The 44,686-nt window shown below is 60.6% G+C and carries 48 protein-coding genes; 34 read left to right on the forward strand and 14 right to left on the reverse strand.

What is annotated here, in order from left to right:
* On the forward strand, positions 1–191 hold a 191-nt coding region (locus OXC99_01100; protein MCY4623596.1), incomplete at its 5' end, for a hypothetical protein.
* Between the two features lie 269 nt (positions 192–460).
* Here the strand turns inward: OXC99_01100 and OXC99_01105 are convergent.
* From OXC99_01105 to OXC99_01120, 4 genes are all read right to left on the reverse strand, one after another.
* The gene (locus OXC99_01105) at positions 461–2,971 is read right to left on the reverse strand and encodes a DEAD/DEAH box helicase family protein (GenBank protein MCY4623597.1); all 2,511 of its coding nucleotides are present in this window, start codon (positions 2,969–2,971) and stop codon (positions 461–463) included.
* 1,156 nt (positions 2,972–4,127) lie between these two features.
* Positions 4,128–4,604: a hypothetical protein gene (locus OXC99_01110; protein MCY4623598.1), complete on the reverse strand. Its 477-nt coding sequence runs from the start codon at positions 4,602–4,604 to the stop codon at positions 4,128–4,130.
* A gap of 13 nt (positions 4,605–4,617) precedes the next feature.
* Entirely contained in the window at positions 4,618–5,622 is a 1,005-nt protein-coding gene (locus tag OXC99_01115) for a hypothetical protein (protein ID MCY4623599.1), read from the reverse strand.
* A 32-nt stretch (positions 5,623–5,654) separates the two neighbouring features.
* Entirely contained in the window at positions 5,655–6,497 is an 843-nt protein-coding gene (locus OXC99_01120) for a hypothetical protein (GenBank protein ID MCY4623600.1), read from the reverse strand.
* A 707-nt stretch (positions 6,498–7,204) separates the two neighbouring features.
* Between OXC99_01120 and OXC99_01125 the strand changes: the two genes are divergently transcribed.
* From OXC99_01125 to OXC99_01150, 6 genes are all read left to right on the forward strand, one after another.
* Positions 7,205–7,579: a hypothetical protein gene (locus tag OXC99_01125; protein MCY4623601.1), complete on the forward strand. Its 375-nt coding sequence runs from the start codon at positions 7,205–7,207 to the stop codon at positions 7,577–7,579.
* A gap of 70 nt (positions 7,580–7,649) precedes the next feature.
* Positions 7,650–8,624, forward strand: a complete 975-nt coding sequence (locus OXC99_01130; protein ID MCY4623602.1) for an IS1595 family transposase — start codon at positions 7,650–7,652, stop codon at positions 8,622–8,624.
* Positions 8,625–8,639: 15 nt separating this feature from the next.
* Positions 8,640–9,650: a site-specific DNA-methyltransferase gene (locus tag OXC99_01135; GenBank protein MCY4623603.1), complete on the forward strand. Its 1,011-nt coding sequence runs from the start codon at positions 8,640–8,642 to the stop codon at positions 9,648–9,650.
* Positions 9,647–10,351, forward strand: a complete 705-nt coding sequence (locus OXC99_01140; protein ID MCY4623604.1) for a restriction endonuclease — start codon at positions 9,647–9,649, stop codon at positions 10,349–10,351. Before OXC99_01135 ends, OXC99_01140 begins: the two co-directional genes overlap by 4 nt.
* Before the next feature lie 13 nt (positions 10,352–10,364).
* Entirely contained in the window at positions 10,365–10,664 is a 300-nt protein-coding gene (locus tag OXC99_01145; GenBank protein ID MCY4623605.1) for a hypothetical protein, read from the forward strand.
* A 7-nt stretch (positions 10,665–10,671) separates the two neighbouring features.
* Entirely contained in the window at positions 10,672–11,043 is a 372-nt protein-coding gene (locus tag OXC99_01150) for a hypothetical protein (protein ID MCY4623606.1), read from the forward strand.
* Between the two features lie 153 nt (positions 11,044–11,196).
* On the opposite strand, the gene OXC99_01155 is transcribed toward OXC99_01150, so the two are convergent.
* Together OXC99_01155 and OXC99_01160 are read right to left on the reverse strand one after the other, a co-directional pair.
* Entirely contained in the window at positions 11,197–12,828 is a 1,632-nt protein-coding gene (locus OXC99_01155; protein ID MCY4623607.1) for an SEC-C metal-binding domain-containing protein, read from the reverse strand.
* A complete protein-coding gene (locus OXC99_01160; protein MCY4623608.1) occupies positions 12,825–13,742 on the reverse strand; it encodes a CBASS cGAMP-activated phospholipase in 918 nt (305 codons plus the stop codon). Before OXC99_01160 ends, OXC99_01155 begins: the two co-directional genes overlap by 4 nt.
* A 227-nt stretch (positions 13,743–13,969) precedes the next feature.
* Here OXC99_01160 and OXC99_01165 point away from each other — a divergent pair, with 227 nt between their 5' ends.
* From OXC99_01165 to OXC99_01180, 4 genes are read left to right on the forward strand one after another with little or no spacing between them, the layout of a single operon-like run.
* On the forward strand, positions 13,970–14,236 hold the full coding sequence (locus tag OXC99_01165) for a DUF2604 domain-containing protein (GenBank protein MCY4623609.1): 267 nt from the start codon (positions 13,970–13,972) through the stop codon (positions 14,234–14,236).
* Positions 14,229–14,840: a hypothetical protein gene (locus OXC99_01170; protein ID MCY4623610.1), complete on the forward strand. Its 612-nt coding sequence runs from the start codon at positions 14,229–14,231 to the stop codon at positions 14,838–14,840. Before OXC99_01165 ends, OXC99_01170 begins: the two co-directional genes overlap by 8 nt.
* A gap of 53 nt (positions 14,841–14,893) precedes the next feature.
* On the forward strand, positions 14,894–15,328 hold the full coding sequence (locus tag OXC99_01175; GenBank protein ID MCY4623611.1) for a hypothetical protein: 435 nt from the start codon (positions 14,894–14,896) through the stop codon (positions 15,326–15,328).
* A complete protein-coding gene (locus tag OXC99_01180) occupies positions 15,315–16,853 on the forward strand; it encodes an E2 ligase fold family C protein (protein MCY4623612.1) in 1,539 nt (512 codons plus the stop codon). The genes OXC99_01175 and OXC99_01180 overlap by 14 nt, the downstream gene beginning before the upstream one ends.
* 903 nt (positions 16,854–17,756) lie before the next feature.
* Here OXC99_01180 and OXC99_01185 read toward each other — a convergent pair.
* A complete protein-coding gene (locus OXC99_01185) occupies positions 17,757–18,821 on the reverse strand; it encodes a nucleotidyl transferase AbiEii/AbiGii toxin family protein (GenBank protein MCY4623613.1) in 1,065 nt (354 codons plus the stop codon).
* Complete coding sequence (locus OXC99_01190) at positions 18,818–19,408, reverse strand: DUF6088 family protein (GenBank protein ID MCY4623614.1); 591 nt, start codon at positions 19,406–19,408, stop codon at positions 18,818–18,820. The genes OXC99_01185 and OXC99_01190 overlap by 4 nt, the downstream gene beginning before the upstream one ends.
* 388 nt (positions 19,409–19,796) lie before the next feature.
* Here OXC99_01190 and OXC99_01195 point away from each other — a divergent pair, with 388 nt between their 5' ends.
* The 10 genes from OXC99_01195 (at position 19,797) to OXC99_01240 (ending at position 27,491) form a co-directional block, all read left to right on the forward strand.
* Positions 19,797–20,153 (forward strand): helix-turn-helix transcriptional regulator, encoded by a 357-nt coding sequence (locus OXC99_01195; GenBank protein ID MCY4623615.1) that lies wholly within the window; start codon positions 19,797–19,799, stop codon positions 20,151–20,153.
* Between the two features lie 4 nt (positions 20,154–20,157).
* On the forward strand, positions 20,158–20,793 hold the full coding sequence (locus OXC99_01200; GenBank protein MCY4623616.1) for an ImmA/IrrE family metallo-endopeptidase: 636 nt from the start codon (positions 20,158–20,160) through the stop codon (positions 20,791–20,793).
* A 419-nt stretch (positions 20,794–21,212) separates the two neighbouring features.
* Positions 21,213–21,497: a multiubiquitin domain-containing protein gene (locus OXC99_01205; GenBank protein ID MCY4623617.1), complete on the forward strand. Its 285-nt coding sequence runs from the start codon at positions 21,213–21,215 to the stop codon at positions 21,495–21,497.
* Positions 21,472–21,603 (forward strand): hypothetical protein, encoded by a 132-nt coding sequence (locus OXC99_01210; protein ID MCY4623618.1) that lies wholly within the window; start codon positions 21,472–21,474, stop codon positions 21,601–21,603. The genes OXC99_01205 and OXC99_01210 overlap by 26 nt, the downstream gene beginning before the upstream one ends.
* A 39-nt stretch (positions 21,604–21,642) precedes the next feature.
* Entirely contained in the window at positions 21,643–22,665 is a 1,023-nt protein-coding gene (locus OXC99_01215) for a ThiF family adenylyltransferase (protein MCY4623619.1), read from the forward strand.
* Positions 22,646–23,035 carry a DUF6527 family protein gene (locus tag OXC99_01220; GenBank protein MCY4623620.1) on the forward strand — a complete coding sequence of 130 codons (390 nt, stop codon included), beginning with the start codon at positions 22,646–22,648 and terminating at the stop codon, positions 23,033–23,035. Before OXC99_01215 ends, OXC99_01220 begins: the two co-directional genes overlap by 20 nt.
* 56 nt (positions 23,036–23,091) lie before the next feature.
* The gene (locus OXC99_01225; protein MCY4623621.1) at positions 23,092–23,676 is read left to right on the forward strand and encodes a hypothetical protein; all 585 of its coding nucleotides are present in this window, start codon (positions 23,092–23,094) and stop codon (positions 23,674–23,676) included.
* A gap of 177 nt (positions 23,677–23,853) precedes the next feature.
* A complete protein-coding gene (locus tag OXC99_01230; protein MCY4623622.1) occupies positions 23,854–24,747 on the forward strand; it encodes a hypothetical protein in 894 nt (297 codons plus the stop codon).
* 25 nt (positions 24,748–24,772) lie between these two features.
* Complete coding sequence (locus OXC99_01235) at positions 24,773–25,618, forward strand: hypothetical protein (protein MCY4623623.1); 846 nt, start codon at positions 24,773–24,775, stop codon at positions 25,616–25,618.
* A gap of 1,048 nt (positions 25,619–26,666) precedes the next feature.
* Positions 26,667–27,491, forward strand: coding sequence for a hypothetical protein (locus tag OXC99_01240; protein ID MCY4623624.1), 825 nt, complete (start codon positions 26,667–26,669; stop codon positions 27,489–27,491).
* Positions 27,492–27,610: 119 nt separating this feature from the next.
* On the opposite strand, the gene OXC99_01245 is transcribed toward OXC99_01240, so the two are convergent.
* On the reverse strand, positions 27,611–27,943 hold the full coding sequence (locus OXC99_01245; GenBank protein MCY4623625.1) for a hypothetical protein: 333 nt from the start codon (positions 27,941–27,943) through the stop codon (positions 27,611–27,613).
* A 417-nt stretch (positions 27,944–28,360) separates the two neighbouring features.
* Between OXC99_01245 and OXC99_01250 the strand changes: the two genes are divergently transcribed.
* The 4 genes from OXC99_01250 to OXC99_01265 all read left to right on the forward strand — a co-directional run bounded on the left by OXC99_01250 (position 28,361) and on the right by OXC99_01265 (position 34,054).
* Positions 28,361–30,076, forward strand: coding sequence for a hypothetical protein (locus OXC99_01250; protein MCY4623626.1), 1,716 nt, complete (start codon positions 28,361–28,363; stop codon positions 30,074–30,076).
* A 54-nt stretch (positions 30,077–30,130) separates the two neighbouring features.
* Entirely contained in the window at positions 30,131–31,609 is a 1,479-nt protein-coding gene (ppcA, locus tag OXC99_01255) for a phosphoenolpyruvate carboxylase (GenBank protein ID MCY4623627.1), read from the forward strand.
* A gap of 114 nt (positions 31,610–31,723) precedes the next feature.
* Positions 31,724–32,989 (forward strand): Rieske 2Fe-2S domain-containing protein, encoded by a 1,266-nt coding sequence (locus tag OXC99_01260; GenBank protein MCY4623628.1) that lies wholly within the window; start codon positions 31,724–31,726, stop codon positions 32,987–32,989.
* A 234-nt stretch (positions 32,990–33,223) separates the two neighbouring features.
* Positions 33,224–34,054, forward strand: a complete 831-nt coding sequence (locus OXC99_01265; protein MCY4623629.1) for a siderophore-interacting protein — start codon at positions 33,224–33,226, stop codon at positions 34,052–34,054.
* An 83-nt stretch (positions 34,055–34,137) separates the two neighbouring features.
* Here OXC99_01265 and OXC99_01270 read toward each other — a convergent pair whose 3' ends face one another.
* On the reverse strand, positions 34,138–34,560 hold the full coding sequence (locus tag OXC99_01270; protein ID MCY4623630.1) for a VOC family protein: 423 nt from the start codon (positions 34,558–34,560) through the stop codon (positions 34,138–34,140).
* Positions 34,561–34,672: 112 nt separating this feature from the next.
* Here OXC99_01270 and OXC99_01275 point away from each other — a divergent pair, with 112 nt between their 5' ends.
* The gene (locus OXC99_01275) at positions 34,673–35,236 is read left to right on the forward strand and encodes a hypothetical protein (GenBank protein ID MCY4623631.1); all 564 of its coding nucleotides are present in this window, start codon (positions 34,673–34,675) and stop codon (positions 35,234–35,236) included.
* A 103-nt stretch (positions 35,237–35,339) separates the two neighbouring features.
* Here OXC99_01275 and OXC99_01280 read toward each other — a convergent pair whose 3' ends face one another.
* Complete coding sequence (locus OXC99_01280; GenBank protein MCY4623632.1) at positions 35,340–35,483, reverse strand: hypothetical protein; 144 nt, start codon at positions 35,481–35,483, stop codon at positions 35,340–35,342.
* A gap of 302 nt (positions 35,484–35,785) precedes the next feature.
* Between OXC99_01280 and OXC99_01285 the strand changes: the two genes are divergently transcribed.
* Together OXC99_01285 and OXC99_01290 are read left to right on the forward strand one after the other, a co-directional pair.
* Entirely contained in the window at positions 35,786–36,721 is a 936-nt protein-coding gene (locus OXC99_01285; GenBank protein MCY4623633.1) for an ABC transporter ATP-binding protein, read from the forward strand.
* A 2-nt stretch (positions 36,722–36,723) separates the two neighbouring features.
* Positions 36,724–37,500: an ABC transporter permease gene (locus OXC99_01290; protein ID MCY4623634.1), complete on the forward strand. Its 777-nt coding sequence runs from the start codon at positions 36,724–36,726 to the stop codon at positions 37,498–37,500.
* Between the two features lie 12 nt (positions 37,501–37,512).
* Here OXC99_01290 and OXC99_01295 read toward each other — a convergent pair whose 3' ends face one another.
* Positions 37,513–38,004 (reverse strand): cache domain-containing protein, encoded by a 492-nt coding sequence (locus OXC99_01295; protein MCY4623635.1) that lies wholly within the window; start codon positions 38,002–38,004, stop codon positions 37,513–37,515.
* Positions 38,005–38,269: 265 nt separating this feature from the next.
* Between OXC99_01295 and cobT the strand changes: the two genes are divergently transcribed.
* The 4 genes from cobT to cobU are packed head-to-tail and all read left to right on the forward strand — an operon-like array spanning position 38,270 to position 41,324.
* Positions 38,270–39,346 (forward strand): nicotinate-nucleotide--dimethylbenzimidazole phosphoribosyltransferase, encoded by a 1,077-nt coding sequence (cobT, locus tag OXC99_01300; GenBank protein ID MCY4623636.1) that lies wholly within the window; start codon positions 38,270–38,272, stop codon positions 39,344–39,346.
* Positions 39,343–40,107, forward strand: a complete 765-nt coding sequence (locus tag OXC99_01305) for an adenosylcobinamide-GDP ribazoletransferase (protein MCY4623637.1) — start codon at positions 39,343–39,345, stop codon at positions 40,105–40,107. Before cobT ends, OXC99_01305 begins: the two co-directional genes overlap by 4 nt.
* Positions 40,108–40,140: 33 nt before the next feature.
* Positions 40,141–40,773, forward strand: coding sequence for a histidine phosphatase family protein (locus OXC99_01310; GenBank protein ID MCY4623638.1), 633 nt, complete (start codon positions 40,141–40,143; stop codon positions 40,771–40,773).
* Positions 40,770–41,324: a bifunctional adenosylcobinamide kinase/adenosylcobinamide-phosphate guanylyltransferase gene (gene cobU, locus OXC99_01315; GenBank protein MCY4623639.1), complete on the forward strand. Its 555-nt coding sequence runs from the start codon at positions 40,770–40,772 to the stop codon at positions 41,322–41,324. The genes OXC99_01310 and cobU overlap by 4 nt, the downstream gene beginning before the upstream one ends.
* 73 nt (positions 41,325–41,397) lie before the next feature.
* Here the strand turns inward: cobU and OXC99_01320 are convergent, their stop codons facing one another.
* Together OXC99_01320 and OXC99_01325 are read right to left on the reverse strand one after the other, a co-directional pair.
* Positions 41,398–41,727, reverse strand: coding sequence for a TfoX/Sxy family protein (locus OXC99_01320; GenBank protein MCY4623640.1), 330 nt, complete (start codon positions 41,725–41,727; stop codon positions 41,398–41,400).
* A gap of 29 nt (positions 41,728–41,756) precedes the next feature.
* Positions 41,757–42,443 carry an SOS response-associated peptidase gene (locus OXC99_01325; protein ID MCY4623641.1) on the reverse strand — a complete coding sequence of 229 codons (687 nt, stop codon included), beginning with the start codon at positions 42,441–42,443 and terminating at the stop codon, positions 41,757–41,759.
* 627 nt (positions 42,444–43,070) lie between these two features.
* On the opposite strand from OXC99_01325, the gene OXC99_01330 reads away from it, so the two are divergent.
* Positions 43,071–44,324, forward strand: a complete 1,254-nt coding sequence (locus tag OXC99_01330; GenBank protein MCY4623642.1) for an amidohydrolase family protein — start codon at positions 43,071–43,073, stop codon at positions 44,322–44,324.
* A 100-nt stretch (positions 44,325–44,424) separates the two neighbouring features.
* Positions 44,425–44,686: hypothetical protein (locus OXC99_01335; protein ID MCY4623643.1), on the forward strand; the 262-nt coding region annotated here is incomplete at its 3' end.

Consider the following 44,686-nt stretch of genomic DNA (forward strand, 5'->3'; position numbering starts at 1 on the left):
AGGCCCTCATCCGCAACTTCGTGGAGGGCATCGAGGTCAATGGAGACGAGGCCGTACTGACGTACACCGTGCCCATGCCCAGCGACGGCGTGAGGCGAGAAAAGGCGTCGGTTCTTGATTTCGTCCAGTCCAGCCCACCAACGTGTACGGTAGACAGAACCGTCTTCGAACTTTGGCTCGGGGGCCTATGATTCCCTAGTACCTCGATCCACTTCCGGAAACGCTCCGAGAAGCCGCTGAAGACCAGTCACTTCTCAATAGACCTCTATGCTCCTGCGAGAACTAAACCGCCTTGCTGGCGGGGCGCAGGTAGCAGGTCGGAGGCAACTCTGATTGTTGGTACCCGACGAAGCGCACCAGGCGGAGCCCCCGCTATGCCCTTGGCCGTTCCGCTTGGCGGAACGTGCTATTGGTATCTAAACCGTTTCACAGAGAATCCTCAGGAAACCGACTAACTAAATCAACTCGATCCGGGGATATCCTCCAGGGAGCTCCCATACAAGCTGGCGAATACCTTGGGGTACAACAAGTTCCGGCTCTTCATCGCTTCACTTAGTTCGTGTTCGAGACTCAACGGTAATGCGCGTTGAGCTACGTCTTGCAATGCAGCTATCAGCCGCTGGCTGAGCTCGTGGAACTGCTGCAACTCTATGACCTTCATGTCTGGCGACGGGCTTGCCTCCTTGGAGGGCGGCACTAAGGGCCCTACGAACGTCGGAACGGTCTGCGAGACCTCATGGTTGTCCTTGACCCACTGAATGTGATTGTGCAACTGCCCAACGTCCTCTTTGCGGTAGTATGAAGAGCTTTGCTTGTCGGTCTTTACCTCGATACAGGCAGCATACCCCTCTTCCGACATCCAAAGGACGTCGGGCCCAGTCCCATATTCCTTGTCCGGCCTTGTGGACCTCAGGCCGAGGTACTGGCCGAGACACCGTATGGCCTCCTCGACCTGGGCTGATGATCCATTCCCATTGAGCGGCGTGAGGTCTTGGACAAGTGTCCTGGGCGGTTGAACGAGAAGGGAATCTGAGTGTCCGATACGCATCTGCTCCGAGATGCGGGTCACCTGCGCAGGAACCGAGGTGCCTGTGCTGGGCGTGACCGAGTGGGACCGGGGCATGTTTGATTGGTTCGCGCAGGCTTTCCGATAGAAGTAAGATGCGTTCTGATGGTCGCCGCTCATTTCCAAGCTGTAGCCCAGCCAGAAGCTCAGCCACGCTCCACTGAATTGGCTGAATTCGAAGGCTTCTTCAAGGACAGCGTTCAGAGCAGCAGCTGCGCCCTCATAGTCCCTATCCCAAAGAGCCTTTCCGAAGCGAGCCTCGGCCAGTGCGATATCGAGAGCTTTGTCCTGGCCAGTCGATGCGCCGTCGGAAGGCAAGTCTCTCATGTTGTTGGTGTAAGCCTGAATCCACTCGGGACCCCTTGCCAAACAGGCAGAGGCGATGGACTTTAGGTTGCCGGTACCTGACGCTCCTTTGGATAGCTGCTCCCCAATCTCCATCTGCTTTTGTAGAAAGCGCGGCAACAAGGCCCGGTTGCGGGGAACGAGAAGCCATTCCACCAGTCCCCTGCCCGTGATCAGCACGACTCCATGGTCACTCATGCCTCTTGAGATGCGCCCGAAACTTTGCACAATGCGCGACGCCAGCAGGCTGCGAAAGCTGTTCTGCATATTGAGCCGTTCCCATTGGAACCGTTCCAAAGGACCCGCACCTTGCGGGAGCTCGTCCAGCACCATCATTCGGCAAGTGTCGCCCGGCAGGTCGAGCCCATCATACCTGGCAGCGAGTGTCAACTTCGCAGGTGGTTTGGCCTCCCTAAAGGAGCCTATGGCCTCGGAGACACTTTCCCTGGGTGGAGGCGCAGCAATATCAGCCCACTTCTCACTTCTGTAATAGCTGGGGACCAATATCAATGCCTTGTGGTCCGCGATGACCTCTTTGGCAGAAGCCAGGTCATCATCCACTCCCTCAACGGCACGCGGAATCAGTATCATCCGCTCGCATTCGCCCGCAGTGGTGGAGGGAGATATTATCTCGTCGGGCTGCCGGCCAAAGGCTCTGACAAAGCTGTCAGGAGCACTCAATGTTGCTGAAAGATAGATGCGCCTAACACCGTTCCTGAAATACGGCAGCGAGAAGACGGGCGCGACCGGGGGCGTAAGCGTTACCTCTCTATTGGAGATCAAGAGACAGCACAGGTCTTCGTGGTCTCGAATGTGCTCCCATTCGAACATCGTGCTTCTGCGTTCGCCAAGACCGGCCTCAACAAGCAGCCTGCGTAATTCTGACAGATTGCGTTGTATCTCGAATGGGGGGACGAGAAACTCGCGGGAAGCCTCACCATTGATAACCTCTGCGAAGCTGGACGCGAGGCCCACCGAGTTGTGATACGGCTGAAACAACGCCAGAATCTGGTCGAAAGTCTCAGTCATCTCGCCGCGAGTTATCGAAAGCGAAAACTGGTCTCTCAGAATCTGGTCGGCAGTGTGGGCATCGTCGAAGATGACCGCGGCTATGTCGTCGGACCTGAACCGACTCCATCCGTTGAACAACGCCTGGTAGGTGGTCACGCAAGGCGCCTCGGCGCGGTGGTACAAGTCGCCTTGGGAGAACCCCTGCCGGAAGTACGTGGCGGCCGGCAACCCGTAGCCCTGAGCTTTGGCGGCGGTCTGTTCGACGAGTTGAATGGAACTGCACGCGTAGACTACCTGCCGCTTGGTCTCATTGACCAGTGACTGAGCAATGAGCAGTCCCACCAGGGTCTTTCCAGCTCCCGTATTCAGGACCACTGCCACATCATCTTTGTCCCTGTTGGTGTGCCACCCGCGCAAAGCATCCCCTTGGCCGAGCCAGAGGTCGTTGATGCTGCCGTCGGTAATGGCAGCCCCTTGGAATATCTCGATCGGATCCGTTGGCTTGGCCTGTTGGCCGGTTACCTTGATCTTTGAGAAGTCGAAGGTCATGTTCCTATTCACCGCTTTCTTGTAGTCGTGAGCCGCCTCCCAGCGCTCCCATCCTTGTGGTTGCCTCTGCTGACTGACTAAAGGCTCCTGATGTCCAGCGTGGTCATCCTCTCTAGCACCCCTTTGTTGCCTTGTCCTCTAGCGCAGGGCAAGGCCATGCTGCACCCAGCACCCCTACCAAGTCCGTCTGCACAGGGCAGATGTGGTGTTAGCGGTGATGAAACTCTGGTGGTCCTGCAGGGGAGGAACGTACTGGATTGCATTGGGCCTAAGGATCATGCGCATTGAACCTGCGCAGCATGAGCGACTGACGCGACCTCTTGCAGCAAATAAGGCTAGATGAGTTGGGGAGGTGGAAGGCACGCCTACAGAGCAATGTGCCGACAGCTGCGTACAAGCAATGGTGGCTTCTGGTAGTGCGCTCCGTATCCCCGCTACGATTTCGGGCCTTGGAGTTTGGTACTTGCCCCGGCCTATCGAAAAAACGACTACCTTGGGCTCCACAGCCCGCCCCAGAGTGCTTGCAAACTCGGCTGGGTCAGCGCGAGATGGGCGCCCACCGTGATGAGGGAAGACCAATACATCTGACCGAAGGGAGGGTAGTCCCTCAAGCAGGTTCTCCAGTCCCACAGCGTCCAGGTCTCCCGTGAGAAGCATTCTTGGTATCGACTGGTAGCTTACGCGGGCGACGATGGACATGGAATTGGATGTCAATTTTCGCCCCTTGAGGTCTGAGCCACCAGGCCCTGCCATGGCCAAGGCAGGGCCCGGGTAGAGTATCTCGATTTCGATGTCCCCCCTTGTAAACTCCTGAACACTAGTGGTGGTGGTCACTCCGACAGTCACATTCGTTGCCGCTCTCGCGGTAGCGTCCTCTACTGCGTACCGAAGATCCTCCCATATGTCGGAATCCTTCGTGGCGTCAGAGTTCAAGAGCACATGGCGGACCTGCACTGTTGCTGCCGATAGGAGGGACAGGAGCCCCGATAGGTGGTCAGCATCCGCATGAGAAATCACCACCGCATCAATCTCAGTTATCGCGCTGTCGTGCAGGAACTCCAACAATGTGGACCCGGAACCCGCATCGAAGATGATGGTTCCTGTGGCATCTTGAAGGACCACGCACTGCCCATGGCCCACATCTAGGACTGTGAGATTAGGAGAGACTGTTGCCATTCTGTGGCTCGATGGCGGGCTCAAAGCCCTCTAGGAATAAGTCGCCGGCATCCTCGGCGCCGATGTTGACGCTCGCATAGAAGCGAAGTCCAAGCTGGTCACTTCGCCCCTCAGGTAGCGCATTCCTGTGATGGCCAAGAAGTACGGCCGGAAATCGCACTGCTTCAGCTGGACGCCAGCCTGGAATGATGGCATCGACTACGTCTTCGCCATGCTCAACATCCTTGGCGACCACGCGGACGAGGGTCCGCCAGCCTCTTCGATTTGGCAAACGCCGGCCGTCGATCTCGTCTGAGCAAATCCTGATAGCATCGGCAAGTTGGTCTGGCCCAACTTCGTCCCGAGCAAGCAGCATCGGGATCCTGCTCCTGTACTTTCGAATCGACGCGTTCTGGTCGACCTTGAAGTATTGGCTGATCAACACAGCCGGAAATGCCGTCGAATACAGCTGGGCCACAAGTTCTGCCCCGCTAAAGATTGCCCAGATCTGTTTCGTTCAAATCAAATAACGGTTGGTCTCCGGGCGAAACCGTCACGACGCCCGTCTGCAAATCGGTGCTCTGGCTCCAGCCGGGCTTCAACTGGCTTGTCAAACTGGATCCAGACCTCGCCCAAGTTGAACTGTTGCGAGTAGGGAATACTTCCCGCAGGTCGCCGTAATCGTTCCATTGAAATGCGACTTCTACGAAGTCGTCCGACTCCAGTGCCAGCGCCTCACAAACGGCATCGACATCTACAATTGATTGAGTCGATGCCTGTACTGGATTGCGAACTCCATCCGGCCCCGGTCGAAACAAGGCCGGAGTCGCTATCGTATCGACGCAAATGATTGTCCTACCAAGATAGTCCTCTGGAGCACTGGATGCGGGAAGCGGCAAGTCATCAGGTAGGTCGTCAGACGACCAAGGCAGTGGTGCGATTCTAATACCCGCCACGGGTTCGAGAGGCGCCTTGACGTTTATCCCGTTCAATACAGCGCAGGTGCGATATTGCACAGGCCGACCTTCTACCCAATCGGCGAGCAAAGAGCCTACTGTTGGTGAACCTACTAGCGCCGACCCCTTCACGAGGGCTCCTGCAAGAGCCTCCAACCCGGTAATGCAAGACATGGCGCTCAGACCGTCGGCCTGAAGTGTCGTTGTCTCCTTGGCGTAATCAAGGCTAACCTTGGGAAACGCGTGGCCTATAGTTTCGTTCTCCGTGTCAACGTAATCGTTCAAAAGAACTCGAAGGTGCTCTACTAAGAGTGAAATGGTTGCTTCTGGACAGATCAACCGGGCTTCTTTGACTCCGTCAGGGTCTAAAGCGCCTGAGTCATTGCGTCCTAACAACTGACGCAGTTCGTCGGTTGAAATCACTTCCCCAGGTCTTGAAGCCCATGACCTTGACGAATGTCCTCGTGCCGTCTCTGCGTGGCCAAGGTCGAATCGGGATTGGTCCAAGATGTATTCGATGATTTGCTCAACGCTTTCCATAGACGGACTCCATTTAGCGAATTTGAATGTGCCTACTCGATCAGGTGGGCCAGTGCCCTCAGTTCTTCGGTGATGATCAAATCCAGACCTCTCTCTTTCGGATCGCCCGACCCACCGATGGATATGACGAACCTGTATTCCTTCTGCCCGGAGAAATGGGTGCGCTTCACAAACGGAGTTACAAGCCCCCATGACGATTTAGGGAATCTCTCGATTACCTCAGAGGGTGAATCTGTGTATACCACCGGGCCATGGTCCACGAAAACCTGTCGTAGCAACGCCCACCATGTCGGACCTGGATGCTCTAAATCATCCGGGCGTAAGGCACTTCCGAAATCGATCCCCAATTGCTTGGCGAATCGCGATGGGTCTGCGATCAATGTCGCGGCATCGTAATCCCGGCAAACACTCGCCCGCATATTGTCTAAACCTGTCCGCGACGTTGGGTTAGTCGAGGTGCAGAGAATCCAGCACTCACTCCTGTAGGTCAAGGTAGTCTGAACGTGGTGTGCGCCGGAGATTGGAGTTTGGCTGGATTCCTGCTGGAGGGTGGCGAGGTCAGTGTTCCGCCGAAGGGTCGCTTCCTCCGGATCACCTATTCCGCACTCGTCGGTCTCCTCCCAATGGCGGTAATAAGCAGCGGTGCGAAGCTTGATGTTCACGGAATTGGGTATGGCGTACTGGCTTTCGGAGAACCTGACTACCTTTGACGTGCTGGCGAGAAAAGCTGGACTCGATACGTTCACTCGACGAACCACGACATGGAAAGCAGATGGGCTATCGACCCGTACCGCCTGCTCAGTCCTGCAGTAAGGACCATCGTTCGCACGCCTGAACTCCTGCGTGATGGGGAGGTCTTCAAACTTATGCTTCAACGCATCCTCCGCATATTAAGGTAAGCTCGCTCCGCCCTCAGAGAGTCGCGGGCTGTTCCCCCCTGCGTCTCCCCCTTCGGCATGAGGAAGCCGACGCGGGGCTCGGTGAAGATGTAGGTGGGGTTGCCGGCGTCGTCACACAGCTTTCGGCGGAGTTTGCTGACCATGGTGTGCATGGGCCGCGTGCTGCCGTCGCCCCTCTCTTTCCAGACCCGTTCCAACAGACGCTCGTGGGTCAGCACCCGTCCGGCGTGGGCCCGATAGCTCGGACAGCATCTGGTGATTCACTTCGGCTAGCTAAGGAAGTTGCTTATTAGCTGCAAGAGAAACCCGATCACGAGACACCCCAACCCAATACGAGACATTCGCTTGTAGTGCCGATATTCCCCTTTTGCCTCTTCGTCGCTCTTACCTCCTCCCCACACGATTGTGGTACCTCCCGTCTCTTTGACGTCCGCCGGCAACCCATACTTGAATAACAAGGCGACGCCGGCGATGTCTAGGATCAGACCCATTGAGCTAACAATGTCGGGGCAGTTCATCACTCATCACTCCTTAATCTATTGAGGTAGCCAACATTCGCAATTCATAGTAGGAACGAATACTTAGATACTCGTGGGCCGACGACCCCATTCCTGTGGGGTACTATCGTCCTTCACCGAACCCCGCGTCGGCTTCCGTATGCCCAAGAGGGAGGGGGGCGAAAAGTGAAGCTCAAATTCGTTCGCGGTGCTTACGAGGAATTTCGTCCTCGCCTACCGGGTGTCTTGCTGGTCACTCTGATTCACTGCGTGCCAATCTACGCCTTTACTTGGTATTTCAGCCTGATTGACGACCTGTCCGCACGAATCTCGCTAAGCCTGCTTGTCACCATGTTGCCGGTGTTAGAGCTCCTGTCTGAACCAAGACCCTTGAAGTCGAGAGGGGAGCAATTCTGGCTCGCACTATTCTTTGCACTCGCATTGCTGCTTGTAGCTAGCACCGAGTTCAATTGGCAAGGTTTGGCAGGCAACGCGGCTATTTTGGTGCTCGTACTCCCTTACGTGTGGATAGTTTGGAAAGGGAATTATATCGAATTTTAGCCAAACCACTTGACAACCGGCCCAAGGTCGGCTAAGATAAGTACAGAATTCAGATAGGGGAACGGCGCGAATGGCAAGCACAACGGGACCCGGCAAGAGCTACCGCAGGGGCATCAGTCTCATAGAGGCCGTGAAGCGGTTCGACACCGAGGAAAAGGCCGAGGCGTGGTTCGTGGCGCAGCGGTGGCCGGAAGGGTTGACGTGCCCCTTCTGCGGTAGCGACAAGGTCTCCGAGGTCGCCAACCGCAAGCCCCAGCCCTTCCGGTGCAGGCGGGCAGATTGTCGGCGGCTGTTCTCGGTCAAGACGGGAACGCTCCTGCACAGCTCCAACCTTCCCCTGAGCAAGTGGGCCATTGCGTTCTTCCTCTACAGCACGAGCCTGAAGGGTGTCAGCAGCATGAAGCTGCACCGTGACCTTGGCATCTCGCAGAAGGCGGCATGGTATATGGGCCACCGGATCCGGGGAATGTGGGACGCGTCGGCGGAGAGGTTCGCCGGCCCGGTCGAGGCGGACGAGACGTACTTCGGCGGCAAGGAAGCCAACAAGCACGCGGCCAAGAAGCTGCGCGCTGGACGCGGCGCGGTGGGCAAGGCCCCGGTGGCGGGCGTGAAGGACCGGGCGACGAACAAGGTGAAGGCCAAGGCGGTAGCCCGCACGGACGCGCCCACGTTGCAGGGGTTCGTACACGGCAATACAGAGCCCTCTGCGGTGGTGTACACGGACGAGGCGCGGGCGTACGATGGCCTCCGACGGACCCGCGACGTGGTGAAGCACAGCGCGGCGGAGTACGTGAAGGGCAAGGCCCACACGAACGGGATGGAGAGCTTCTGGGCGGTGATGAAGCGCGGACACAATGGCGTCTACCATCACTTCAGCACGAAGCATCTCGACCGGTACGTGCAGGAGTTCGCGGGTCGGCACAATGCGCGTCCGATGGACACGGACGCGCAAATGTCCCGCATGGTCAGCGGGGCCGATGGGAAGCGCATGACGTACGAGGGGCTGATTGGCCCCGAGACCACGCGCAATCCTCGGATGCTGTAATGGAGGTGTACGCTGATGGCGGTTGTCCAGCATGAACAACTCATCAAGCTACGGGCAGCGGTCAACGTCTGGATTTCTGAAACGTTTCCTGAGTACCGTCGATTTCTGATGCACACTGCGCCCGAATACAGCCCAACCGATGGCGCGTGGGTGGTAACACTCACGACTAAAGACACTGAAGGCCGGACTATCCGGTTGGGCCGTGTACTGGTAGACGATGAGGGCGGGCACATAAATGGGCAGAACCCCGAGAGCATCACTGAGCAAATCCACAGCATTCTTACCAGAAGCCCGGAAGCGCGCATGGATGTGGATCGACTTACAGGGCCGGGGTACGACTTCATCTTTGGGGACGGCATTGCGGCGACTGGTGCGCTCTCAGCCAATTCCATCGACCTGTTATTAACAGACCCTCCTTATGGCATCAGTTCGCCGTACACCGCAGAGGGGCAAGTACCTCGGCGGCTGCGCAGGGACGGTAGAGACTTCATCATGCCTCGCGGAGACTTTGGCGCGTGGGATGATGGGCTTGCCCCGTCAGCATGGCTTCCAGTCATGTTGTCCAAAGTACGGGGATGGGCGGTCACGTTCTGCGCGCAAGCACAAATAGGCGAATACTGCGAACTGATGAAGGCCAACAAGTTTGTGGCCGTGGGGACGATAGTCTGGCAAAAGACTAACCCCGTGCCATTCAACCATCGCTTTAAGCCTATCAACGCATGGGAGGCTATCGTGGTGGGAAAGCGGCCCGGCACCCCCTTCCACGGCAATACCGTGCACAATGTCCTTCGTTACAAGTCACCATCACCGCAACAGCGCATCCATACAACACAGAAGCCATTGCCATTGGTCGAGCGTTTGATCGAGCTTTTCAGTGCTCCTGGTGACACCATCCTGGACCCCTTCGCTGGAAGCGGCACGACGGTCATTGCAGGCGCGCGGATGGGACGTAAGGTGCAGGCATTCGAGAATAACCGGGACGTCTACCGTGCTGCGTGTGCCCGGATTGCGGCGGCGATGGCATGATGATGGATGAGTTTGAAGCCATCTTCGACAAGAAGCGCATCAACTACTTGGTCTTCCTCGTGCTGAAAGACCAACAGTGGCATTGCCGGGAGCATGAGTACACGCACACGCGCTCGACGCAGATCGCCGGTGGTGCGGGGATTCAGGGCCTTCAGCGTGGCACACAGACGCGGCCCGGGATGGTGATTGAGAGCGCGAACCATTTCTGTGTGCAATGTAAGAAACAGACACGACACGACCGGTGGCAGGGTGGCTTCGTGTCATCGGTACAGGGTAAGTCCATGCCTCCAGCATTCGCCCGCCGCGTGTTTGCCATACTAGGGAACCGGGACATCGTGGAGAATGTCGAGCGGACCCGGCATGAACTGACCATTGACCACAAGCTGCCGATGCTGCGATGGACTGACGAAGAGGCTATGCGGCAAACCGACTACGCGGCCATGACTGACGACGACATTCGGGCCAACTTTCAGTTGCTCAAGAAGTCCAATGGCAGCATCAGCCACAACCTACTCAAGAGCCGCGCTTGCGAGCGGTGCTACCAGTCAGGGCAACGCGGGCAGCCGTTCGGCATTGACTTCTACTACGCTGGAACTCGACGCTGGGCACCCGTCGACAAGAACGACCCAAGCGGATGCGAGGGCTGCGGGTGGTATGACTTTGCCAAGTGGCGCGACGCGCTGAATGACAAGACGCGATGAATGGAGCGGCATCATGACCAAGAAGACAGGAACACGAAAGACCGCGCGCACAAACACCTTCACAACGACCACAACGCGTAAGGGAGTGGGCACGGCAAGGTCGAAGACGCGGGGACGGCCACTAGGCCGCACGTACCCGCCGCGCATCAACGCGACGCCGGAGGAAATCGCGGCGCGGGTGCTGGGGGCCAAGCCCAACCCCGTCTTGAAGGTGCGAGCATACCACTGCGCGGTGTGCGAGCGGGTGGTTGCGTACCCGGAGACGCTGTACGAGGACGGGCGCTGCGAGACGTGCCACGCCCTGCCCGCCTAGGTGGGGTTTGGCTAAAATTCGATATAATTCCCTTTGGAAACTGATGCGCCACAACTGGTTGTTGCTAACAGCGTTGATGCTTGCTCTAGCTTTGATGATGATCTACTGGTCTGCGGCACTGGCCGGGGACGATAGTTGGTTCGACCTTCTGTTGTTGCCGCTACCGGTGGTGATAATCGGAGGGATTATCTGGGCGCCGGTGGCGCGGCAGGTATTGGACACCGCCAAACTACGGAAAGATTGCCCATTGAGCGGTCCTGGAATGCAGGCGCTGGCTATGGCTATTCTGTTTCTGCCGGTCATTGTCGTCGCAGTCGCCGTTCCTGGGATCCTTGACCTCAGTCCGGCCTGGTCGGCGGTATCTCTGACCATCGTTTGAGTCCTGCTGAGCTCCGTGGTTTCGGACCCTTTGAGGCGCTTCTTGCTGGAATGGGGAAAGCTATCGCCGAACTCTACCGAATGTGCGGAAAAGACGCAGATGGATATTCACAGTGAGTAGATGGGGCAGCCGTACGCACCCTCATCCTCGGTACTATAGTGCCGCGTGCCTTGCGCCCAAGGCCCGACTGAACCTGTCGACTTCGCCCAAATGGCACCGCTTGTATTTTCGGCCACTCCCGCAGGTACAGAGGTCGTTCCTACCCAAGCCGCGCCTGGCTATGTCGGCAAGGTCAGACAGGTACTCCCGAAGGCCCGGTTCGCCGTGGGAGTATTCGCCCCAGAGGTGCCGCCTGGCAGCTTCCAGGCCATGTATCTCGGTGTAAGAGAGCCTGTAGAAGAATGGCACGACCAATTCGTCGATGAATTCTTTCAAGGTCGTCCGGCGGTCGGCCAAAGGCTGGAGGCCCAGACAGCAAGCCCCATCAGGGTAGAAATGCAGATCGATGGCATCGACCTGCTCCGTCTCCGCGATCCGTGCATGCCTGTCGCCGACTTCGTACACGGCGGGCCAGCCATTACGGTCGAGGGCGGCTAGCTCGATCCTTATGGAGAACGAGTCGCAGAGATACGAGTCCATGCCCACAGTCGAGTCATCACCACCTATGTGCAGCTTCTCCCGTTCACTGTCGTAGGCGGCCCGCAGCTCGAGCTCGCCGGCGATGACGCCAGACTCCCGGTCGTAACGGAGACCTGGGAAGCTGACTCCCAGCCACTCAAGGTCCCTTTGCCCCAAGCTGAGTCGGCCCGCATCCCGCTGAGCCGAGGCGGTGGCCCAGGGCTTGCTGGGCTTGACTACCCGAGGCGCCGCTACAGACGCAGCGGCGGAGGCAGAGACGCTTAGGCTACCGAATCCGTCCCCGAACAGGTCCCTCCACTTTCTGACGCTGGACTCATCATCTTCGTCAGAGTACGCGTCCTCTATCCTTCTGGCGTAGCTGGAGATCATATCCCTAAAGTGACTGTACTTGGCCTGGTCCCAGTGCCGTGTGAAGGTTTCGGTTGGAAGAGCGGGATTGTGGATCTCGGGCATGGATGGGTGGGACTGCAGGAACTCATTCATGCGTGTGATTACGGTCAGCAGCGCGTCTGGAGTGGTCTTGAACTGAGTGTCACCTTCCCAGTCATGCACCGTATTTCCAATGAGCGTCGTCAGCAGGATAGACGGAGCGGTGAAGGTCTTCTTGTGGTCTCTCAAATACTTGAGGAGCCGGGTAACGAGCTTGAGGTTGCCGTTGGTGCCCCGGTTCTTCCCGTTGAACCAGTCGCGGAATCCAGTACCGTCCGTGACCTCGTACTCGTTCGTCTTCCTGTTGCAGATGAAGTGGTGGCCGTTGTAGGTGATGCAGGGAACCACGTCTATCTTGAACTCCCCCGCGTAGTTCACCGTGACGCACCTCGTGTTCCTCTGCACCTTGTCGGCGTAGTTGCCATTGGCCTTTAGGCACCAGTACACGTCATCGATGTAGTCCTTCGGTCCCTTGGAGCTGTCGTACTCCACGTAGACGAGGCGGTCCACGTCGTACTCGTCGGTGTCCTTGACGGGCCTGATGGTCGTACCAAGGGCGTATGACCCCTGCCGTTCGGTCCTCCTGTACCCGACCAGATTCTGGCTCAGGTACTCAGAGACAGCCTTGTCGCTCCTCTTCAACCTCTCGTACCGCGAGGGGTTGAGATTCACGTGGTCTCTCATGAATTCGTTGAAGTCGTTCACTCGTCTTGTCATTCGCTATCCTCCAGATTGGCCATGATGGCCTTGCTGTAATGGGTGAAGTCTCTGTCGGCCAGGGCCTTGAGGGTCTCCAGGTTCTTGGTGTCATCCAGCTTCCATGACTTGATCTGCGGGTCCAGACGCACGTGCCGGTCCCCGAGCAGCAGCTTGGCCATGTTGGTTGATGCCTGGGACTGTAGACCCAGCACATACGGGACCAGCTTCGCTCCGCCCCAGCCGGTCAGAAGACCCCAGGCTCCGCACCGAGTGTAGAAGCTGGCGGTCCGTCCGGTTCCGACGGACAGGACACGGATGCTTCCGAGGGGCTGGTGGAACCTGGAAAGCGCCTCGATGACGGCGATGATGGTGGGATTGTTGGCCCACAGCCCCCCGTCCGCCAGCAGGTACTGCCCAACCTGCCTGGGGTCGAAGTATGTAGGCGCAGCGCACGATGCCAGGATCGCGTCTCTGAGCCGCACCTCGCCGTCTCGCGTGTAGGTCTCTCCAAGTTCTTCCAGGTACCGGGACTTGAAGACATGCACCCCCCCGGTCGAAATGTCCGAACTCGTAATCATGAGCGGGGTCGACACTTCTCCCATCGTTACCTCGGGCAAGTACTCGCCAATGACCTGGTCAAGGGGATGTGTTGAGTAGCGGCTCCGAATGAAGGGGAAGAGGCTGAACCTTCTCCTGCTGAAGATGCGGTCGGCCTGACTCTCGAACAGGCCTACCAGAGTCTTCATCGGGATGTTCATTGAGGCCGCACCCGCCAGGATCGATCCTGTACTGGTTCCCGCGATGAGGTCGAAGCGCTCTCGTATAGGCGCGCTCAGGGTGTCCTCCAACCTGGCGAGGACGTGCGCACCGTACACACCCCTGATGCCGCCGCCGTCGAGTGCCAGTATGTTGAACGCATCGTCGCTTCGCATGGCGAGCTAGCTCCGTCCGCGTACATCGGCGGCTTCCGCACCGGGCGCCACTGCCGTGCGACCCGGGTGAGACGCCCTTGGGACTCCAAAACGCTCTACCGAATCATCCGCACAGATATGCTCAAGTGCTTCACACATGCGACCATTATACCACAGACTCACGGACTTCACTTTGTTTAATGAAGATGGTATGATAGCGTTAGATCAAAGCAGAAGGAGGCTTACAGATGTCCGATCCAAAGAAGGCCGAGGTTACTGTTGTCGTCAACGGAAAGCCCACGGAGGTTGTCGCCGTCAAGGACCGGCCCCTCGGCGACATCATTCAAGACGCTCTGGAGCAAACAAGGAACACGGGCCAGCCGGCAGAGAACTGGGAGCTCAGAGACGCCGATGGGAATCTGTTGGACCCGAGCAAGAACTTCGGAGACTATGCATTCCCGGAAAAGGTGACCCTCTTTCTAAACCTCAAAGCGGGGGTCGGGGGCAGTGGCTAAAAGTACCGGTCAGTACATGGATCCCTCGGTATCCCGCACGAAGTTCGACCGAGAAATCGCCGAGTACCGTGTCTTGGAGGCCGACTACCGGGCCCGCGGCTGGTTCTTGGTGAAGGCTGAATGGCCTGTGGTAATCGTGGTCCTGGCTTCGGACAAGACCAAGCCGCCACCCATAGTGGCCGCCGTCCAGTTCGAGTACACCAACTGTGACGCCGAGCCGCCTTCCGTTCGCTTCATTGATCCATTCTCGGGTCGGGTTCTTACCTTCAAGGAGTTGCCGACCCGTCTCCCCCAGGGGGTTCCCGGCCAGGAATTGGCATCGCCTATTCCCGGTGGTCCCATGGTTCAGGTCATGGTGGCGCAGGACCTGATGCAAGCCAATTCCCCAGAAGACGTACCCTTCCTCTGCATTGCCGGGGTAAAGGAGTACCATGACCACCCGGGCCATTCTGGTGACCCGTGGGAGCTACATCGGTCCTCGGGCGGAGGTCGGCTTGTTCGCCTGTTGGAGGTAATATCCAAGTACGGCCTGGAGACGGTGAATGGTTTCAACGTCAACCTCCAGCCCCATGTTTCACTTGCATTCTCGGAACCTCCTCAATGAGTCTACGAGGAGTACAGCGGTTTCGAGTCAAAGCGGACTCCATACGTGCAACCGTGGAGGCAATTCGCGCAGCTGGGGTGAACGGCTACGAGTTGTTCGTAATCTGGTCGGGAACACCGGACGGCGACGTGTTTACAGTTGCCGAGGTGCACATCCCTGATCAGGTCTCCTACAAACTCGGCGACGGACTTTGCGTGAGGATCGACGGCTCTGAACTCCATCGGTTGAATGTATGGCTCTATGAGGCCCAGCAGGTCGTCGGCGCTCAGGTCCATAGTCATCCCCGTGATGCCTACCACTCGGATACGGACAACGCATACCCGGTCGCCACGCTCGACGGCAGCCTGTCGATAGTCCTCCCGTACTTCGGTCGCGACGGTTGGGAATCAGATGAGATAGCCGCATACCGCCTCGGGCGAGACGGTTGGAACAGGGTGAGCGGCCCACTTAGCGATTTGGTTGAGGTTGTCGGTGATGGCGTTAGCTGACTACTTTCCCCGCGACGCGCTCGCTATATCTCAAGTTCTCCAGGGGTTCGACACCGACACCTTCACTGAAGAGCTTGAAGGTGTGCGAGTTGCAATCGCATTCGACGAAGAGGCGGCAACCAGCCGCGACGGACGCTACCTCCTTGACCTCTCTGTCAGGCTAGCGGCTCGCCTGTACCCGAGCCTTACGTTTTTCCCAGTTTCTGCCCGTGCCGAGTTCCCCGACGATCTCATCGCGTTGGCCATTAGAATTAACCCCAACATCGAAACCTCCAAGTCGGGTAACGCCTACGTTGCTCTTTCAGTCGGGGTACATGCACCTGCCGTCGATGCACCGACCGTACACGCCGGCTGCGACGGCTGGGTTGCCACGGTTGGGACTGAGGGACCATACAGCACGAGCGACCTGGGCAACCCCTTCGGAGCTGGCTTTGCGGCCTGCATAGCGGCAGCCAACTTGTTTCGCTTCCTCTTCCTCCCTGATGGCAAGACTTCGCTGGACACCGATGCCAGCTTTCCTCCCGACGCGGACTCTTTCCCCCGTCTAGTGGCCTCCAATCTGACAGACCCCTTGGTGTTGTTCGGCGTTGGAGCAGTCGGCAATAGCACCGCCTGGTCCCTGGCGCGGACGCCGCTCACCGGGCAGATTCACCTAGTCGATCCACAAGTCGTCGAGCTTAGCAATCTCCAGCGCTATATCCTTTGCGCCCGGAGCGACGAGGGTGGTATCAAAGTCGACATCGCCGGCCAGGAGTTTGGAGGAAGGCTAAGGGCGCTTCCTCACAAGGAAGCTTTGGCCTCCTTCCTCGAAGCCAACGGTTACAGGTGGGAACGCATTCTGGTTGCTCTCGATTCCGCTCATGACAGGAGAGCTGTACAAGCGAGCCTGCCTCGTTGGATCGCCAACGCCTGGACCCAATTGGGTGATCTCGGCGTGTCCTCTCATTCCTTTTTGGGGCAAGATGCCTGTCTTGCATGCCTGTACTTGCCGTCCCAGAAATCCAAGAGCGACGACCAAATTATCGCTGAAGGCCTCAAGATACCCCAATTCCAGACCCAAGTCCGTTTCCTACTGGGGAACGGCCAGGCGACAGGCAAGGAAATCTGTGACGCGGTTGCCAGCGCTTGGGGCATTCCCACCAAAAACCTTGATCCCTATGCAAATAGGCCGATACGTGAGCTTTGGGTGGAGGGCATCTGTGGCGGCGGCATCATTCCTCTCGGTGAGGCCGGACCTGCTCCGAGAGAGTTGCAAGTTCCCCTTGCTTTCCAATCGGCTCTTGCTGGCGTGCTGCTGGCCGCGGAAGTGGTCATCGACGTGTTGACCGGCGGGGCCCGACGCAAGACCCTGTTGCGCCAGATGGACGTCTTGAGTCCTCTAGGAGAACTCTCTCCCCAGCCGGCACTCAAGGCGGGAACGGGGCTATGTATCTGTGAGGACGACGATTTTGTCGCCACCTATCGAGCAAAATACATGGCAGAAGAAGAAATCCCCGTTGGGGTCGGCTTAGGCCAAGTGGATTGAGTCATCTACTCTTATAGCGTAGGTGTAAGGAGAATCAGGGCCTTGGAGGGCTACAGAATCCCATAACCTAGGTGCGCTTTGACACGACTCTTTCGCCGGTTATACAATTCCGCCACTATGACTGAGGCTCCGAAAGCATGGAGCGTCTTTCTGTCGAGACTGATCTCGGAGTCTTCCGACAGGGATCAGGCTGACCCGCTCTTGCTCAAAGACCGAGACGTTGCGGCAGACATCCGCGATTTTATCGCTGCGCAGCTCAACTCTTCTGATAGCCCGCAGGTTCTTGTCTTGGATCTTGGGGGAAGCGCGTTCACCCCCTTAGCCTTGCAAGAACTGATTCTCCCGCTCGCTCAGAGGATTCGCGGTGGTGAGTATGGAGTCATGCGGCTGGTCATCAGCACCTCCGACCCGGGTGTTGGAAACTACATTCGCTACATGGCGCAAGCGCATGAGTTGCCGCTTTACCTTTCTCCCTCGCCTTCCAATCTATGGGATAGCCATCCAGTCGGTGGCCTGACAGAAACTGAAATAGCGACCCTGGATACCATCATCGCGTTTGGCGGCCGACTGACTGCGTCCAGCTTGGCGGCCATAGATAGCATAAGGCCGAGTGCTGCGACGAATAGACTGGTGAAACTGGACCGAGAGGGTTATCTCCTCCGACAGCCTCGTGGACGCCGAGAGGGTGACATCTACATCGAGCCCCGTTCCGCAACGGCGACTCCGAGGGTTTTCGAAAGGCCACTGGCAGTTAGTGAGAGCAGCACCGGACCCAGTACAGTCGCCTGAGGGACCGTCCACCGTAGGGCGGTGTCAGGATCACCTTTTGATTCGATTCCTGTGCGCCAGTACGTCTGCCCTGGCGCGGGGACAGCGGCGGGAACTAGGGCCTAGACGCCGGGTTCACCGGCGGCTCTCAATTCCGTTGACAGTGGCTTCGGCATGTTCAATCTGCGCCATAATCCAGTCGAACGTCGGGACCTCTCCGAGAATCATGCCCCCCATGGCGTCATAGTCGGCTTCGATCATTGCGCGAAGTTCGCTCTGTGGGACGAGTCTGAGCGATCCGGGAACTGCTTCCTGGAATCGCTTCCAGGCTTGGCGGAACGCGATAAGATTGTGATCCCGGACTGCAGCCAGCATTGAAACGTTGGACAGGGCGGACATGCCACTCTCGGTCGCCGTGATCATGGCTACATCGTAATAGTGGCGCGAGACCCGATCCCTATCAAGTGGCAGCCTCTGTTGGTCGCGGTATCCACAGTGCAGCCCGTGCAGAATCAGCAGCTTCTCCCAATAGGTCCGCTCCGGCGCAATCACTTGAATATTGCTCACCTCAAGTGACCTGGAAGGCAGTTCTTTGGCCAGTATAGGGGTAACAGTACAGTTTAGGTTTGGATCCAGCGCTGATCTCGCTCCCGCCTCGATCTTCACGCGAGGGGCCACGTAGGAGCCAACACCACTCGGATACTGGGTGGAGTACTCGATCAGTAACGACTGCCTGTCGACATCATTCTCATCCGGTATGACCCGGCACCCCTCCACAATCTGGTTAATCGATGAAGTCAGTCCATCCGACAGGTCTCCTAGGATATAGCTGCTGCATGCATCGCTTAGCTTCCCAAAGAGGTCGCTCCGCGCTCTATTCGAGAGATTCTCCGCGATGGTCGGATCGTCGGCGCCCGCAAAGCCCAAGTCGTCACGATAGACGACGAGATCTATGTCTTCCGAGAACCTTTGAATGAGCCCAAAGGCCTTGGACAGGGAGGTCCCACCCTTGAATAGCAGTCTCGGATGCCCGACGGGCAGCTGGTTGTAGAGCACTTCCAGCACAAGACAGACCCAGAGGTCCTTTTCTACGTAGCTGGGCAACGTATCGAGTCGGCTCGCTGCGGCTTCGAACACGTCTCGCTTATCTAGCTCCGGAAGAGCGAGAAACCATTCGAGCGATTTGAGGGTTTCATTCATGCGGCAACAGTCAGTTCAGCCGCTATACTGTGTGCCAACGGCAATGCCCAGCCGGGTAAACCCCCACTGTTCTGCACCAGGTCCCGTTTCACATCGTCAGGGAGATCCCGCTTCAGAGTCGAAATGACCTGGGGGTCTGAGGCCTTGTCAGGACCAAGCCATCGCAGTGCCTGTGCCACAGGTGCCGCCGGTTTTCCAGCCCACTGCATGACTCTAGGGCCCGCATGTTGGAACCGGACCGTTCGTCCGTCTATTACGAGTGTCCTCGTGGAGCCGTCCGTCACATAAGAGGCCTTCGCGGGCACTGCGTTAGTGAGACCGAGCTGGTTGGCAGCCACTAAGCCATCCGGAATAATTCGGAAACCGTCCCGCCGTGCTAGTGCTGCGATGGCGGCATCCCAGTCGACCGGAGCAGGTCGTTTCAGCATGTCGCTCATCCTGGGCATATCGTAAAGCCCGTGGCCGACCCGGCGCAGTTGGCCCGCTTTGACGAGGCGCGACAGCGCCTGATCGACAGCCTCACGGCTGCCGAGACCGAGGAAGTCCTTTGGGGTACCTACCCACTTTCCTCTACCACGCTTGGACATCCTCTTCATGATCTTGTGGGCTATGGGAGTCATTAGACCACCCTTTCACACAGTCATTCTTCTTGTCAGAAATTTACCGGCTATATCTTACTTTGTCAAGGATGTCCCACCGGTACTTGCCAGCCTATTCCGTGGTTCGGTGGGATCGTGTGCAGAACCTAGCGCTCACCAGGGACTAGGTTGACTGTCTGATGGACGAGCTGCCGAAGACCGACGCGGCCACGGGTTACGATCACGTTCACCCCAACCCGTCTCCATACGACAAGCCTTGCTACAAGACGTTCGCCATATCCAAATGGAAATCGCATCAACCAAGACATTGACTAAATTTAGCTAATAAGCTAATCTTCCAACCAAGTCCGGCTAAGCCAGAGAGGAGGGACAGGTCATGGCAGAGCGATTCGGAGATACCCTCAGAAGGTCCCGGCAGAAGGCTGAGATGACCCTGGGGGATGTTGCGAGGCTATTGGACGTCTCCGTGGTCTACGTCTCAGACGTGGAGCGCGGCAACCGCAGACCGTTTAGCAACGAGCGCATCCTGAAAGTCGCGAGGTTGCTGAAAGCAGATCCAGCACCGCTGATTGCCGCGGCAGATGTCGAGAAAGGTGTCATCGAGTACGACATCTCCAAGGCCAAGCCGCTGGAGGCCAGGGTTGTTGGAGACCTTGTCAGCGGACTGGCCCGTGGCGGCATCTCGGAGGATCAGCTGGAGAGGATCAGGACGATCCTGAAGGACTCCGAGTAGGTAGATGACGATGTGGCAGGGACTAGTGGGAGTGCGTGCAGATCGCGGCTACAGCTACCGGAAGCTGGAGAAGGTTGCCTCCTACGTTCGCGACCGGCTCGAATACTCTCCGACTGAAGCGATCAATACGCTGCTGCTGTTCGACGGCCTAAACATCAAGGTGCGGGACAGGACAGGCCGGGACATCCCGATACACGGCAGCGTGATCGAGCTCAACGGTTCTGAAGGATTTGCGAAGTATGATGGAGACCGCCGCGTCATTGAGATTCTGGCGTCGCCCGAGACCTACGACTGGTTGGAGACGGGTCACCCACGCGGCGGTTTTTTCGTTGCCCACGAGCTGGGACACTGCCTGCTGCATACCGACCAGCTTGTGCGCTTGGCCCAGATGCCCAAGGCGAAGCAGGCTGCGCTCCATCGGGGTGGGCAGGAGGTCAGACACGAAGCCTACCGGGACACCGAGTGGCAGGCCAACGCGTTCGCCGGCGCCCTGCTGATGCCCGTCCAAGGGCTCGTGATCCTTGAGCAGGAGCACGGTGAGCTCTCACAGGACATTATCGTCGAGCACTTCGACGTCTCTACCGAAGCCGCGGGCTATCGGCTTGAGCTGTACAACGATAGGAAGAAGGAGTTGCTCTAGCCGCAGCTTCCAGGGCGGCCACGAGTCCAGCTTCCACCCGCCGCCGGCCTGAGCTGGCGGCCTGCGGCCGACTCTGTGGCGTGACGCTGCGGTCGTAATGCAGACTCCCGGTAGTTCTACCTGCCGGGGGTGCTTTTTCCCCCTCGCAGGACTGGGGACGCAGTGAACATGCCCTGACAGGTTGGCTGCTGCCCCTCCCGTCAATACTCTTCTTCCGTGGAAGCTGAGGTCGACCCGGGATACTCGGAAGGGAGGGAAGTCAACCGACGTACCTTGCCGGAGGAATCGGTTGACGGGTCTCTCTACGCAGGTGGTTGACAGATACTTAGCTCATTAGCTAAAATACTAATTACGGTCTCCAAACGAGAGGCCGCCGGTCCCCAAACCAAATCCTTATTTCAGTCAACGGAGGCTGACTCATGGTAGCAGAAGATCAGAAGCCCATCCCCATCGATGTGGAGGACCACAAGACGACCACGATCGTCGTGGAGGGCACTCCCCACAAGTGGTTCGAGGAGTACATCACCTATGAGCAGGTGGTCACGCTCGAAGTGCCCGACTACGCGCAGAACCCGCAGATTACCTACACGGTGATCTACAAGCGAGGCCCCCGCGACAAGCCCGAGGGCACCCTCTCCAAGGGCGGCACCGTTAAGGTCGTCGAGGGAATGGTGTTCAATGTTACACCGACTGGTCAGTCATAACGACGACCTCCGGCGTCTGCTCGAAAAGGGCTACGCCGTAGCCGTCGACAGCAATCACCTCGTCGTCCGGGATATTCCGTACCTGAACGGCGAGGTCGGGCTGTAGTGGGGTGCACTCGTCGCGAAGCTGGAGTTCATTGACAAGGTGCGCGTCACCCAGGACGACCACCAGGTGTACTTTGCCGGGTCAGTGCCCCACGGCTTGGACGGCAATCCGATCCCGAACCTGGCCGGGGGTCCCACCACCATCGTCCTGAGCGAGGCCTGTAGCGACGTGGTCGTGCAGCGGTCGTTCTCCAACAAGCCCAAGGCCACGGGCAGGTTCGAGGACTTCTTCCACAAGATCGAGAGCTACGTCGCCATCATCTCGGGGCCGGCGATGGAGACCCACGGCGCCAACCCCTACACGTTCCGCTCCGTGCAGGAGGCCCCAACCGATTCGGTGTTCAAGTTCCACGACACCCTGACCACCCGAGCGGAGATCTCGGACCTGGCCGCGAAATTCAAGGACGATGTGATCGCCATCATCGGCCTAGGCGGCACGGGCGCATACGTACTGGACTTCCTAGCAAAGACGCCCGTTCGGGAGATTCGGGCGTTCGACCTGGACCCCTACCACGTGCACAACGCCTTCCGGTCCGCCGGACGGCTGGAGGAAGGTGAACTGGGGAAGTCAAAGGCGGCGGTCTACGGCGGCCGCTACGAGAACTTCCGCACGGGCCTGTCGGTGACCCCCGCGTTCATCGACGCGTCCTGCCATGAAGAGGTGGACGGGGTTACCTTCGCCTTCGTCTGCGTCGACAAAGGTTCATCCAGGGCGGGCATCTTTGACCTGCTCATATCCAAGGGCATCCCCTTCATCGACGTGGGGATGGGGCTGAACCGCAAGAGGGGCCCCATCAGCGGCCTGCTGCGCACCACCTACTACTCGACGGAGCACGGGCAAGGGGTCAGGGAGAAAGACCTGGCCCCGCTTACGGATGACCCGGATGACATCTACCGGACGAACATCCAGATCAGCGAACTGAACGCCCTCAACGCATGCCTGGCGGTGGTTAGGTTCAAGCAGCTCAGGGGCTTCTACTTCGAGGACACTCCCTACCACCACCTGGTCATGGACGTCAGCGACCTCAAGACGGCGGGGGAGTGTGGGCTTGGCGAAGATTAGGCTGGAACGAGTCCACTACATGCCGCAGCACCTGAGTCCCGGGGTGCTCTACGTCTCGGAGGAGTTCGGTGCCGCGGCACACCTGTGCGCCTGCGGATGCGGCACAAAGGTCAGGACGCCCCTCGGTCCCACCGAATGGTCCCTGAAGGAGACCGATGGTGGGCTAACGCTTCGCCCGTCGGTCGGCAACTGGCAGCAAGCCTGCCAGTCCCACTACCTGATCACGGACGGTGAGGTGGTCTGGGCAGAGCGGTGGACCGCTGAACAGATCGCCGACGGGCGGCGCCGCGAGGAGGAGCGTCGGCGCAGGTACTACGACTCCCTCATGCGCAGACTATGGCGGTGGATTAGAGGCCTGTTCAGACGCTAGGAGCGCAGCAACCGGTTCGGGAAGGAAAGAAGACCGAGGGTGACGGAGCATTACCTATGAGCTACCGGATATGGGAGATAGACTACGCCGGGTCGCCAAAGGTCCTGTGGAGTGGGCTCAAGCCCACGCCGGAGCAACGGGCCATCGCCGACCAGCTGGGGATTCAGGTGACGCCCGACGACACGTTCGGAGCGGTGGCCTCCGCCATCTTGGAAAGGGTCGCCGATGCGATAGGCTGCCCTCCCCGTGTCGTGTCGGAGCGCCAACGGGAGCTGGCGGATGAGCTGGAGATCGACGTGACGGACTGTGCCTCCGCTTGGCGCGCGTTTATGAGAATCCAGGAGGCGATTCAGCTCTCGAACCTGGAGGCGGTGAGGCGAATGGGGTTGAAACCCGGCGACATAGTCTTCAAGCCGGACGACCGGATTGAACAGAGCCTGATGGAAGCGTTGGGTGAGAGATGGGAGTCCGTCGCCGGAGAATTCCCCAGGGAGTACGAGGTGTCCAGCATCCGGGAGGACGGCCAAGTCTACTTCAAGGGTGGTACCGAGCAGGCCCCCGCGCGCTATCTGGAGAAGCGCACCACTCCCGAAGAGGCTGGGCAGCCAGATGTGCAGACAGATCAGTCGGAAGGAAGGTAGCCCCTGATGCCGTCGCAACAGCACGAACAGTGGAAGCAAGACCTCTTCGACCACCTGGATTGCAAGTTGAGCGGGTGTATCTCGTGCGAGTTCGGAGAGAGCAGGGGCAGTCACGCCCCCACGCATCGCGGGAGACACCGGGAGCCTTCCCAGCAGGTCCTGTGGACGTGCGAGCGAATGCATCCTCACAGCTACGACCTGCTGCGGGGGGCCGGGTTCGTGGTGATGGAGCAGCAGCAGTCCGCCCCAATCGGCGGCCGATGCCGCCCGGATCTCACCATCCTGGACACCCATCGCGACCCCTTAGCCTTCATAGAGATTGTACGCTCCAACCGTCCCAGCAACTCCCTCCGCGTGGCGGAGGAGCTTGGCATTCCGCTCTTCACGATTCTCGCTCCTCACAGGCGGTCCCTTGTTCCAGGACTCAGGCCGTCCCGGCCCTGGTGGGACTTCGACCCCAGCCTGCCGACAGACGCCAAGCAACAGATGTACTTCATGGAGCAGGTGGCAGACGAGTTGATGCGCCGTAATGGCGATGGCGACTCAACGTGGGCCAACCTGGACATGATGCTGGATGACGACGGGAAGCTGGTTTTCGCCAGCTTCCGCGGCTCTCCACCCGACTTGGCGGGAGCCACGTTTCCGAGGACGGGTGACCTCATTGTGGCGGAGCTGTGCTCTTGGGGCTGCGACAACGCAATGGAGGTGCTTCAGCGCGAGCGGCATATGGACCAGCAGAGCGCCATGGTCTCTTTGCGCGAGACTCTGGAGCAGGATCTAGGGAGGATCCTGCTGGGAGCCATTCGTGGTGCGAAAGATGGGACGAGCCGGTTCGTGGTACCGGTCGGGTCAGAGGAGGTCCACGTTGAGATGAGCCTGAATCCTCTCAACCCGCACGTGGGCGCCAGCGACCCCACAGTCCTCAACTTGATGGCCCATGTGGTCGAGGCAACCGACAAAGTTCGTACCCGTCATAGGCGAAAAATCGCCACCTCAATCGCAAACGAGCGTGAGATCACAGCCCTGACGGAGATGAGTGGCCCACAAACCGAGAACTGGGTCGGGAACTGAGAGGAGACGGCGGAGGACACAGGTGGTGCCAACAAGGATTGACTTGGAACGAATTAATAGAGAGTGGTCTTTGCATTGGCACCGCTCTTACCGCTTCATATATTGTCGGCTCAGCAGGCTTTTCTTCTTTGTAACAGCTTGCTGTGCGGCTGTCACCGCCCTCATCTGGTACCTTGCTCTATTCGACGACCTGCAGGTTCGAATCTTCATGAGCGCAGTGATTGTCCTAGTGCCAATGTTCGAGTTCCAGCCCCCACCTAAAACCTGGGCATCGCGAGAGGAGCTGCTCTGGGTCTCGTCATTTCTTGCCCTAACTGTGCTGCTCGTGGCTAGCGAAAGGTTCGGCTGGGCTGGTGTTGGAATCCATGTTGTCCTATTGCTAGTGGCACTTCCTTACGGGTGGGTGGTCTGGAAGCTGATACGCCGCAACTGGCTGTTGATGACCGGATTGATACTGGCACTGGCCGCCATGATGGTTTACTGGGTGGCGGCGTTGGTCGGCGAGCAAGATTCCCTAGATGTGCTGCTATTGCCTCTCCTGGTGGTGCTTTTCTTTGGGGTTGCCTGGACACCGGTGGCATCGCGGGCATTGGACCTTGCCCAACGATGGAAGAACCGTAGAGTCGGCGGTCCTGGTATGCGTGCAGTTGCCATGGCCATCCTATTCTTCCCCGTAATCCTGGTTGCGATGGCCGTACCCGGCATGGTCGGTCTCAGTGCAACCTGGTCGGCCGTATCCCTGATGCTCGTAGGATTCTTGCTAAGCGTAGTAATTGCGGAACCGTTGAGACGCTTCCTCTTGGAATGGGGAAACCTAATGCCGGATAGGGAACCAGTACAAACTGAAGAGGCACGTAATGTGGGCCGATGACCTTTCGCCGGACACCTCATGGACTAGTCTCTGGTCCGGGTACATTCGGTGCGGCAATTGTTCAGGTATTCGCACATTCTATGATCCTTGTCCTGCCTGTGGAACTGCTCTACCAAGGGAGAGGCACACCCTTATGGTTGATGATGGACGAGAAATCTCGGCCTCACCCGTCTACATGGGGGCAGAGACACGGTATGAGGACTATGTCTATTTGCAGCTGATGGAGCGCGAATGGCAACGCATGACACGCGACTCGGTGTCAAAGATTCGATTGCAGCACACGGAGCAGGTTTCCACAGGCGCTTCACTGGTGCTGTTGTTTTGGACATATTTTGAAACTCGGCTCGAACACCTTCTTCGCAATGGCCTTCGCCATGTTCCCCCCTCGTTCTTGGAAGACGCACTCAATCGGTATTCCTCTGTCGGTGCGCGACTGGATAGGTTCTACAGAATCGCATTTGACTCGACGTATCACTCGGATCTCGTGTCCTTAGGACATTCCGACGTAAGTACCCACCTAGCTAGGGTTCAGGAACAACGAAACTCGTTCGTACATGGATCGCCCCAGAGCATTGACGACTCCCTCGCCGTTTCTGTTGTGGAAATGCTCAAGCGAGAGCACGAGGCATGGATTGCAGTCTTCAATCATCGTGTCTCCAGACCGCAAACGAGATAGGTGACGGCAAGTACGGTTGCTGCCGAGAGTACAGGAGTAAGTCAAGTGAGATCCCGAAAACAAGGCTGGACCGGCCTACTGAAACGAGAAGGAGCTGACTTCCTTGCTTGGGCTAGGGAAGAACGGGTGCTTTCGAATAGGCTCCTCCTCCTTGCCACGGCTCTTTCGACTCAGCTACGTGGGAGTGTTCTCACGCCAGAAGAAGCTCACGATGTTTGGGAAGCCGTGCCAGCGGTGCTTAGCCGTTGCAATGAACAGGCGACCTATGAAATGCCCGGGGCTGCGTGCGCATACGCGTGGCTACATATGCTCGAACGGTACGTACGGACATGGCTTGCGTTGGAGAGACTCGTTGAGAAGAATTGTCTCCCAATGGGCACGAATGGGGTACGCGCCCTGGACGTAGGGACGGGTCCGGGGCCAGCCGCATTCGCGATTCACGACTTCTATGTCGCCATGGTCGGCTATTCCGAGGTGACAGGTAACCCCAAGTGGAGACAGCCACCACAGGTGATCTGCGTCGAATCCAAGAGGAGACCCAATCATTTCAGACACCAACTAGCTGAACTGCTATTTCAGCAGGCCGGGCGAGAGCCGAAAAGTGTACTTTCGATGGCTTCCACGCTGGGTGATTTTCTGGAGTTTGAACCGACACAGGAACGCAAGCAATACCTTGAGGTCCTGCGGAGTGAGGAGGACGAGTACTTTGACGACCTAGCCGGCCGGTGGGATTCGAATCGTGTTTACTTGCCGGATGAAGCAAATGACATGGCTCAATCGCTGCACCGCTACCGGCTAGTAACGTTCAGTAATTTCCTTACTACTCCCGGTTTAGTGAAATCCGTTGAACCTAATCTGGTCGAGGTGCTACACGATGCTGCCCCAGGAACGGTGGTGCTTGTTCTGGGTGGCAGCGGTGACCGATATCAGAAAATCTACGATTGCGTTGATCGTATGGCCAACCCTTCCGGGTTTGAACTAACAGTTGAGGGTGATTTAGTCTCTTGTTCGGACAGCGAACTTGCGGGCCAAGTCTATGAACAAGGACGGCTATTCTACGAAATCCTTCAGGGACTTGATCACAACGAAGATGAAGCCACAGAGACTGTTCGCAGGTATTTCGAGCGTGGTGCTCCAATTGACTTCCGCTCAAGTCAGATACGAGCATACCGGAAGCGGCGATTCTCGAAGACTTGAGGGAGGTGGATGCGGAACCGCTGGCACCGGCAATCGTAACGTCGGTGTGGTTCGCGTCCGATCAGAGTATCCGGGGCCGCCTACTCCCCGACACCTGAGATCAAGGAGGCCTGGCAGGGTCACGGACCACCCAGCCACATCTCGAAGATGGTGCCATCTACCGTCCCCTTCGGCCCACCAACCGGTACGGTAGACAGAACCGAGCCGTTCTGCGTCATCTCCTCGACGTCTCTCCCCGGTATTGGGCTGTCATCGGGCATCGGAATCGTGTAGCGCACCACGGCATTGTCGGGCACCACCACGATCTCCTTCACGAAGCTCTCGATGAAGGCCCTGCGCTCGGTCAGCTCGCTCTCGTTCAGGAACACTCTCAGGTCTTGGGCGTAGGCCGTCATAGTCAGGACCTCTCTGCTCTGGGAGAGGGGCGCTCTCGCCTCTGCCCGATGCCTCAAACCCTCCTGACGCTCCCTGTGGTCGCGGGTGTGGGAATGTGGAGATTTCATTGAGCAAGTTCCAGACGGCCACGCTGGAAAACTAGTACCCGGTGAGGGCGAGACGACCAATGCCGTTCGGCGCAGGATCAGGGCTGTGGCTGCCGCGCTGGGCAACGCGTTGACGGTCGCCGAGTCGAGAACGCCGGGCACCTCTGGACCGCCACTGGCGACGGTCGCCACGGCCGGGTAGAGACGCCGCCAAGACCAGACGCCTTTCGGGAAGGGACGCCGCACCGCTGAACAGGTTCATTATCTGTACCAGTTTGTGCTAATGTGTGTAGGCCTTACCAGTAACGAGGTTGGTAAGCGGCGGAGGTAACTGTTACGGCTACGGCGTCCCGAAACCCAAAGTTTGAGGCGCATGAGAGACCGCCTCTGCTCACCTCACTTGGCCTCGGCGCGCAGTTCAGCCTCATGGCCACGGCCACGCTGTTGGTCACGCCGGTCATCGTGGCAAACGAGTCGGGCCACGGCGAGGACTACCTGATTTGGATGGTCTTCGCCTCTCTGGTGGTCGTCGGGCTGTCTACGTTGCTGCAGGTCCGGCGCGTTGGGCCCGTAGGTGCGGGGGCCGTGCTCCCCATGTTCACCGCGGCCGTCTCCATCCCTTTCTGCATCACGGCAGCCTTTGAGGGCGGTCCTGCTGCGCTCACCACCCTTGTAATTGCCACTGCGGTCGTGCAACTCATCATCTCTCGGTGGCTCATCATCCTGCGCCGCGTCGTGACGCCCACCGTGGGTGGCATTGTCATCCTCATCCTGTCTATTACCCTCGCGTCTGTCGTGTTCAAGCTGCTGGATGACGCGGCGCAGGAAGACCCCGTAGCAGCGCTCGTACCTGCGGCGGTGACTCTGGCCGTTGTGGCCGCGGTCACCCTTCGGGGGGCGGCGCTGCTTCGGCTGTGGGGGCCCGTTGTCGGGATCGTCGCCGGCACGGCAGTTGTCGCGATAATGGGAGGCTATGACGCAACCCGTGTCCTCGACGCCTCATGGATAGGCGTTCCGGCGTCTGCCCCCGGCCTGGCCTTCGACTTCGGCATCACCTTCTGGACGCTGCTGCCGTCATTCCTTTTCCTCGGCGTCATCTTCTCCATTCACTCGAACGGCGAGTCCATCTCCATGCAGCGCGTTGCCTGGCGAGAGGACCGTGCCATCGACTTCAAGGAGGTGCAGGGCGCCCTCGCAGGGAGCGGCGTCAGCAACCTCATGGCCGGCTTCGGCGCCACCGTGCCGAACATCATCAACTCGGGCATCATTTCCTTTGTGCGGACCACGGGCGTTGCCTCACGGAGCGTCGGGTACAGCATCGGCATCATCCTGCTGGCGCTCGCATTCACGCCAAAGGTGTCTGCGATATTCAGCACAATCCCCGGCCCGGTGATGGCGGGTTACCTCATGTTGGTGTGCGGCACGTTGTTCGTCGACGGCGCACGCACCATCATTCTGAACGAGCCCAATCGCGAGAAGGTGGTGGCGGGCGGGATCTGCTTCTGGATCGGCGCGGCATTCCAGTTCGGGCTTATAACGCTGCCGGACGTTGGGCCGGTTGTTGGCGGGCTGTTCAAGAGCGGCATCACCACTGGCGGCTTTGCGGCAATCCTGATGATCCTGTACCTGGAGCTGACGAACCCGCGGCGGATGCGCTTTCAGTCCCGGCTCAACGTGGAGTCGCTGCCTGAACTGAACGAATTCATCGACAAGTTTGCGACGAGACGCAAATGGAACACAGCCATGAAGAACAGGCTCAGCGCCGTAGCCGAAGAGACGCTGCTCACCCTCGCCCCGCTCGATCTCGAAGGGGAGCGCGAACCGCGGGCGCCGGATGCGGAACAAGTCCCGGAAACCGAGCGCAGTCTTGTTGTGGTGGCGTCCAGCGAGGGGCTCTCAGCCGATCTGGAGTTCATCGCAGGCCCCAGCGGGGAACTGAACATTGAAGACCGCATCCGGCAGTTGCAGCAGTACGACGCCGAGTCCGTCGTGGAAGACGAAACGTCTTTGGTGCTGCTGAGGGCATACGCCAGCTCGGTCCGCCACCAGCAGTTCCATGGCACAGACGTGGTCACCGTTCGGGTGAGTCCCCCTGCCCAGTAAGTCTAAGCCGGCAGACGGGCTGACTCGGCGCAGGCCGGAACAGAGAGTTGCACCATGCGATTTGTACCCAAGGTGATGAGCACCCAGCATCCGGACAACGCCACGCCTGCACCCTTCGCAGACGCTGAGGGCGTGCTGAAGGGCGAGGGTGAGGTGGACGAGGCCCACGAGATCTTCGCCCTTGGCTGCAATGAACAGATGTGGGACTCGGAGGGCAAGGAGGCGGACAACCACGTCGTCCAGAAGCTGCTGACCGGCTACCCCGACTTCTTCCAGGACGACCGCCGCCTTGGCCACGACGTCATCCTGACCTTGCGCGTTCCAAACCCCTCAGTGGAGCGCGACATGCGCAAGTCTATGGTGGAGGCGCTCCAGAGCGTGCCCTCGGCATGGGACGTGGCCAGCGGCTTCTACGCCGGCATGGAGGAGGAAAACGCCCCCATCCAGGAGGTCATCCTGCCTTTCACCACCAGCGCGCAGGAGCTCACGCTTGTCGAGGCCTACTACCGCCAGGTCATCGTGGGGCAGGAGACGCATGCGCTGCCCGGCGGCCGTACGATACGGGACTGGATTGGCGAGTTTTCTCCCAAGCGCATCCGTCTCATCCCGCTCGTTGAGGACCGCGACAACCTGCTGCGCATTGATACCATCGTCGACGAGTACCTGCGCGGCCGGGACCTACCCTACCAACGAGTGTTCCTTGCGAGGAGCGACCCTGCCCTGAACTACGGCATTGTAGGCGCAGAGCTCATCCTCAAGGTGGCATTGCAGCGGCTCCACAGGTTGGAGGGGCAGATCGGCATTCCGCTCTACCCCATCATCGGCGCCGGCTCCGCGCCCTTCCGCGGCCACCTGACGCCGCTGAACATCGATCGTACCTTCCTCGAATATCCCAGCGCGCAGACCGTCACAGTCCAGTCCGCGTTCAAGTACGACTATGACAGGGAGACGGTCCGTGACTCTATTGCCTTGTTGCGGGCGCACACCCGCCGAGACCCTCGGCCGGTGGACGAGCAACGGGCGCTGGAGATCATCGAGAAGACGACAGCCGCATATCAGGAGCGCGTCGTGCAGCTTACTGACGTCATAGCTGCGGCATCTGCCCACGTGCCACGGCGCCGCGAGCGCAAGATGCACGTCGGACTGTTCGGCTACGGGCGCTCTCTCGACGGCGTTGGCGGCGCGACGCTCCCGCGGGCCATCGGTTTCGCGGCATCTCTGTACTCCATCGGCGTCCCGCCGGACCTTCTCGGCTTGAGCGCACTCGATGAGGACGACTGGGCATTTGTGCGGGAGAGCTACCCAAGCGTCGCCGAGGATCTTCGAGCCGCGCTGCGCTTCACCAACGAGCGGCACGTCCGAGAGCTCCTCGGTGAAGACTCGATGCGAGTCGTCGCGCGGTTCACAGATGAGGTTGACCGCATCCACGAGGGGCTGACGAGCGCCATCTGGGCCGCCATCAAGGACGACGCGCCGGTCGAGGTGCGGCACTACGTTGAACAGGCTGCCAAGATCCGGCGGTATCTTGGATAGTTGAGCGAAACGATTGCCGAGTGGGCCATTTCGATATTGCCATGAACCGCTACAATTCGGCCTAACGGTGATGCCGTCAATGGTCAGTGGATGAGTCCACAGGATGGAGTGCCGATGCTGACCGCAGAGGAGAATGAACTCTTCACCCGGGTAGGGCCAGGCACCCCGATGGGCAGGCTGATGCGCTGGTACTGGCATCCCATCGCGGCCGTGTCCCAGCTCGACGAGAACCCGGTTCGGGCGGTCCGCCTGCTGGGTGAGAACCTGGTGCTCTTCCGGGATAGGTCGGGCAGGATGGGTCTCATCGAGGGACGCTGCGCCCACCGGCGCGTTGACCTGCGGTTCGGTATCCCTGAAGCCCAGGGGCTGCGCTGCCCCTACCACGGCTGGCTGTACAGCCCCCAGGGGCAGTGCCTGCAGATGCCGGACGAGTCAGCGGACAGCACCTTCCCCAGTCGCGTGAAACTACAGTCGTACCCGGTGCAGGAGCTCGCAGGGATTGTCTTCGCCTACCTTGGGCCAGAGCCGGCGCCGCTGCTGCCGAACTGGGACCTCTTTGTGCTGGAGAACGTGGCGCGGGACGTGGGATTCCAGGTGCTCAACTGCAACTGGCTGCAGGTGCAGGAGAACGACATGGACCCGGCGCACTTGGAGTGGCTGCATGGCAACTTCTCCAACTATGCTCTCGAACGCATCGGGCGGAATGACCTGCAGCGTCCGCCTCGCAACCCTGAAGGGGTGCGCAAGCCGGTGGGCGAACGCCGCGATTGGGCTGTGTATGAACAGGGCGTCATGAACTACGCCAAGACGCCCGACGGACTTCGCGAGGTGCGTCCTTCCATCTTCCCCAACGTCAACAGCTTCACCACGGACTTCATGTACCGTGTGCCCATGGACGACTCCCACACGCTCCACGTTTTCTTCACGTCCTACGCGCAGGACCCGGATGAGCCTCCGCAGGAGAGTATCCCGTACTACATCGTGCCGCCTTCGGTGGACACCCACGGCAATCCTGTCTGGGACGAGCTCGACAACAACGGCGGGCAGGACGCCATGATATGGCTCGCCCAAGGGCCCATCGTCGACCGCACGAAGGAGCGGCTCGGCGAGTCCGACCGGGGGGTGCTCATGTACCGGGAGTTGTTGCGGCAGCAGCTGCGCATCGTCGAGGACGGCGGCGAACCGATGAACGTCGTCCGCGACTCGGCAAAGAACGTATGCATCACCGTGCCCCCGCGAGATGGATCGCCTCTCGAGTGGAATGGCCCGGACAACCATCTGATGAACCGCGTAACTGGCCCTTACAAGCACTCACCGGTCGTGCGCGGCATGGTTCGGAAGTTTAGGGGCAAGGATGCGCTGGATGGCCCCGTCTACTAACCTTTCCAATGCCTGCCGGGCTTGGTGGGCCCGCAGCCCGAAATCTTGGCAACGTTCATGAGCAACGGCCCGCCTTGACGACAAGTATGAGGTGCGGCTAGCCGCCGCCAATGCGCTTCGACAGCACCTGGAAGTGTTCTACAACTCATGTATTAGTGTTGACACAGTATATATTTCGTGTATACTTACTTACATTGATACGTTGTACAACTTATTTTTTGAGAGGTGCCACACATGGTCTCCACCAACCCAACAAACAGCCAGCCTGTGCCGCGAAGGCGCCCCCCGCCGCGCGTCGTTGAGGTTCGCCGCGTTGAGCGGATCACGCCGCGCATGGTGCGCATCACCCTCGGCGGCAGACAGTTGAAAGGCTTTCAGTCCAAGGGGCCTGCTGAACACGTTCGCATCTTCATGCCGGACCCGGAAACGGGCGAGTTGCTCATGCCTGTCGAGGGTCCCGAGGGGCTCGCATTCCCGGCGGACCGCCCACGCCCGATGAGCCGCGCATACACCCCGCGGCGCTGGGACGCCGACGCTTGCGAGCTCGACGTCGACATCGCGCTGCATGAGCACGGGCCGGGCGCCGCGTGGGCGTCCAACGTGACAGCGGGCGACACCGTCGTAATCGGTGGGTCTGCCGGCGGCGCATACTTCCTCGATGCCGAGGCCGAGTGGTACGTCATCGGCGGTGACGAGGCCGCGCTCCCCGCAATCTGCACGCTCCTTGAGGCGCTGCCGCCCACGATGCGCGCCCAAGTCTACGCCGAGGTGCACGACGCGGACGAGGAGCAAGAGCTCTCGTGCGCCGCGCCCTTCCAGGTCACGTGGCTGCACCGTGAGAACCGTTCAACGCCCGGCCGGCTGCTGGCTGAAGCAATGAAGGTGGCGGAACTGCCCGAGGGCGACGGCCGGATCTGGGTCAGCTGTGAGGCCGGCGTCATGCGGGAAATCCGTAAGCACTTCATCGAGGACCGAGGATTGGACCGCTCTGTGTTGAGGACCCAGGGATATTGGAAGCAGGGCGAAGTCAACCACCCTGACCACGATATGGGGGACGACGTCTAGCGTCCTCGTTCTTCTGCGCGCGGTGACGCAGATGCGTACTGACTGGTGTGTCCCACGCGGGTTGCCCACACCAGTTCATCCGGCTAGGCTGGGCTGGGTTCTATGGGCAGGCCCGATCCGGTCGCTATCTCCCACTGAAACCCGTCGGGATCGGCGAAGTAGCCCGAATAGCCGCCCCAAAACGTCTCACTCGCCGGCTTGACGATGCGTGCTCCGGCCGCCGCAGCCTCTTCGAGGACAGCATCCACTTGGGCACGCGAGGCTACGTTGTGCGCGATGGTGAAGGCATGTTTCCCAAACTCACCAATGCCAGCCTGGTCCGACGCGGCATCGTCCGCCAGAGCGTCCCGCGGATACAGCGACAACATCACATTGGTGAGCAAGAAGAACGTGATTGATGCGCTGCCTGCGTCATGCACGGGAAACCCCAGCCCGTCGCGATAGAACCGCGTTGAAAGTTCCAGGTCAGACACACCAAGCGTGATGATGCTTATCCGAGGTTCCATGGATCACATTCCTCCTAAGGGTGTCCCCCCAGTATGGCTCATCAACACTGGGGTTGTCATTCAATGGCCTGCCACGGGTGAAAGAGATCGAACCTCGCTGTACTATTGACCTGTGAGCAGTTGGAGTGAGCGCTTTCGCGACAAGACCCGGGATACCCTGGCCGAGGCGCTTGCCGAGCTCGGCGTGGCGGCTGAGATGGCTGAACGAGACCGGCCGGAAGAGTCTCTCGGCAAGAGGCTGTTCACCCGCTCTCTCGGCCTCGTTGACATTGCAGATGGGCCGATCGCATGGGTGAATGTCATCAAACAGGACGGCTCCGACAAGAGCCCGCCGCAATGGTGGTTCGTCTTCGGCATACCGGACAATCGGGAGATGCCGAAGGAGGGCGCCATCAAGCTGACGACCCTTCGCAAGAAGTCCTTCCCGCTGTTTGGGCGAGTTCTGGATGTCACATGGCGCGGCAAGGACATGGATACCGGGCTCATTAGCGTCCTCTCGGAGGACGCCACCGTCGACGAGATGGTGAAGCGGGTGAAGGATATGGAGCTTCAGAATCGCTCCACCAGCTTCCAGGGTTGGACACTTCGGGCCAACAAGAACTTCGAGCTTTCCTCAGACGACTGGGAGGCGCTCCAGACTATCGCTTACTACGTCACGATGACGCCAGTGGGGTGACATAAGCAGCATAGTAAGTGTGCGTGTACAACATCACTGGAGTTGACCAAACGAGCCCAAGGCGCGCCGGGTCCGCGCGCCGATAAGGTGTCGGAAGGGTGCGCTATTCTTTGTCAGCGGACGGACGAGCGTTGCTGCCCATCCGTGCTATTGCGGTGAACACAGCCAAGGTGACCACTATCGCCACAACGGCAATCGCGATCCCTGCTGAAGCGCCAATGAACCCCGCAATCTCACTGAAGGCCATAGCATACCTCCACGTATGGCAAGGCCTGTCGTTCGGTGATGCGGTATTGTACCCCCGACCGTCAATCCCCGGCCAGCCTTGCTACGGACGGGATTTGAGCTATTCCGGCGCGGCGTCTGTCCGCCTATGACACCACCTCTCAAGTTCAGTGCTGCCTCTGGCGACGGACATGGTGTATTGCTTTAGTTTGCATCGCAAACTAAAATTCCCCTGCGGCGTTGAACATCTGTACACTGGATGTTGCGCAGCCGCGGACATACTCGAATGCGCTGCGCTCTGCAGCCCCTCAAGGAGCACGACAATTGAATGGCGCCCGCAATCACGCGTCCCCGGAATTTGCCATTGAGGTCCGCGGTCTCCATAAAACCTATGGCAGCCACGAGGCCGTCCGCGGCATCGACCTCCAGATCGCGCCGGGCGAGGTCTTTGCGCTGTTGGGGCCCAACGGCGCGGGCAAGACGACCACCGTCGAGATCCTCGAGGGCCACCGCACCAGGTCGAGTGGGCAAGTGTCCGTGCTGGGCCACGATCCGGGCCTGAACGACCGTGCACACAAGCAGCGTGTGGGCATCGTGTTGCAGTCAACCAGCGTCGACCAGTATCTCTCCGTGGAGGAGACTATCAACCAGTTCCGAGGCTACTACCCCCATCCCTTGCCGCTGGAGGATCTGCTGGACCTCGTCGGCTTGCAGGCCCAGCGCCGGGAGCGCGTGAAGAAGCTATCCGGCGGGCAGCAGCGGCGGCTTGACGTCGCCATCGGTCTCGCAGGCAATCCGGAGCTGTTCTTTCTCGATGAACCGACGACGGGGTTCGACCCGGCCGCTCGGCGCGGGGCCTGGGAGATGGTGCGGGGGCTCAAGTCGCTGGGCAAGACCGTGCTCCTCACGACCCACTACATGGAAGAGGCCGAGTATCTTGCGGACCGCGTCGCCATCCTGGTGCAGGGGAAGATCGTTGCTGAAGGCGCGCCTGGCGATCTCGCTCTGCGCGCCCGGGCGACCACCGTCCGCTTCCGCCTGCGCGACGGCGCACCGCCTATCCCAAGCGAACTTCAGGCAACATCCGATGGCAACGGCGCATACTCGCTCGCGGCGGACAACCCGACGCGCACCCTTCACACCCTGACGGCGTGGGCGGTGGAGAACGGCATCGAGCTTGAGGAGCTTACCGTCACGCACCCCACGCTGGAGGACCTCTTCATCGAGCTGGTCGGCGAGACCGGCGGGAGCGAGGAGTAGCTATGAACTCCGTTGTGCTCGCGTTCCGGCAGGTACGCTATGAGAACAGCGCTTTCTGGCGCAACCCGGCGGCCGCCTTCTTCACCATCGTCTTCCCGCTCATGTTTCTGGTGATCTTCAACCTCATCTTCGGCAGCCAGGAGGTCACGGACGAGAACGGGAACACCTACAACCTTTCCACCTTCTATGTACCCGGCATCATGGTCTTCGCGGTGGTGGGAGCCACGTACACCAACGTCGCGATGGGAATCGCCTTTGCACGGGACGGCGGACTGCTGAAGCGCGTGCGCGGCACCCCGCTGCCGAGCTGGTCGTACCTGGCTGGCAAAATCGTGCACTCGATATTGCTGACAGTGCTGCTGGTCGTCATCGTTGCGGGCGCCGGCTGGCTGGCCTTTGGCGTCGACTTGCCGACGAACAAGTTGCCGGCCGTCCTCCTGACGCTGGCCATCGCGGCGGCGACGTTCTGCACGCTGGGGTTGGCAGTCACCTCGATCATCCCTAACGCAGACGCGGCGCCCGCCATCGTGAACGCATCCATCCTGCCGCTGCTATTCGTGTCGGACGTGTTCATCCCACTGGATGACGCGCCCGTCTGGCTCACCACCCTGGCCGACGTCTTCCCCGTGCGGCACATGGCGCTTGCCATGCACTCGGCCTTCAACCCATTCGAGGCTGGGGCAGGGTTCGAGTGGGCGCACCTGCTGGTGATGGCGGCGTGGCTCGTCGCCGGGGCGCTCTTTACGATTCGCTTCTTCCGGTGGGAGCCCCGGCGCTAGCGGAAGTTTCGCCTAGCGCTCGTACCAGCCGGACCCGAAGATGAGACCGTCGTGTTGCCTGGCCCATGTGTGCTTTTGCGACTCATCGCCGGTTAACGGGTTCAGCAGCGTGTAGTCGACCCAGACACCGTCCTCGGTCGCGGCCAGTAGCGGCTCACCGTAGTAGTATCCCGTCGAGTCCACGCGCTCCTCCGGGTCGCGGTTCACAAACATAGGATTGTGGTGGGCGATAGTACGGCCCTCTTCATTGATGATGAACACGTACCACTCGCCGTCCACATTGGCCGGGTCACTATAGTACTCCACAGACTCCTCGCGCCCTATGCGTTCATAGCGCTGGATCGCTTCGTCGACGAGAGCCTTGGTGTACAGGCTGGGCACGCTTTCAGTCGGTGGGGGCAGCGCGGGCGGCTCTTCGGTGAGAGCAAGGAAGGCAACCACGAGCGCCGCTACCGCGATCAAGACCGAGACACCCGCAATGCCCAACGACAAGCGATCCGACATTCATTCCCTCCAATGCGCCCTTCAATCGGACGCAGGCTTCTGACGTTAACCATGGAGTCAAGGGCGCGTTGACTACGCCGTTCCGCACTCATTGTATAGCACCATGTATTCCACCATGCAATTTACACGTGTCAGTGCCCCTCCAGGTTATCAATCGCCTTGACCCTCAAGCACTCTCGCCCTGTAACGACATCCATCGCTCAAGCGGCTACACTGGGCAAACCGGCCAACCCACCCATTCTGACAGGAGGCTTCGACCAGACGTATGGACCTGCGCGATGTCCTCGAAGGCATCAGACCCGTTGACGTCACGGCCATACGCGCCGCAGAAGCGCGGCAGGCGGCGCTGACGAAGCCGCCGGGCAGCCTGGGCCGGTTGGAGGAGCTGTCCGTGCAGCTTGCGGGCATCCAGGGCACAGACCGTCCCGTCATCCGGGGTAAGGCCATCATCGTGGCGGCCGCCGACCACGGCGTGGTGGCGCAGGGTGTGACGGCTTACCCGCAAGAGGTCACGGCGCAGATGGCGCTGAACTTCCTCGCCGGTGGGGCCGCCATCAGCGTGCTCGCGCGCAGGACCGGTGTAGACCTGGTCATCGTCGATGCCGGCGTGGCGACGCCATTGCCCGAGCACCCTGACCTGCGTATGCTCGGCATCGGCCGCGGCACGGCGGACATCACTGCGGGCCCGGCGATGTCGCGGTCGCAGGCCGAGGCGTGTATCACGGCGGGTGTGGAGCTGGCGTTGGAGGCGGCTGAGCGCGGGGCCGACGCCATCGGCACGGGCGACATGGGCATCGGCAACACCACGGCGTCGAGCGCCATCGTCGCGGCGCTGACGGGACGGCCGCCGGGTGAGACGACGGGCCGCGGCGCCGGCCGCACTGACTCTGAGCTCGCCGCAAAGGCGACAGTCGTCGAGCGCGCTTTGGCGGTCAACAAGCCGGACGCCGGTGACCCGATTGACGTGCTGGCCAAGGTGGGCGGCTTCGAGATCGGTGTGCTGACCGGCGTGGTGCTGGGCGGGGCGTACGTCCGGTGCGCCGTAGTCATCGACGGCTTCATCTCCGGCGCGGCCGCGCTCATTGCGCACCGGCTTTGCCCGCAAGTGCGCGACTACCTGGTGGCGGGGCACCTCTCGGCTGAAGCGGGTCACCGCGTCGTGCTGAAGGCGCTGGGACTGCGGCCGCTGCTGGAGCTCGACATGCGGCTCGGCGAGGGCACCGGCGCCGCGCTTGCGATGGGCCTCCTGGAGGCCGCGGCGGCGACGCTGTCCGATATGGCCACCTTCGCGGAGGCGGGCGTGTCAGACAGGCTGGCGGACGAGACGAGAGGCGCGCCATGAGAAGCCTGCTACAGGCATTCGGCTTTCTGACCATTCTGCCTGTCGGCGGCGGGCGGGAGCGGGCGATGGGGCCATCGAGAGCGTTCTTCCCGCTGGTGGGGCTGGCCCTTGGCGGAGCGCTGGCCGGCCTCGACTGGCTGATGGACACAGCGGTGCCGCCGCTGGTCGTCGACGCGCTCCTGGTCGCCGTGCTGCTCGCGCTCACGCGGGCCATTCACACCGAGGGGTTTCTGGACGCCTGCGACGGCCTCTTCGGCGGACACTCGCGTGAGGACCGGCTGCGCATCTTGCGCGACACCCACGTGGGCGCCTTCGCCGTTGCTGGGGGCGTCGCGCTGCTGCTGCTCAAGTGGTCGCTGCTGGTGAGCGTGCCGTTGGACGTGCGATGGGAGATGCTCGTGCTGTTCCCGTGCCTCTCGCGGCTGGGGATGCTGGGGACGATGGCCGCCTTCCCCTATGCCCGCGCCGAGGGGTTGGGCACCGCCTTCCTCGAAGGCAAGGGGTGGTGGCAGGTCGTTGTCGGGCTTGTCATTGCGCTCTTCGCGGCGTGGGCGCTGCTCGGAGGCGGCGGGCTCGTGGTGGCGGGGGCGGTGGTCGCCGTATCGCTGGCGCTGGGCTGGTGGATGTCGAGGATGTTGGGCGGCATGACAGGCGACACATACGGCGCGGTGAACGAGCTGGCTGAGGCCGCCGCGCTGCTGCTGGGCATCCTGGCCGTGTACTACTGGCCGACGCTGTTCTTCGCGCCATTCTGGGACTAGAGTGGACGCTGACTTACCGCCAAGGAGTTGGGCTTGGGCACATGGAGGCTGGTGCGGCACGGTGAGACGGTATGGAACTTCGAGGGCCGCATACAGGGGCACCGGCACATCCCGCTGACGGAGCGCGGCAGGACGCAGGCGCGGCAGATGGCCGAGCGGCTCGACGGGCAGGTTGCCGGGCCGATCTACAGCAGCGATCTGGGCCACGCCCTCTCGACGGCGCAGGAGCTTGCCGCGGCGTTCGCCGCCGACGTGCGCCCCGATGCCCTCTTGCGCGAGTTCTCCTACGGCGAATGGGAGGGCCTGACGATGGAGCAGGCCAAGGCCAACAACCCGGAGGTGTACGCAATCCGCATCACCGACCGTAACACCGACTTTGCGGCGCCCGGCGGCGAGACCACCATCGAACTGCTGGAGCGCGTCCGGCGATTCACCGACGCCGTCCGCAAGCGCCATCCGGCGGACGACGTCACCATCGTGGCGCACGGCGGGTCCATCCGGGCCGTCGCCGTGTGCCTCCTTGCACTGGACAGGGAGCACTTCTGGCGGCTGCGGCTCTCGCATGGCAGCCTCTCGGTGGTGACCGTGCAGCCGGAGGCTTGCGTGCTCGATCTCTGGAATGACACCAGCCACCTCGTTGACACCCAGTCGAGGACCATCCCGTGAGCCGGCTGACGCTGGTCCTCGGCGGCGTGCGAGCGGGCAAGAGCGCCTTCGCGCAGCGGCTCGCGTCCAGCGGACGTCGCGTTCTCTTCGTCGCGACGGCGGAGGCCGGGGACGCCGAGATGGCCGCCCGCATAGCCGCACACCAGGCGGACCGCCCGCCGGAGTGGACGACGCTGGAGGCGCCGGTGGACGTCCTTGGCGCGCTGTCGCCGGTGGTGGACGACTACGACACCGTGCTGCTGGACTGCCTGACGCTGTGGGTCAGCAACCTGTTGCTCCGGACGCCGGACCCGGCAGCCAGCGAGGTAATCACCGCGGCGGCCGAGGAGCTGCTGGCGTTGCATCGTCGCAGCGAGGCGGCGTGGATCGTCGTCAGCAACGAGGTGGGTCTCGGCGTCATTCCGCCGACGGAACTGGGGCGCGCCTACGAGGACGCGCTCGGGCGCGTGAACCAGCTCTTTGCGGCGCAGGCCGACGCCGTGTACTTCATGGCCGCCGGGCTGCCGGTGCAGCTCAAGGGCGAGCCGGGGCCGCCGCCGGCGACGGCTTGATGTTTTCACAGTCCACGCTAGTCGGTCGCAACAGCCTCGCGCAACGTGCCAATGTCAGTCGGGCCGTGCTGCGCTACTTGGGCGGCAGCGCCAGGGCCGTCGTCGCGCCGTAGCGCACCCACTCTGCGAGGTTGGCATCGGCTTCGATGGCTTCCGGGCCTACGAGGACCCAGCCGCGCATGGGGCGGCCGGAGTAGTCCATCTCGCAGACGTGGTCAATCTCCAGCGTGGCGGCGTACTCGTCCCTGGGTACGCGCACGATGAGGTCGTCGTTGAGGACGCAGCAGGCCAGGTTGCCCTGCAGCATGAACGCCATCCCGCCAAACATGCGCTTCTGCTCGAGCGTGGGCTCGGGCCAGAGCATGCCAAGGACGCGGTTGGCGAGGTCCTGGTTGTAGGGCATTTGGCGGCTCCTTGACGTGCAGGTTTGGGTCAGTCCACGCGCCGGATGACGTCCGGGACGTTGTTCTTTGGCGAGTTCACGAGGGCCGAGACCTCATAGGCCCGCATGTACTCCGCCGGGTAGGGGGCGAGGATGTCCGAGAGGATGGCGGAGTCCTTCACGTCGGGGTCAAGCCAGAGGTCCTCCAGGTCAGGCGGAAGGATGACGGGCATGCGGCCGTGGATGGCGCTGACGAGGCTGTTGGGCGTGGTGGTGATGATGGTGCAGGACTGGATGCGCTCACCCTCGGGGTCCCGCCAGGTCTCCCAAAGGCCGGCGAAGGCGAAGGGCTCGCCGGAGCGCAGCGTGATGCGCATGGGGCGTCGCGCCTTGCCCTCGCGCTGCCACTCGTAGAAGCCGTCGGCGATGACGAGGCAGCGGCGGCGCTGCAGGGCGGTGCGGTAGCTTGGGCGTTCGGCGACGGCCTCAGCGCGGGCGTTGATCATGCGGTGGCCGACGGACTTGTCCCTGGCCCATGAGGGGATGAGTCCCCAACGCATGAGGACGGCCTCGCGGTGGCGGCGACCGTCGCCGGGGCCATCGGCGGCGCGGACGGTGAGCACGGACTGGGTGGGCGCGACGTTGTAGTCCGGCGCGAGGTCGAGGCCGCCCGCGTCGAAGTCAAAGCGCAGGGCAAGCTGGTCCGCCCCCGCAACGAGGCTGTAGCGTCCGCACATGGTCGCGCTCCTTCCCTTGGGTGTGCGTATTTTCCTACGGCTGGACGGGTGATGTCACGGGCGCTGGAGGTGCGACACCCACCAATTTATCGGTTTGGATTCTCAGCGGCGGGGGAGGTTGTTTGCTCTTTGTTTTGTATCCTCCTTGTCGTATTTTAGCTACAAGTCAATGAATTCTTTTTTTGGGGGGATACACCCTCCAGCGTAGCTACCCGGGGCCACAAGGGTAACAGTTTTTTTGGCGTCCCCGACTCGTTGGATGGTGTAGTTGAGTACGTCGATGTGTTCCATGGATGTGAGGGTAGCCTTGGGTTGGGCTTTCGGGCAACGTGGTTGTGGCAGGGTTGGGATAGATCGGGGCGGTCCATGTCCAGATGCCCATCCTTCCAGCGTCTTTGGATTCCTGCCTTCGCAGGAATGACGCTTGGGGGTGCAGTGGGGGTGCAGGAATGACGGTAGGGGGTGCGGGAATGACGTATGAGGATGCAGTCAGTAGCGCGGGGTACACCCCTGGTGTACACTACGCCGTCAGACGGCGGTCTCGTACGCGCGCCTGAATGCTCTTCAATTTCCCCCAAGGCAAACGGTGGGCGCGGCGAGCGCCGCAGGCATACGCTGGAGGAAGCCATGCCAGCATCGACGCCCACGTTCCGAATCCTCAAGGCCGACCGAGTGATGGACGGCCGCGACTCTCCCGTGCAGACCGGCGTGTCCGTGCTGCTGCAGGACGACCGCATCCGCGCCGTCGGCCCGGACGAACAGATCGCCTTCCCCGACGGCGCGTCGGGCGAGGTGCTCGAGTTTCCGGGCGGGACGCTGCTCCCCGGCCTCATCGACTGCCACACACACACGAACATGCCCGGCACGGGCCGCCGCGGCGAGGACGTCAACCGCGAGGACACGGACGCCATTCGTGTGCTGCGCTCGGCGCACAATGTTGCCATCGCGCTGCAGACGGGCGTCACGACAGTCTGCGACTGCGGCGGCTGGAACGAGACGACCTTCTCTCTGAAGGAGGCCATCCGCGAGGGCACCGTCAACGGCCCACGCGTCCTCGCCTCCGGCCGGCCTATCACCACCACCGGCGGCCACTGCTGGTTCATGGGCTCTGAGGCGGACGGCGTCGACGGCGTCAGGAGCGCGGCGCGGCTGCTCATCAAGCAGGGCGCGGACTTCCTGAAGGTCATGGGCACCGGCGGCAGCACCCTCGGCACGGACCCATTCCATCCTGCCTTCTCGATGGAAGAGTTGCAGGCCATCGGCGAGGAGGGGCACCGGCGCGGGAGGCCCGTCGTCGCCCACTGCCGCACGAACGACGCCATGCGCATGGTCGTGGACGCGGGGTTCGACGCCATCATGCACGGCTGGTTCACGGACGACACGGGGGCAAAGATGTACGACCAGGCGCTCGCCGAGCACATCGCGTCGCACGGCGTCCGCGTCAACCCGACGCTGCAGATCACGCGCAGCCGCTTCTTCCTCTGGGAGGAGCGCAAGGAGCGCGGCGAGCTCTCGCCGGACGAGGAGGCGCAGTACGAGCGCATGAAGGCCAGTCACGGCGAGACGCTGGCCCACGCCGGGCAGCTCTTCAAGACAGGCGTCAAGCTCATGGCAGGGTCGGACTGCGGCTGGGGCTACTACCCCTTTGGCCACTTCGACCGGGAGCTCAAGGCAATGGTCGACGCGGGCCTGACGCCCACGCAGGCCATCCAGTCGGCGACCTGCAACAACGCGGAGTTGCTCGGCGTCGCGAGCGACGTGGGCACGGTCGACGCGGGCAAGCTGGCGGACCTGATCGTCGTGGACGGAGACCCGTCGGAAGACATAACGCACATCGGCAACGTCACCGCCGTCTTCCGCGGCGGCGAGCGCGTCAAGTAACTCGAAAACGTCTCCTGCGGTTCACCCTTCGATTTCCCTCAGGACGAACGGCAGGAGACGCGCAGAATAGCAGGCGAAAGACAACGGAGGAGGAAGCGCCATGGCAACGGAGACGGCAATCAAGACCAAGAAGATAGACGCTGACAGCCATTTTCTGCCCCGGAGCAACTTCGGCGACCTGCGGTCGCTGATGCCGGAGTTCACGGAGGAGGAGCTGGACATCATCATCCGCGACGCCGTGGTGTTTGCGGACCCGAACGCGCGCAGCGGCGGCTTCCGCGCGACGGCGGCCGGCCAGCGCACGTCCGGCGGCGACTCGACTATCTCGCAGGGCGTGAGCGCACCGAGGCGCGCGGGCCCCA

Source organism: Chloroflexota bacterium (assembly GCA_026713825.1).
Lineage (GTDB): Bacteria > Chloroflexota > Dehalococcoidia > Lucifugimonadales > UBA1127 > UBA1127.

What these genes read in the sequence shown, in the direction of transcription:
- OXC99_01105 (MCY4623597.1), bottom strand. Translation starts at nt 2,971, where the DNA reads ATGACCTTCGACTTCTCAAAGATCAAGGTAACCGGCCAACAGGCCAAG.
- OXC99_01115 (MCY4623599.1), bottom strand. Translation starts at nt 5,622, where the DNA reads ATGGAAAGCGTTGAGCAAATCATCGAATACATCTTGGACCAATCCCGA.
- OXC99_01130 (MCY4623602.1), top strand. Translation starts at nt 7,650, where the DNA reads ATGGCAAGCACAACGGGACCCGGCAAGAGCTACCGCAGGGGCATCAGT.
- OXC99_01135 (MCY4623603.1), top strand. Translation starts at nt 8,640, where the DNA reads ATGGCGGTTGTCCAGCATGAACAACTCATCAAGCTACGGGCAGCGGTC.
- OXC99_01140 (MCY4623604.1), top strand. Translation starts at nt 9,647, where the DNA reads ATGATGATGGATGAGTTTGAAGCCATCTTCGACAAGAAGCGCATCAAC.
- OXC99_01145 (MCY4623605.1), top strand. Translation starts at nt 10,365, where the DNA reads ATGACCAAGAAGACAGGAACACGAAAGACCGCGCGCACAAACACCTTC.
- OXC99_01155 (MCY4623607.1), bottom strand. Translation starts at nt 12,828, where the DNA reads ATGACAAGACGAGTGAACGACTTCAACGAATTCATGAGAGACCACGTG.
- OXC99_01160 (MCY4623608.1), bottom strand. Translation starts at nt 13,742, where the DNA reads ATGCGAAGCGACGATGCGTTCAACATACTGGCACTCGACGGCGGCGGC.
- OXC99_01165 (MCY4623609.1), top strand. Translation starts at nt 13,970, where the DNA reads ATGTCCGATCCAAAGAAGGCCGAGGTTACTGTTGTCGTCAACGGAAAG.
- OXC99_01180 (MCY4623612.1), top strand. Translation starts at nt 15,315, where the DNA reads ATGGCGTTAGCTGACTACTTTCCCCGCGACGCGCTCGCTATATCTCAA.
- OXC99_01185 (MCY4623613.1), bottom strand. Translation starts at nt 18,821, where the DNA reads ATGAATGAAACCCTCAAATCGCTCGAATGGTTTCTCGCTCTTCCGGAG.
- OXC99_01190 (MCY4623614.1), bottom strand. Translation starts at nt 19,408, where the DNA reads ATGTCCAAGCGTGGTAGAGGAAAGTGGGTAGGTACCCCAAAGGACTTC.
- OXC99_01195 (MCY4623615.1), top strand. Translation starts at nt 19,797, where the DNA reads ATGGCAGAGCGATTCGGAGATACCCTCAGAAGGTCCCGGCAGAAGGCT.
- OXC99_01200 (MCY4623616.1), top strand. Translation starts at nt 20,158, where the DNA reads ATGACGATGTGGCAGGGACTAGTGGGAGTGCGTGCAGATCGCGGCTAC.
- OXC99_01205 (MCY4623617.1), top strand. Translation starts at nt 21,213, where the DNA reads ATGGTAGCAGAAGATCAGAAGCCCATCCCCATCGATGTGGAGGACCAC.
- OXC99_01210 (MCY4623618.1), top strand. Translation starts at nt 21,472, where the DNA reads ATGTTACACCGACTGGTCAGTCATAACGACGACCTCCGGCGTCTGCTC.
- OXC99_01225 (MCY4623621.1), top strand. Translation starts at nt 23,092, where the DNA reads ATGAGCTACCGGATATGGGAGATAGACTACGCCGGGTCGCCAAAGGTC.
- OXC99_01230 (MCY4623622.1), top strand. Translation starts at nt 23,854, where the DNA reads ATGCATCCTCACAGCTACGACCTGCTGCGGGGGGCCGGGTTCGTGGTG.
- OXC99_01240 (MCY4623624.1), top strand. Translation starts at nt 26,667, where the DNA reads ATGGGCACGAATGGGGTACGCGCCCTGGACGTAGGGACGGGTCCGGGG.
- ppcA (MCY4623627.1), top strand. Translation starts at nt 30,131, where the DNA reads ATGCGATTTGTACCCAAGGTGATGAGCACCCAGCATCCGGACAACGCC.
- OXC99_01260 (MCY4623628.1), top strand. Translation starts at nt 31,724, where the DNA reads ATGCTGACCGCAGAGGAGAATGAACTCTTCACCCGGGTAGGGCCAGGC.
- OXC99_01265 (MCY4623629.1), top strand. Translation starts at nt 33,224, where the DNA reads ATGGTCTCCACCAACCCAACAAACAGCCAGCCTGTGCCGCGAAGGCGC.
- OXC99_01270 (MCY4623630.1), bottom strand. Translation starts at nt 34,560, where the DNA reads ATGGAACCTCGGATAAGCATCATCACGCTTGGTGTGTCTGACCTGGAA.
- OXC99_01280 (MCY4623632.1), bottom strand. Translation starts at nt 35,483, where the DNA reads ATGGCCTTCAGTGAGATTGCGGGGTTCATTGGCGCTTCAGCAGGGATC.
- OXC99_01290 (MCY4623634.1), top strand. Translation starts at nt 36,724, where the DNA reads ATGAACTCCGTTGTGCTCGCGTTCCGGCAGGTACGCTATGAGAACAGC.
- OXC99_01295 (MCY4623635.1), bottom strand. Translation starts at nt 38,004, where the DNA reads ATGTCGGATCGCTTGTCGTTGGGCATTGCGGGTGTCTCGGTCTTGATC.
- cobT (MCY4623636.1), top strand. Translation starts at nt 38,270, where the DNA reads ATGGACCTGCGCGATGTCCTCGAAGGCATCAGACCCGTTGACGTCACG.
- OXC99_01305 (MCY4623637.1), top strand. Translation starts at nt 39,343, where the DNA reads ATGAGAAGCCTGCTACAGGCATTCGGCTTTCTGACCATTCTGCCTGTC.
- OXC99_01320 (MCY4623640.1), bottom strand. Translation starts at nt 41,727, where the DNA reads ATGCCCTACAACCAGGACCTCGCCAACCGCGTCCTTGGCATGCTCTGG.
- OXC99_01325 (MCY4623641.1), bottom strand. Translation starts at nt 42,443, where the DNA reads ATGTGCGGACGCTACAGCCTCGTTGCGGGGGCGGACCAGCTTGCCCTG.
- OXC99_01330 (MCY4623642.1), top strand. Translation starts at nt 43,071, where the DNA reads ATGCCAGCATCGACGCCCACGTTCCGAATCCTCAAGGCCGACCGAGTG.